This window comes from Burkholderia sp. CpTa8-5 (assembly GCF_017815045.1).
In the GTDB taxonomy this organism is placed as follows: domain Bacteria; phylum Pseudomonadota; class Gammaproteobacteria; order Burkholderiales; family Burkholderiaceae; genus Burkholderia; species Burkholderia sola.
Genome location: NZ_JAGIQD010000031.1, coordinates 1 through 56,509, shown reverse-complemented (window position 1 = coordinate 56,509; position 56,509 = coordinate 1). Strand labels below are relative to the sequence as shown.

Below are 56,509 nucleotides of genomic sequence, written 5' to 3'. Positions count from 1 at the left end.
GTCGTGTCGCGATCGGCGATCGAGATGCCGTTCGACTTGTAGTAGCTGGCCGCCGCCGTCACGTTGAAGCGGTCGGCGTTCAGGTCACCGAAGCCGCCGAGGATGCTGAACTTCGTCGTGCCCTGGCCGCCTTCACCGTTCGTTGCGCCACCGTAGCTGCCCCCCAATTCAAGACCCTGAAAGTTTTTCTTCGTGATGATGTTGACCACGCCCGCGATTGCGTCGGAACCATACTGAGACACCGCGCCTGTCTTGACAATTTCGATACGGTCGATGATGTTGAGCGGCAGCGTGTTCAGGTCGAAGAATTGATCGCTGCCGTTCACTGCGAACGCATATGGCGACACCCGCATGCCGTCGATCAGCACCAGCGTGTATTTCTCGCTGAGGCCGCGCAGCGCGATACCTGCGCCGCCCGGCGCGAAGCTGTTCGTCGAGCCCTCGCTCCAGCTGCTTGCCGAGTTGGCCGAGGTGCTGCGCAGGTAGTCAGCGACGCTGGTCTGGCCGCTGTTCTCGATGTCCTTGCTCGTGACGGTCTGAACCTGGTTGAAGCCGACCTTGTCGGCCTGCCGGATCAGCGAACCGGTCACTTCGAACCGCTTGATCTGCGCGACCTTGCCCTGTCCGTTCGCGCCGGGCGTGGCAGGCGTCGCCTCGGCTGCCGCACCGGACGCCGAGGCGCCCGTGGCAGCGACAGCGCTCGTCGCACCGTCCGCCTGTGCAACGGTCATCGGTGCGCCGTCCGCGACCGCATCCGCGATCGATGCGGCGCCCGGCGCCGGCTGGCTCTGGGCGAACGCCGGCGGCACCAGCGCGGCCGTCAGCGCCAGTTCCGCCCAGACTATCCTCTTGATGGCCAACGCCAAAACTCTCTGCTTCATCTTGTTCCCTCTCGCTCGTAGTAAGACCCCGCCTGCTGCGTGCCGGAACCTTGTGAATTCCTTGCGCGTCCTGGGTGCCCGTCTAACGGAACCCGCGATAGCCACTCTTCCGACTGCCGTGACTCGAACGGATCGGCCTCAGGGCACCCGTGCCACTCGGCATCACCCTCTCTTTATATTTCGATTCGTGCTACTTACTACATGTCCTGAGCGCGCTTCCTGCCACTTCCGATTCGAGGGATGGCGAGCCCAGCCCCGCCGTCGACGAAAATGCTCGCGCGCCATACTGCGTGCTGCCTTCCATCGATCGGGTACTTCTCCTGCATCGCGGCGTGCAGCACCTGGCGCCTGCGCTAGAACAGCCGCGGCGTACCGACCCAGACGATCACCGCCTCTTCGTCGGCCGTGTTGTGCCACGCATGCGGCAGCGTCGACTCGTAGTGCGCGGTGTCGCCCGCGCTCAACACGAACGTGCAATCCTCCAGCGTGAGCACGACCCTTCCGCGCATCACGTAGAGAAACTCCTCCCCGGCATGCGTCGTCACTTCAGACGGCGACTGCCCCGCCGGTATCCTGACGAGAATCGCGTCGAGCTTGCGACCGTCCACGAGATTCGTCAGCCGCGCAAAGGAGCTCGCCGAGTTCGCGAACTGGAAATACTGCAATGCGTCGCCGCGGCACACCGAGCGCGCCTCAGTCGGCGTGTCGATGAAGTACTGCATCGTCACACCGAGCGCCTTAGCGATTCGGACCAGCGACGTGATCGACGGCGTCGCGCGTCCGCGCTCGACCTGCGACAGGAATGGCTTCGAGATCCCTGCCGTCGTGGCCGCTTCGTCGAGCGTGAGTTTCAGCCGCTGCCGAAGCGCGCGGATCTTGTTGCCGAGCGAAACCGCAACGAGCACCGATTCATCGGGAGGCAAGACCATGGAATAACGGACCCTCTCAATCGAAATCGGTTTGATGTCGGCAGGCCTTGTCCGACGCCATGAGGCTGCCGCCGCGACGCGAGGCTGAACGGCCCTTCGCCGCCGCGCGCACGTCGCACGCGGCGCGAAACGGGATGCCCGATTCGTGGTCGCGCGATTCTCGCTCATTTCATTCGGTTTACTAATTAACAAGACTGCCCCTTTTTCCTCGTCCAGTCAGACTTCCCTGCCTTCAGATGGCCGCAATGGCACGTGTATGCCGTACGGCGCCCATCCCGCCTCTGCCCCCTGCGTCCGCCGGCGTCGCCTTACCGCGACACGACGACCGTCCAGAGCTTCGCCAGATCCGCCGATCCGTCGGCACCCTTCACGGTGCGCAGCACCTGGACCGCGTGCGCCTTCTGGCCCGCCACGTAGTACGCCTCGCCGAGCCGCAGCCGCGCCGCATCGGGATGCTCGAGCCCGCCCTTCGCGATCGCCTGCTCCATCATCGACAGCCCCTGCGCCGCGTGGCCCGCGAACACCAGATTCATGCCGACGTCGATCGGCGCCACCGGATCGGGGGCGTCCGCGCCCGACTGCGCACGCTTCGCGGCCAGCGCCTGCAGCCGTTTCTCGCGGTCCGCCTGCGCATTCTTGCCCAGCACGCCGGATGCGAAACCCTGGTCGATCACCTGCCGGCCTTCGGCCGGCGTGCCCGCCACCAGCGCGAGCTGCGTCATCTCCATATAGGCGTCGGCCGTCGTCAGCGAGCCCGTCGCCCTGCGCAGCCGGTAGATGTCGAGGTCGAGCGACGACAGGTAACCGGGGCTGCCGCGAATCGCCGAGACCATTTCCTCCCAGTACGCGGGGCTCGGATGATAAGCCACCAGCATGGCGAGCGCGCTGCGATACGCGCCGGCATCCTTGCTCTTTTGCGCGCAGGTCGCGAGCATCTGCAACTGCCCTTCGTCGGGCGCGCGGCCGGCCTTCACCTGTGCGTCCGCGCTTGCCTTCAACTGGCTCACGACCTGGCCGCAATCGTTCGACAGGTAATACGATTGCGTGAGCAGCGTACGCATTTCCGGATCCGTGCCGCCCGCCTTCAGGTAGCGCTGCGCGATTCGGATCGCCTGCGGATAGTTCTTCTGCTGGAAGTAGATCCCCGCGAGCGCCGCCGTCGTCCGCTGTTCGTCCTCGCCCGACAGGCGCCCCGAATTCAGCACGGTTTCGTACGCCTGCGCGGCCACGCCCGTATCGCCGGCCGCCATCGCCGCTGCGCCGCGCGTCGCTTCAACCATGTAGGTTTCATACGGCGTGCGGTTGGGCACGGCGGCCGCCTGCGCGATCTTGCCGAGCGCGTCGCGATACTTGTGCGCGCGATACAGGTCCTGTGCCGCCGCCAACGGCTTCGCCACATCGGGCCGCAACGCGTCGGCCGCCCACGCCGGCCGGCCGAGCAAGCAGGCCGCACCGAGCGTCGTCAGCGCCATCATCCGTTTCCATCGTCGCTGGTTCATCGATCGACCTGTCCCGTCATTGCATGAACTGCTCGTTTCCGATCAGGCCGATCTTCGTCGCGCCCACGCGCTGCGCGGACGCCAGTACGGCCGCCACGTCCTTGTACGGCGCCAGCTTGTTCGGCCGCAGATGGATCTCCGCCTGCACGGGCTCGTGCGCGACCTGCGTCAGCTTCGCCTCGAGTACCGCGCGGTCCGGCACCGGCGCACCGTTCCACGTCGTCGTGCCGTCGAAGTCGATGTCGATCTGCACGACTTCCGGCTGTGTGGCGGGCGGCGGCGGATTGCCCACCGGCAGGTCCATCTTCACCGAATGCATCTGGATCGGGATCGTGATGATCAGCATGATCAGCAGCACCAGCATCACGTCGATCAGCGGCGTGGTGTTGATGTCGACCATCACGTCCGGCTCGCTGCCGCCCCCGCCCGAAGGCACGTTCATTCCCATCGTCTGCTCCTGTCGATGCCTGCTCCGATCCGCTGCGTCGCCGTCGATCGGCAGCGGCGCGTATGCCGTTCCCACGCAACGTTAACCACCACGCGCCGGCGGTTCCGTAATGAACGACACCTTCGCGATACCCGCGCGCTCGCACATCGTGATGACCCGGCCGATGAACTCGTAGCGCGTGTTCTGGTCGCCGCGCACGTGCACGCTCGGCTGCGGCTGCTGCTGCGACACCCCCTTCAGCTTCGCGAGCAATGCCGACGCGTCCACCCGTTGCTCGCCCCAGAAGAAATCGCCGTCGCGGTTCACCGCGATCTCGACGCTCTTCGGCGTGGTCTGCAGCGGCTGCACGACCTCATTCGGCAACTGCAGCTGGATCGTGTGCGTGACGACCGGAATCGTGATCAGGAAGATGATCAGCAACACCAGCATCACGTCGACGAGCGGCGTCGTGTTGATGTTCGCGATCACCTCGTCGCTTTCGTCCTGCCCGACGTTCATGCCCATCGCGCGCCTCCGTCAGCCGGTCAGTTCACGAGCGACGCGGCGGCCGACGGCACGCGAGCGGGACGCTTGCTGCCGGCCAGCAGCACGGTATGCAGCTGGGCGCCGAAGTTGCGCACCCGCTCCATCACCGACTTGTTGCGCCGGACCAGGAAGTTGTAGCCGAGTACGGCAGGCACCGCGACCGCGAGGCCGATCGCCGTCATGATGAGCGCCTCGCCCACCGGGCCGGCGACCTTGTCGATCGACGCCTGCCCCGCGATGCCGATCGCCGTCAGCGCGTGATAGATCCCCCAGACCGTGCCGAACAGCCCGACGAACGGCGCGGTCGAGCCGACCGTCGCGAGGAACGCGAGCCCGTCCTGCATGCGGTTCGACACGTTCGTGATCGAGCGTTCGACGGACACGTCGATCCACGTGTTGCGGTCCACTGCTTCGAGCAGCGCCTCGTCGTGATGCTCGCCCGCCTCGATCGCCGTTTCGGCGATGAAGCGGAACGGCGACGCCTCGTCGAGCAGCTTCGCGCCCTCGGCCAGCGACGCCGCGCTCCAGAGCTGCGCGTCGGCGAGTTTCGCGCGGCGGTTAGCCCGCAACTGCTCGACGAACTTCGTGATCATGATGTACCAGCTCCCCATCGACATGATCACGAGCAGGATCAGCACGAAGCGCGCGACGAAGTCGCCGTTCTTCCAGAGCGCGCCGAGCCCGTACGGATTCTCGACCGCTTCGGTCGCGGCCGGCGCCGGCGGCGGGGCCGACTCGGCGGCGGCGGGCGCTTGCGTCGACGCCGCGGCCTGTGTCGACGCGTCGGATGTCGCCGTGGCTCCGCTCGCTTGCGCGTAAGCGAGTTGCGGCGCAACGAGCCCGTCGATCGCAGCGACGGACATCAACAGGCTTGCCGCCAGCGCGGCCAGAGAACGTTTCGTCATACCCCACTCCAATTCTTTCGTTAAACTTACGATTTGAGTTCAAGCCGGTTTTCCCCGGTCCGGCTCCCGCCGGACCGCCCACTGCATCAATTCAGATTGAACGAGAACGGCACCTGGACCCGCACTGCCTGGCCTTGCGCCACGCATTTGAAGCGCTTCACGGTGTTGTAGGCCGCACGATCGAGCACCGGGTCGGCCGACTGGGCCACGCGTTCGTTCGTGATGTTCCCTTCCGCATCCACGACGAACTCGATCGTCACGTCGCCCGTGATGTTGTTTTCCTGCGCTTCCTTCGGGTACTGCATCGACGCGCGAATCGAGTCCGAATTCGGGCAGACGACCCCGACTTCGTGACTGACCGGCTTGGCCGGCGCGGGCGGTGCGATGACCGGCGCCTGCACCGCCGGCGCGGACGGCGCCGGGGCCGACTGGTGCGTGATCGTCGCCTGCTGCGGGGGCGCCTGCACCGGCACTTCGGGCGGCGGCACGAACGGCGGCGGCGGCGGCGCGAACTTCGGCGGCGGAAGCTTGACGACCGGCATCGGCGGGGGCGGCGGCGGCTTCACCGGCTCGATGATGCGGGTTTCGATCGGATGCTGGATCACCTGCACGACCTTGGTCGCGAGGCCGTTGAGCAATGCGTAGATCAGCACTGCATGCAACAGGAGGACGACCGCGATGCCGCCGAAACGGCGCACCGGATTCTGCTGCTTCTTGCCGAATTCCCGCGGACGGCCCAGCGTGGCCAGTCCGCTGTTCGAAGCAACCAGATGCTCTTCGACTTTCATGCCCACTATCCTTCCCCCAAGCGAATCGCCCAGTTTCGCGATGATGGCCGGCGCCGGAACCGGATCGGTTCCGTCTCCGCCTCAACCCGAAATTTCATTTTTAATTCAATTGGCAATCCGAATTGAAAGCATCGAATCCGGATCCTGATTTGTGCAATTTCAAGGAATCGTTTCAACCGCAACGGGATAGCCGCCCTATCCGGCGTCTACCCCGAACCAGCGCATTCAGGCAATTTTCAGCTGCGTCGACATAGTCACACTTTTCGCATGACGATTGGATCTTCGTTACACGCCGATGTCAGCCAAGCCGTTCGTCTTGGGTGCAGAAGATAGCAAGGAAAAAATTTGGGCGTCAAACTTTATTTGATAGCCGAATACAAAGTTTGGAGGCATTACTCGAATAACGAGTTAGTAAACTTCATGAATCATTTTTCATTGATTTAGTAATTGATTTGTATGGTATCGCACTCATTTAGTGACTTGTGCATAAATAATCACCAGTTTAGTGCGGCGCACCGAATTGGCCCGCTCGGTGCGCGTGTTGCCGGATGTGTTTCGTGGGCGCGCCCGGCGACGGCAGCCGATGAACCACTGCCGCGCATGCATACCGTGCGAGGCCACAGCCCACGCATGCCGGGAACGGGCTTGCATCCGCGCGAACAGGCTCTAGCCGATTCCACGGCGGCTCGGCGATGCTCGGATGGCGCTCGCATCGACCATATATCAAGGATTCCAAATCAAAAGCAATAGATCTCCCTGCTCGTCCGGTTTCCATTAAATGATTCGCACAACCAATCTAATTTTCGACTCAGGACTCCGCCGTATCAGCATGAATTCATTCCCCGCCCTCAGCGCGCACCGGCATCTCCCCCTCACCGAACCGGTGGAAAATGCCCGCGCGCATCCTTCCTCGACGAACGCCCGGCATCGCTCAGGACAGCATCATCCCCTGCATCCGGTGCGAGAAATGCGCGCGCTCGGCCGTCTCCATCAGCATCAGGAATTCGTCCTGCGTCATGTGAATCAGCGCCTCATGATCGCCGGCCTCGAAATAGACTTCCGGCTGCTGCGCGAGGTGCTCCTCGAGGAACGTCTTCATCCCGTACGCCATGCACACCGGCGGCAGCGCGCCCATGTCGCAATCCTTGAACAACTCGCGCAATTCGACCTCGCGGGCGAGCACGAGATGGCGTCCCGTCTTCACCCAGAGATCCGACAGACGCACGGCGTGCGTCGTCGGCAGCACGGCGGCGACGTAACCCTCGGCGTCCTCGAGGAGCACGGTTTTCGCGAGGCGATCGCCGGGAATATGCGCGGCGGCGGCCGTCTCCATGCTCGTATGGCTATAGGGGTGGTACACGACTTCGTACCGCGATGACTTCTGGCGCAGGCAATCCTGCAGGGTGGCTGAGACCGGCATGGCGCACCTCGTCTGGGCGAATCGGGTCAATCGGGCGAACGGCGTTCGCTCCGGATTCGTTCAGCATAGGTCGCATTTCGGCCCAATGGAAACGCTCGTGTGCGACGCCAGTCCACCCGGCCCGGCAGCCGCCGCCCTCAGTTTCCATCCGGGCCGCCCGCCCTCGCCGGCATGTGAAATCGGGCCCCGGAATACGTTTCGCAGACCCTCACTTCTGCAGACAGATTTTGGGCAGTGCGCACGTAGATGCGGTCGCGCCCGGCAATTAGCCGATGTCGAGAAACTAGACCGTTAGTTGCATTCTAGGAAGAACACCAGGATACCCGCGGGCACGCATTGTTCCGAAGCGTGCACCCCAAGGCACGCCAGCCAACCCCGTCGCCAACGGCTTTCCCGGTGCCCTATACTGAGCCGGCCGCCCACCCTCCCGCGGCGGAAACCGACTCCTGGAGCGATCATGCATTACCAGTTGATCTACGAACTCGTCGACGATTACCTGTCGCGGCGCGACGCGTTCCGTGCGGAGCATCTCGCGCTCGCGCAGGCCGCGACCGAGCGCGGCGAACTCGTGCTCGCCGGCGCGCTGGCGGAGCCGGCCGATCAGGCCGTGCTCGTGTTCGAAGGCGATTCGCCGGAAGCGGCCGAATCGTTCGCGCGCGCCGATCCGTACGTGCAGAACGGCCTCGTGAAGTCGTGGCGCGTGCGGCCGTGGCGCGTCGTGGTCGGCAAGCACGCGCCGCGTCCCGCGTGAAATCGGGCCTGCGCAAGCCCGTTATTAGCGTGAACAGGCCCTACAGCCACCCTGCCCGCTTGAAGCGCCACCACAGCGCGAGATCGGCGATGGCCATCACCGCGATGCAGCCGTAGAACCCGTATTTCAGGTGCAGCTCGGGCATGTTCGCGAAGTTCATCCCGTAGATGCCGGCGATCATCGTCGGTATCGCGAACAGCGCGGCGAACGAGCCGAGCCGCTTGGTCACCTCGTTCTCCGCGAGCGAAATCATCCCGAGGTTGACCTGGATCGCGGTGACGACCATCTCGCGGCGCCCTTCGATCGTCTTCACGATCCGCTGCAGATGGTCGTACACATCGCGGAAATAGGCCGCCATCCCGCTGCAGACCTGCGGCACGCGCCCGCCGGTGAGCTTCGCGAGCGGCTCCATCAGCGGCGCCGTGTGCTGGTACAGCAGCACGAGCCGGCGCTTCAGCGAATAGAGATCCTCGATGATCGCGCGCGACGACGCAGGCGTCGCCTTCGCGAAGATGCGATCCTCGAGTTCCTCGAGTTCGGCTCCGAGCGTTTCGAGGATCGGGAAATACCGGTCGACGACCTGGTCCATCAACGCGTAGAACACAAACGCCGACCCCTCCCGCAGCAGATGCGGCTCCCGCTCGCAGCGCTTGCGCACGTCGCGGAAATCGTGCTCGGTATGGTTGCGGATCGACAGCACGTAATTCGGACCGACGAACACGTTCAGTTCGCCGACCTTGAATTCGCCGTCATCCTCGAGTTCGACGGTATGCAGCACCGCGAACAGCGAATCGCCGTATTCCTCGATCTTCGGCCGCTGATGTCCCTTGCGGGCGTCCTCGAGCGCCAGCTCGTGCAACCCGAATTCCTCGCCCATCAGGTCGATTTCCTCGGGCGTCGGATCCTTCAGCGCGACCCATACGAAGCATTCGGGCTTCGACACGTAATCGCTGATGGCGTCGATGTCGATATCGGCCAGCTTGCGGCCGTCCTGGTAAGCAGCGCAGTTGATCAGCATGTTGTCCACGATGTTGCGGTTTGCGCATCAGTTTACCGGTTTGCTGCACGGACGGACCGGCTTGCGCGGTACGCCGATATTGGTCATGATCGTGCTGCGTGCGCCGCAGCACGCGCGTCGGGGCACGTCGACAGGTCCGCCGGGCCTGCGTTGCGCAATGCACAACGACCGTGCGCCCCCACCGTCAAGGAGACAGACCTATGTGGTATTTCTCGTGGATACTCGGCATCGGCGTGGCGCTCGGCTTCGGCATCATCAACGCGATGTGGCTGGAAGCGGAAGTGTTCTCGCGCGGCGACAAGCGCAGCGACACGTCGCGCCAGGAGGCGGGGAGCCGGTATTCGTGACGCATCTCGTGTTCTTCTGCGGTCACGCCGGCACCGGCAAGACCACGCTCGCAAAGCGGCTCATCGGGCCGCTGATGCGCGCGACCGGCGAGGCGTTCTGCCTGCTCGACAAGGACACGCTGTACGGCCGCTACAGCGCGGCCGCGATGGGCGCGCTCACGGACGATCCGAACGACCGCGACAGCCCGCTCTACCTGAAACATCTTCGCGATCCCGAATACCAGGGCCTGCTCGACACGGCCCGTGAAAATCTCGCGCTCGGCATCGGCGCACTGGTCGTCGGCCCGCTGTCGCGCGAAGTGCGCGACCGGCGCATCCTCGATCGCGCATGGCTCGGCATCGCGCCCGACGTCACGCTGACGGTCGTCTGGGTCCACACGTCGGAAGACGTCGCGCACCAGCGGATCGTCGCGCGCGCCAATCCGAACGATGCGTACAAGCTCGCGCATTGGGACGAATACCGGCAGCGCCGCTTCGTGCCGACCGGCCGCGAATGCGACGGCATCGTGATGTTCGACAACACCGCGCCGTCCGACGCAGACATCGATGCGCTGCTGCACCGCATCGTGCCGCCGCCGCAACCGGCGACGATCGTCCCGCCGCTGCCGGCCTGAGCGCGCCGCCCGCCGCCGTTCCCGCTTCTCCCAAAAAACAACGCCGGAAGCGCTGCTGCGCTCCCGGCGTCGTACGGCCCTCGTGCCGGAGATGGGCTGGCGAATCGTCTGATAACGACGGTCAGGCGACCGCGTGCACGCGCTCCATCGTGCCGCCTTCGTACAGTTTGCCGAAGCGGTTCGACAGGAACGCCTTCAACGACACCTTTTCCTGCGGGATGAAACCGCTCTGCGGCAGCTTCTTTTCGCGGAACAGATCGAGCACCGCGCACATCGCGCCGGCCGTCGTGATCTGGATCGCGCTCATGTGCATCCCGCACACGTCCTTCGCGAAGATCTTGCGCGTGAACACGTCCTGCACCAGCTGGCCGTCCTTCACGCCCGTCACCGTGACGAACACGAGCACGACGTCCTGCTTCGTCGACGGCACCGCGCGGCGCATGATCGACTTCAGCGTGTCGCGATCGGTCGACAGGCGCAGGTCTTCCAGCAGGAACTGCACGAGTTCGCGGTGGCCCGGGTAGCGCACCGACTTGTAGTCGAGCGTCTCGACCTTGCCCGACAGCGTCTCGCACAGCGTGCCGAGGCCGCCCGACGTGTTGAACGCTTCGTATTCGGTGCCGTCGAGCGAGAAGTGCTCGAGGCCTTCGAGCGGCTGCACCCACTGCTTGCGGCCGTCGCGGATCGCTTCGCACGGCTGGCAGTATTCGTTGATCAGGCCGTCGACGCTCCACGTCAGGTTGTACTTCAGCGCGTTGGTCGGATATTCGGGCAGCGCGCCGACGCGCATCTTCACGTCGCGCACTTCGCTGAAGCCGTTCACGAGCTCGTGCGCGGCGATGCCGATGAAGCCCGGCGCGAGGCCGCATTGCGGCATGAACGCGCGGTCGGAGCCGTCGGCCAGTTCGCGGATCGCATGGGTGGCGCGCACGTCCTCGGTCAGGTCGAAGTAATGAACGCCCGCGGCCTTCGCAGCGGCGGCCACGTTGACAGCGAGGTAGTAAGGCAGCGCGTTGACGAGCGCATCGAAGCCCTTCACCGCTTCGCGAATCGCATTCGCGTCGGCCGAGTCGACCCGTTGCGTCGCGATGCCTTCGCGCGATAGCTTCGCGAGCGCATCCGCGTCGCGGTCGAACGCGACGACTTCGTAGTCGCCCGTTTCGCGCAGCATGTGAGCAATGGTGTGGCCGATCAGACCTGCGCCGACGATGGCGATTTTCATGCGCTTATCTCCTGATGATGGGTTGGTGTTGTGGACGGCGTTGAGCCATGGACACAGTGTAGGGACGCTCAAAATCAGTTCCAAGACGAAGAATGATGCGAAACGACCTGTAGTTTCGACGTTATGACGATACATTTCGTCTAAACGACCAATTCATCTAAAAATCGCGTAGAGGCACTGCCGCAAACCGGCCGTTGGCGGTTGCGCATTGCGAGGACGAAAACGAGGACACACCGCGTGACATCGGACGCACGCACTGACCGTGCGTCAAGATGCAACACGCCGGTCAAAGCGGAATACGAAAGGAGATTCGGGAGAGATGCGCGAAGGGACGACCGCGGTCATCCGTGTCGATCATGAAGTACGACGAAGGCCAATACGAATGCGAGCGGAGACGTACCCGTCGTCAAGCCGAGCACCTGTGATGCACCGCTCCCTGCGCGGTGCATGCACGCGTGCCGTCATGCACGGCGCCGCGTGCAGCAACAAGTCAGCCGCCGATCGTCCCGCGATCGATCTTGCGCGACAGTATGATCGACGTCGTCGTGCGCTCGACGCCTTCGAGCGTGCCGATCTGGTCGAGCAGATCGTTGAGCCGTTCGGGCGAATCGGCGCGCAGCCAGGCGACGTAGTCATACTCGCCGCTCACCGCGCACAGCAGCTGGACTTCCGGCATCCGGTCTAGCTTGCGCAATACGTCCTTGCCGAACTTCGGCGTGAGGATGATGCCGACGTACGCATAGATGCTCGCGTCGAGCACGTCCTGCCCGAGCCGCACGCTGTACCCGGCGATCACGTTGGTGCGTTCGAGCCGCGCGATGCGCGCGACGACCGTCGTGCGCGCCACGTCGAGCTGGCGCGCGAGATCCGCGACGCTCGCGCGCGCATCGGCTTGCAGCAGCGCGACGAGCTGCCGGTCGAGATCGTCGAGTTGGTCGAGGCGGGGTGGACGCATGACGCTGGGCCGGCACGCACGTGCCGGCGGAGTGGAAAGTGACGCGATGATAGCGCCGAACGCCGGCGCGCCCAACCGGCATGGCCCGGATTCGAACCGTCGATTTCGATTCGTATCGGATGTAAGCAAGTGTCGCATTCACTGCCGCCCCGCAGGCAACGTGCTACTAATAACGACGACGCGAGAGGCGCGCCGGCGGCGATGGCCGCCGCGCCCGCTCGCAAGACACCACCCCGGAGAGCCAACCATGAAGAAAATCTCGCTCACCCTCGCCACGCTCGTCGTTGCAGCCAGCGCATTCGCGCAAACCCCGGCGCAGCCGCAAGCACCGGCCCAGGCGCCGGCCACGACGGCCGCGGCATCGGCCCCGAGCGCCGAGCAGCGCGCGGCACGCCACGAAGCGCGCACCGAGCAGCGCATCAAGTACCTGCACGACCAGTTGAAGATCACGTCGGCGCAGGAGCCGCAATGGAAGACGTTCGCCGATACGATGCGCGACAACGGCGCCACGATGGGCCGCCTCTACAGCGAACGGATGGCCAAGCACGACGTGTCCGCGCTCGACGACATCAAGCAGTATGCGGAACTGTCGCAGGCGAATGCCGACGGCGCGAAGAAGCTCGCCGACGCGTTCGCGCCGCTCTACGAGAGCTTCCCGGCCGAGCAGAAGGCGCTGGCCGACACGACCTTCCGCAGCTGGCTGCACCACGGCGGCGAGCACCACGGCAAGGGCAGGACGAAGGGCAAGGAAGGCAAGGCGGCCGCCGCGCCGGCCGCGAGCGCGCCGGCGCAGCCCTGACGCGCCCCGCCGGCGCCGTGCCGGCCCGCTCGGGCCGAACGGCGCCGCGCCGCGATCGGCGACGGCGCGTCACACGGCGCGCCGAATTCGGGATAAGCTCCCGGCTTTTCCCGCTTTCCCGCCCTTCCCCGCCATGCTCGAACTCAAGCAACTCGATCTGCGTACCGATCCGCAGGCCCGTCGTGTCGTCAAGGACGAAACCGTCGCCGTGTCCTTCGCGGACGCCGACGGCGAACTGATGAGCCTCGAAGGCCCGAACCGTTATGTGACGGGCGACGCGCTGATCACCGGCTCGACCGGCGACCGCTGGGTCGTGTCGCGCGCGCGCTTCGACGCCAAATACCTGCCCGCCGATCCGGCGCTCGCGCACGGCGCAGCGGGCGCCTACCGCAACCGGCCGGCCGTCGTGCTCGCGCGCCGGATGGACGAACCGTTTACGATCGCCCGCTCGGAAAACGGCGACACGCTGCGCGGCGTGGCCGGCGACTGGGTGATGCAATACGCGCCCGGCGACTACGGCGTCGTGCAGGCGCAGCGCTTCGCGCAGGTCTACCGCGACGCGTAACGCGTCACGCGCCGGCACGCGGCCGGCGCCACCGCTCACGCAAAGTCTTCGTCGAGCTCGAGTTCCGCGTCGCGCTCGACGGCCTCGCCGGCCGCGTGCCGTTCTTCGAGCGACCCGAGCATCGCTTCCGTATACGCATGCAGCACCGCATGGCTGCGCGCGCGCTGCATCGGCTTGAGCGCCAGATAGCGCGCGAGCGCGGCCGGCACGATCCGGATGTCGAGCGTCATCCGCTTCGGCGTCGCGCCGAACCGCATCGCCAGCCAGTGCACGGACAGGAAGCGCCCGCGCGCGTCGCTGCTTTCGGCGAAGCGCGTCTGCTCCGGAAACAGATCGCAGATCACGCGCGCGAGCGCGTCGAATTCCGCGCTCTGGCATTCGATCAGGTAGTCGTCCATTCCGTCTCTCCCGTCAGGCCGCCGCACGCGACAGCCGGCACGTCTTCACCAGCACGACCACCAGCACCGCGGTCAGCACGAAATACGCGGCCTCGACCCACGCGGCCGGCAGCACGCGCACCTGGTACAGCAGCGTCGGCGTCGCCGCGAGCGCATGCAGCACGATCGCGAGCGGCAACACGGCGATTCGGCCGGCCCGCACACCGCGCCACACCAGCACCGACAGCGCCAGTTGCACCGCGAATGCCGCGCAGCGTTCGAGCAGCAACAGCAGGATCGACTGGGCCGACAGCGTCGCGAGCATCATGTGCAGCCGCACCACGGTGTCCACCGGCAGGTCGGCCAGCTGCGTCTCGAGCTGGCCGCGGCTCGCGAGCCACGCGAGATACGACCACTGGCCCCACACGAGCACGCCGACGAACCACGCTTCGGCGCCGCCGTGACCGATCCCGTAGCCGATCCCGCGACCGTCGCCGGCCGATGCGCCGTAGCGGCGCTCCAGAAAACGCATCCCGAGATAGCGGCCGACTTCCTCGAATACGGCGGTCGCGAGCGCGCCGTATGCGACGAATGCGAGCGGCTGCGTCAGCCAGCCGTCCTCGGGCGTGTGGCTCAGCACGAGACCGTGGAACGCGCGCTCGAGAATCATCGCGAACAACGTGAAGACGGCGACGCCGACGATCGTGTCGCGGCGGTTGAGCGCAAGCGGCTTGCGCAGGATGCGGTAAAGGACGAGCGGCAGCAGCGCGATGATCAGCGTGGCGGCGATCAGCGCCGCCAGCGTGACGGGAGCGACAGTCATGTATTTCCTTGGTTCGGGGCAGCGCACCTGACGCGCCGCGTGCCCCGAATGATACTCAGCTTGCGGTCGACGCGCGCGCGATCAGCTCGCCGGGCAGCATCGCGACGCGCACGTCGCCCGCCGCGCCGTCGATCCGCTCGTGCACGAATTCGACGGCCTTGTAGCCGATTTCGTAGGTCGGCTGACGGATCGTCGTGATGCCGATCAGCTCGGCCCATTCCGGATCGTCGATCGACAGCAGCGCCGCCTGCTGCTGCCACGCGGCGCCGAAACGCGCGCGCAGATGGCGCGCGATCGCCAGCGCGACCGGTGCATTCGCGGCGAACAGTGCGGCGCGCACGCCGCGCCGGGCCGCATCGTCGAGGCGGGCATCGACGTCGGCGAGCGCCGCCGCGGCCGCGTCGGGTTCGTTCAGGTCGAGCACGATCGTCGGCGGCACCGGCAACCCGCGCGCCGCCAGCGCCGCGCGGAACGCGGTCTCGCGCACGCGCCGCGAGCTGACCCGCTCGAACGGCTGCACGACGAAATGGATCGCGTCGAAGCCGTGTTCGACCAGGTGCGCGAGCGCCGTCTCGATCGCGTCGGTATTGTCGAGGCCGATCAGGTCGGCCTCGAAGCCCTCGACCGTGCGGTCGACGAGCACGGCCGGAATGCCTGCGCCGCGCAGCGGGCGCAGCACGTCTTCGTCGGCGCCGAGCGCGTTGACGATCAGCCCTTCGACGCGGTAAGTCGTGAGCAGTTGCAGGAAGCGGCGCTCCATCTCGACTTCGTTCGCCGCGTGACAGATGAGCGGCATGTAGCCGAGCGCATGGCACGCGGCCTCGACGCCCTGCAGCACTTCGACGGTATAAGGATTGGTCAGGTCGGCGGCGAGCATGCCGAGCAGCCGGTTACGGCCGCGCTTGAGCCCGCGCGCCATCTGGTTCGGCCGGTAGTTGAGCCGCGCGATGGCCGCCTCGATCCGCTGGCGCAGATCGACGGACAGCACATGCGTCTCGCCGTTCAGATAGCGCGAAACGCTGGTCTTGCCCGTGCCGGCCTCGCGCGCGACGTCGCTGATCGTCGCCGGACGCGTCGTGGAAGGTTGCGAATCGGTCACTGTCGTGCCTCGCGACGTACGATCCGCGCCGCTTCGTGAGCAGACGGACCATTGTTGTTGGAAACGTAAGCCAACCGGCGGCCTCCCCTGTCGTGGCGCGTGGGCGCCTGCGCTGGCCCGGTGCGCTGTCGAGCCGCGCCCGCCAGCAGCGTGCTACGGCAGTCGGCCGCACCGGACCTGGCGCGGATGCCCGTCGCGCGACACCGCCGGCCGCGTGGCCGGCCGTCGATACGACGAGCGCGGGCGATCATAACGCAGCCAGCCCTCTCGCACCAAGATCATCGACTCTAATGGCGCCGGGCGGTTATCGCAGGCGGCTCAGGCATGCGCCAGCGCATCCGGATTGACGAGATTCGTGCGCAGCGTGCCGGCCAGCGCGCCGACCAGGTTCTCCGCGGCGCAACGCGCCATCGCATCGCGCGTCTCGTGCGTCGCCGAGCCGATATGCGGCAGCGCGACGACGTTCTTCATCTGCAGCAGCGGCGAATCCGCCGGCAGCGGCTCCTTCTCGAATACGTCGAGCCCCGCGCCGCGGATCGTCCCCGCGCGCAGCGCGTCGACCAGCGCGGCTTCGTCGACGACCGGCCCGCGCGACGCGTTGATCAGGATCGCGCCGCGCTTCATCTTCGCGAATTCGGGCGCGCCGATCAGGTGGCGCGTGTCGGGCGACAGCGGCACCTGCAGGCACACGAAATCCGACTGCGCGAGCAATTCGTCGAGCGTCACGCGCCGTGCGCCGTACTGCGTCTCGGCCTCCGCATGCGCGGACCGGTTCGCGTACAGCACCTGCATCCGGAAGCCGAGCGCCGCGCGGCGCGCGACCGCGCCGCCGATCCGCCCGAGCCCGACGATGCCGAGCGTCTTGCCCTGCACGTCGGTGCCGTACAGGTCCGGGCCGATGCTGCGATGCCAGTGGCCGGCCTTCACCCACTCGGCCAGCTCGACCACGCGGCGAGCGGAGGCTAGGATCAGCGAAAACACCGTATCGGCCGTCGACTCGGTCAGCACGTCCGGCGTATGCGCGAGCACGATGCCGCGCCGCGTGAGATCGGCGACGTCGAAGTTGTCGTAGCCGACCGAGATCGTCGACCACGCCTTCAGCCGCGGCGCGCGATCGAGCATCTGCGGCGTGACCTTCAGGCTCGCGCCGATCGCGCCGTCTGCGTCGCCCAGCGCGGCGGCGAGTGCGTCGGCGCCGTCGGCCTGCACGACGTCCGCATGCTCGCGCAGGTACGCGAGAACGTCATCGGGCAGCGGCTTGTACGCGACGATACGGGGCTTCATCGTTTCATTTTCCTTGCAGCGGCGCGGCGAGCGGATGCGCATCGCGCGCCTGGGGTTTGACGGACAGCGTGAGGATCACCGCGGCGACGAGCGCGGCGCTCATGAATGCGTACGACGCGACGGGCGACCCGGTCGCGCCGTTCAGGTAGCCGACGAAATACGAGCCGACGAACGAGCCGAGCGCGCCCATGCTGTTGATCAGCGCCATCGCGCCGCCGGCGACGTTCCTCGGCAGCAGTTCCGGCACGATCGCGAAGAACGGGCCGTACGGCGCATACATCGCGGCGCCCGCGACGACCAGCAGCGCATACGAGATCCAGAAATGCGACGAGCCGAGCGCGTACGACGCGGCGAACGCGGCCGCGCCGACCAGCAGGAACGGCCACACGAAACCACGACGCGAACCGACCTTGTCGGACGCCCACGACGCGGCGAGCATCGCGATCGTCGCCGCGAGGTACGGCAGCGCGGACAGCCAGCCGGTCGCGACCATCCCGAGGTCGGAGCCGTTCTTCACGATCGACGGCAGCCACAGCACGAAGCCGTACACGCCGATGCTCCAGCAGAAATACTGCGCGCACAGCTTGATCACGGCCGGCGAGCGGAACGCCTCGCCATAGTTGCGCACCGGCTTGATCGCCGCCTGCTCGGCCGCGAGCGCGGCGTCGAGATCGCGCTTTTCCTGGGCGCTGAGCCACGGCGAATCGGCCGGCTTGTCCTGCACGAGCACCCACCAGCACACGGCCCAGATGATGGCCGGCACGCCTTCGGCGATGAACATGTGGCGCCAGCCGAATTCATGCACGAGATAACCGGACACGATCGACATCCACAGCACGGTGACCGGGTTGCCGAGGATCAGGAACGTGTTCGCGCGCGAGCGTTCGTTCTTCGTGAACCAGTTGCTGATGTAGATCAGCATCGCCGGCATCACGGCCGCCTCGACGATGCCGAGCACGAAGCGGATCGCCATCAGCGACGGAATGTTGCTGACCACGCCGGTCAGCGCCGCGCAGCCGCCCCACAGCACGAGGCTGACGAACACGAGCTTCTTCACGCTGCGGCGTTCCGCGTAGATCGCGCCGGGGATCTGGAAGAAGAAATAGCCGAGGAAGAACAGCGCGCCGATCAGCGACGACAGGCCCTTGCTGATGCCGAGATCCTGGTTGATGCCGGCTGCGGCCGCGAACCCGTAGTTCGCGCGATCGAGGTAGGCGAGGCTGTACGTGATGAAGACGATCGGCATGATCGTCCACCAGCGTCGAGCTGCGAGATTGGCTGCCATCAGAGTGTCTCCTGAGTAGACCGGCATCGGCGCATCGTTGCGTCGTCCGGTCTCATGCAAAACCGTGCATGAAGCACGAAATGGATCCGCGGATTGTGCCGTGTCCGGCCTCTCATTGCGCGGTGACGGTTTCCTCTAAGCGATCGGCGCGATTGCTGACCTTTTCGAGCCGGTCGAGCGCATCGCGCGTCGGCAATCCTTCCGAATCGCCGATCACCTGGATCGCGAGCGCACCGATCCGGTTGCCGCGCGCGACCGCCTGCTCGACGCTGCGCCCTTCGAGCAGCGCGCTGACCACGCCGACCGCGAAGCCGTCGCCGGCGCCGACCGTATCGACGACCTTCTCGACGCGCTCGCCGGCGACCGTGCCTTCGCGGCCGTCGGCCGTGCGGAAATACGCGCCTTGTTCGCCGAGCTTGATCACGACGCCGCGCGCGCCCTGCGCGAGATAGAAGCCCGCGATGTCGGCCGGCGTATCGTGCCCGGTGAGCTGCCGCCCTTCGGCGAGGCCCGGCAGCACCCAGTCGGCGAGCGTCGCGAGCGCATTCAGCGTCTTCGCCATCACGTCGGCGGACGGCCACAGCGTCGGGCGCAGGTTCGGGTCGAACGAGATCGTCTTGCCGGCCGCCCGCATTTCGCGCGCGAGCCGGAACGCGAGTTCGCACGACGTCGCCGAGATCGCCGGCGCGACGCCGGTCAGGTGCAGGTGGCGCGCGCCGAGCACGTAGTCGGCCACGTAGTCGTCGCACGACAGGTGGCTCGCCGCCGAACCCTTGCGGAAATATTCGACGGTCGGGTCGCTGCCGTCGTCGTTGCGCGACTTCAGCTGGAAACCGGTCGGGTAGCGCGGGTCGACGGTCACGCACGACGCGTCGATGCCCTCGCGCGCCAGCGTGTCGAGCACGTAGCGGCCGAACGAATCGCTACCGACCCGGCTCATCCAGCCGACCCGGAAGCCGAGCCGCGACAGCCCGATCGCGACATTGAGATCGGCGCCGGCGATCCGCTTCGCGAATTGCCCGGCGTGCGCGAGGTGGCCGGGCTCCGTCGCGACGAACATCGCCATCGCTTCGCCATAGGTCACGACATCGAGTGCTGCTTTCATGACTGAACTCCTCAGGATCCTTCCGCGGTCACGCGGTTGCAAGCCACGCGACGCGCCGGCACGCATCGCCGGCCAGGTCGGCCGCGTCGAACGGAAACTCGATGCCGCGCGGCGCATGCTGCGGCAGCGCCGCGAGCACGCCGGTCACGAGCGGATCGTTCGGCGCCGGCGCGACGGCGAACCGGCGCGCGCCCTCGCCTTCGGTGGCCTTGCAATGAATGTATTCCACATGCGGCGCGAGCACCTGTGCGCAGTCGAGCGGCGCTTCGCCGCGCCACTGCCAGTTGCCGATGTCGAACGTCATGCCGAGCGCATCGCGCATGCCGGCATCGGCGAGCGCATCGAACAGCCCACGGAACTGCGCGAACGCGCCGCCGACCTCGAGCTGGCCGTTCTCGACCACCACGCGGGCCTGCGCGCCGCGCGACAGCGCGACGATTGCGGCCGCGTGCGCGTCGCCGGCGAAGCCCCCGAGCTGGAATTTCACGAAGCGTGCGCCGAGCGCATCGGCTTGCGCGAGCCCGTCGCGCAATGCGTCGGCATCGAGCGCGCCCGTTTCCGTATACAGCGAGTCCGGCGTCGAATAGACCGACCACAGCCCGTGGCCGGCGATCTGCGCGCCGAGCGCGGCCAGCGCGCCGGGCGCCGTGTCGTCGTCCGACGCGAACAGTTCGCGCCGCACCTCGAAACCGGTCGCGCCGGATGCCGCCACGGTCGCGATGAATGCCCTGTGGCCCTCCTGGCGCACCCGGTCCATCCCGAATGCGCTCGCCACGATCACGATGTCTGCCATGTTGCCCTTTTTCACCGGAATGGAACCGGTTCCATTTGCTTGAGACGGATGGTGCGCTTCGCCTCGGACGCACGCCATAGAGGAAATCCCTAACGCTCCGTTATCGCACGAATGCGCGCCGCGCCCGCGTGCAACGCATGTTCCCGGCGCAACTTCGGTCGACTACGCGAGGCGCTGCGCGAGACTCATTTCGAGGAATTGCGCGGCGAGCCGCGACGGCGCGCCGCCATGCGGGACGAGAATGGAGAAATGCCGCGTGAGCGGTGCGGGCGCCAGCGAGCGCAGCACGAGCGCCGCATCGTCGTGACGCAGCGACATCGCGGACACGAACCCGACGCCCATCCCCGCGCGCACGGCCTCCTTCACGGCCTCGACCCCGGCGATCTCGAACGCGACGCGCATCGGCGCGCCGCCATGTGCGAACGCGCGCTCGACGAGCTGCCGTACGGCGGAGCCCGCCTCGCGCAGCACGAGCGGATGCGCGGCGAGCGCGTCGAGCGTCACGCCCGCGTCGTAGCCGGGCGCCGCGAGCGGATGGCCGGCCGGCACGATCGCGACGATCTCGTCCTCGTGCCACGCGTGCACGGCCGTACCGGGCGGCAGCGCCTCGCCGGGCGGCCCTTCGATCAGCGCGAGGTCGAGCGACGGCAGCGCCGCGACCACGTCGGCCGTGTTGCCGCTCATCGTCTGGATCGCCACGCGCGGCGCGCGCGGCTGGAACGCCGCGATCAGGTATGGCAGCAGGTAGCTCGCGGGCGTCGTGCTCGCGCCGATGCGCAGCGTGCCGGCTTCCAGCCCGCGCACCGCGTCGCGAAACGCACGCGCCTGCGCGAACGTGTCGCGCTGCGCGTTCGCGTACTGCGCGAGCTGTTCGCCGACCGGCGTCAGGCGGATGCCGCGGCCGTCGCGCTGGTACAGCGGCTCGCCGAACTCGTCCTGCAGCAGCCGCAACTGGCCCGATACGGCCGGCTGCGACAGATGCAGCGCCACGGCGGCGCGGCTGATGTTCAGATGCTCGGCGACGGCGGCGAACGTTATCAGTTGATCCGGGGTCATGGGGACGAATTATCGGCTTTCCGGATAGTTTACGTCACAAATCACAATTTTTCATATCGATATAACGAAATTAGGATTACACCATCGCCACACGCTCCATCACGGTGCTTCCATGTCCACTGCTCCGACTCCCTCTCTCAGCCACGCCGCGCCGTCGATGCGCGGCCAGTTGAACGGCGTGCTGTTCGTCGCGCTGTTCGCCGCCGCCGTCACGAGCCTGTCCGAGCTTCCCGCGATCGCGGGGCTCGGCCTGTCGCCGCTGATCGTCGGCATCGTCGCCGGCGCGTTGTACGGCAACGCGCTGCGCGACGGCATGCCGGCCAGCTGGGCGGCCGGCGTCAATTTCTCCGCCCGCAAGCTGCTGCGCATCGCGGTCGCGTTCTTCGGCTTGCGCGTGAGCCTGCAGGAAATCGCGCAGGTCGGGTTGCCGGGCCTCGCGGTATCGGTGCTGGTCGTCGTCAGCACGCTCGCGATCGGCACCTGGGTCGGCATGAAGCTGATGAAGCTCGACCGCGACGCCGCGCTGCTGACCGCCGCCGGCAGCGCGATCTGCGGCGCGGCCGCCGTGCTCGCGTTCGAATCGACGCTGCAGTCGAAACCGCACCAGAGCGCGATGGCCGTGGGCAGCGTCGTGCTGTTCGGCACGCTGTCGATGTTCCTGTATCCGCTCGCCTATCACGCCGGGCTGCTGAACCTCGATCCGGCCGGCCTCGGTCTGTTCTTCGGCGGCACGATCCACGAAGTCGCCCAGGTGGTCGGCGCGGCGAGCGACATCAGCCCGCAGGTCGCGCACGTCGCGACGATCGTGAAGATGACGCGCGTGATGCTGCTGGTGCCGGTGCTGCTGGCCCTCGGCTGGTGGCTCGCCCGTTCGGCGCGCTCGGCGCACGACGCGGCCGGCGGCACGCACGGCAAGCGCAAGGTGGCGGTGCCGTGGTTCGCGCTCGGCTTCCTCGGCTTCGTGATCGTCAATTCGCTGAACGTGCTGCCCGCGGACGTCACGCATACGCTGAACGTGCTCGACACCTTCGCGTTGACGATGGCCATGACCGCGCTCGGCATCGAGACGCGCGTCGCGCAGATCCGCGCGGCCGGCCCGCGCGCGCTGATGACCGGCCTGATCCTGTACGTGTGGCTGATCGCCGGCGGCTACGCGATCACCTGGGCCGTGCAGCACTGGCTTGGCTGAGCCGCACGTCCGCGACGGCTCGCGCGCCGCGCCCTACGGGAAGCCCGACGGGGAAGTCCCGCGGGCGCGGCGCAGTGCTATGCTTCGCGTCGTTTTCCATCGCCCCCTTTCAGCCGTGCTCTCGTTCCTGCTGAAGCTGCGCACTCGCGCGCGAACGCTGCTCCGCCTGTCGGACGCCCATACGATGCTGATCTGGTCGGCCATCGTCGGCGTCGGCGGCGCCTTTGCCACGATGGCGTTCCGCGAAGGCATCGACCTGATGCAGCGCCTGATCTCGGGGCACAGCGGCAGCTTCGTGCAGATGGCGAAGAGCCTGCCGTGGTACGTGCGATTCTGGATGCCGGCCGCGGGCGGCTTCCTCGCCGGCTGCGTGCTGCTGCTCGCGACGCGCGGCGACAAGGCGGCCGCCAAGACCGACTACATGGAATCGGTCGCGCTCGGCAACGGCGTCGTGCCGGTGCGGCAGAGCCTGTGGCGCAGCGTGTCGTCGCTGCTGACGATCGGCAGCGGCGGCTCGATCGGCCGCGAAGGCCCGATGGTGCAGCTCGCGGCGCTCGCCGCGTCGCTCGTCGGCCGCTTCGCGCACTTCGACCCGCCGCGCCTGCGTCTGCTGGTCGCGTGCGGGGCCGCGGCCGGCATTACGTCCGCGTACAACGCGCCGATCGCCGGCGCGTTCTTCGTGTCGGAGATCGTGCTCGGCACGATCGCGATGGAGAGCTTCGGGCCGATGGTCGTCGCGTCGGTCGTCGCGAACATCGTGATGCGCGAATTCGCCGGCTACCGGCCGCCGTACGAGATGCCGGTGTTTCCGGCCGTGACGGGCGCCGAGGTGCTGCCGTTCGTCGTGCTCGGCGCGCTGTGCGGCGTGCTCGCGCCGCAGTTCCTGCATCTGCTCGACGCGTCGAAGACGCAGTTCAAGCGACTGCCGGTGCCGCTGCCCGTGCGGCTCGCGCTCGGCGGCCTCGTGGTCGGCGTGATCTCGGTGTGGATTCCGGACGTGTGGGGCAACGGCTACAGCGTCGTGAACCACATCCTCCATTCGCCGTGGACCTGGCAGGCGCTCGTCGCGGTCCTCGTGTTCAAGGTGATCGCGACCGCCGCGACGGCCGGCTCGGGCGCGATCGGCGGCGTGTTCACGCCGACGCTGTTCGTCGGCGCGGTGTTCGGCTCGCTGTTCGGGCTCGCGATGGACGCGCTGTGGCCGGGCCATACGTCCGCGTATTTCGCGTACGCGATCGTCGGGATGGGCGCGTTCATGGCGGGCGCCACGCAGGCGCCGCTGATGGCGATCCTGATGATCTTCGAAATGACGCTGAGTTATCAGGTCGTGCTGCCGCTGCTGGTGTCGTGCGTGTTCGCGTATTTCGTCGCGCGCGCGACGGGCACGACGTCGATGTACGACATCACGCAGCACCACTACCAGGACGCGCAGGAGCGGCAGCGGCTGCGCACCACGCAGATGCGCGAGCTGATCCAGCCCGCGCAGACCGTCGTGCCGCTCACCGCCAGCGTCGCCGACATGACGCGCGTGTTTCTCGAATATCCGGTGAAATATCTGTACGTGACCGACGACGCCGGGCGCTTTCGCGGCGCGGTCGCGCTGAAGGACATCACGTCCGATTTGCTCGACAAGCGCGACACGACCGACAAGACAGCCGCGCACTACGCGCATACGCCGTTTCCGCTGCTCACGCCCGACATGCCGCTCGCGACCGCGCTCGAGCGCTTCATGGCGTTCCAGGGCGAGCGGCTGCCGGTGATCGAGAGCGAAGCCGAGCCGACGCTCGCGGGCGTCGTCTACAAGACGTCGCTGCTCGACGCGTACCGGCGGATGACCGGCGAGCGCTGACGCGCACCGCCCGCGCCGCCTGCCGTGTTCAGTCCGGCGCGCGCCCCAGCACGACCCGCGCGAAGAACCCCGCGAGCACCGATTCGGCCACGTCGACCGATACGTGCTGCGGATCGGCCGTGTAGTACGACTGCACGCCGTCGCACAGGCACATCAGCCCGAACGCGAGCGTGTCGGCCGGCAGCAGCAGCGGCGTGCCCGAACGCTCGGCGAAGCGCTCGATGAATTCGGCCATCTGCACGCGCTTGCCGTGCAGGAACTGGTTGAAGCGCACGCGGAACTTCGCGTCGCGCGCCGCCTGCAGCTTCGCCTCGCCCCACAGCAGCGAGTATTCGTCGTCGCGAAACAGCGTCCGGTAATACGCGAGCGCCATCGATTCCATCTGCTCGCGCGTGCCGCCCCCTTCGAAAATCGCCTCGAAGTCGGCCCGCACCTCCTCGTGATTGCGCTCCAGCAGTTCCAGCAGCAGGTCGGACTTGCTGCGGAAATTCGAGTAGAACGCGCCGCGCGTATAGCCGGCCGCCGCTGCGATGTCCTCGACGCTCGCGGCCACATAGCCTTTCTTCAGAAAAATGCGATGCGCGGCTTTCAGCAGACGCTCGCGCGTCTGGTCCCTGCTCTGCTCGCGAGTTAAGCGCTGTGGTTTCATGCCGCGCAGTCTAGCATCTCTTCCCTTTCGGATTCATCTTTGCATTCAGATACAGGTGTGTATTAGAATCCGCCACAGTTTCCGAAGATGTCGTTCGTCTGTCCGTGTGCGCCGCTGCCGGCGCCACTTGGGGCAAGCGCCCGCCGCGCTTGCCGGCCTCGTTCCGCTCCACCTCACCTGGGGGTTTCGTGAATCGCTCCGGTTCCCGCGCCGCGCTGCTGATCGGCGCCGCGCTCGTCCTTGCCGCCTGTCATCCGAAAGAATCCGCGCCGCCCGCCCCGCGCCCCGTCGTCGCGCTGCCCGCGCGGGCCGACACCGTCGCGGCCGCACGCACGCTGCCCGGCGACATCCAGCCGCGCTATGCGACCCCGCTGTCGTTCCGCATCGCCGGCAAGATCATCGAGCGCCGGGTGCGGCTCGGCGATACGGTGAAGGTCGGCCAGGTCGTCGCGCTGCTCGATCCGTCCGACGTCGAGAAGAACGCGGCGAGCGCGCAGGCGCAATTCGATGCCGCGTCGCACAGCCTCGCGTTCGCGAAACAGCAGCTCGACCGCGATCGCGCGCAGGCCCGCGAAAACCTGATCGCGACCGCGCAGCTCGAGCAGACGCAGAACAGCTACACGTCGGCGCTCGCGCAGCGCGACCAGGCGCAGCAGCAGCTCGCGCTCGCGAAGAACCAGCTCCGCTACGCGACGCTCGTCGCCGACCATGCGGGCACCATCACCGCCGAACAGGCCGACACCGGCCAGAACGTGTCGGCCGGCCAGCCGGTCTACCAGCTCGCGTGGTCGGGCGACGTCGACGTCGTCAGCGACGTGCCCGAGGCCGCGCTCGCGTCGCTCGCGCCCGGTCATGCCGCCACCGTCACGCTGCCGTCGCTGCCGGGCCGCCAGTTCGCCGCGAAGGTGCGCGAAATCGCGCCGGCCGCCGATCCGCAAAGCCGCACCTACCGCGTGAAGCTCACGCTGGGCGCGCCCGATCCGGCGATCCGGCTCGGGATGACCGCGGACGTCGCGTTCGACGGCGCGCCGGCCGCGGGCGATACGCAGCCGATCACGCTGCCCGCGACCGCGCTGTTCCACGACGGCGCGCAACCGGCCGTGTGGGTCGTGCGCACGAAGGACGACACGCTCGAACTGCGCCGCGTCGACGTCGCGCGCTTCAACGAGCGCACGGTCACCGTGTCGCACGGGCTGCAGCCGGGCGAGCGCGTCGTGCTGCAGGGCGTGCATACGGTCAGCGCGGGCGAGAAGGTGCGCGCGATCGCGCCGCTGCATCCGGAGGACTTCGCATCGTGAGCGTCTCCCACGAAGAAGGCCGCTTCAACTTGTCCGCATGGGCGCTGCGCCACCAGGCGCTGGTCGTCTACCTGATCGCGCTCGCGACGCTCGCGGGCATCCTCGCTTACACGCGGCTCGCGCAATCCGAAGACCCGCCGTTCACGTTCCGCGTGATGGTGATCCGCACCTTCTGGCCGGGCGCGAGCGCGCGGCAGGTGCAGGAACAGGTGACCGACCGGATCGGCCGCAAGCTGCAGGAAACGCCGGCCATCGACTTCCTGCGCAGCTATTCGCGCCCCGGAGAGTCGCTGATCTTCTTCACGATGAAGGATTCGGCGCCCGTGAAGGACGTGCCCGAAACCTGGTACCAGATCCGCAAGAAAGTCGGCGACATCGGCTACACGCTGCCGCCCGGCGTGCAGGGCCCGTTCTTCAACGACGAATTCGGCGACGTCTACACCAACATCTGGACGCTCGAGGGCGACGGCTTCACGCCCGCGCAACTGCACGACTACGCGGACCAGTTGCGCACCGTGCTGCTGCGCGTGCCGGGCGTCGGCAAGGTCGATTATTTCGGCGACCCCGACCAGCGGATCTTCATCGAGGTCAACAACGCGCAGCTCACGCGCCTCGGCATCTCGCCCCAGCAGCTCGGCCAGGCGATCAACGCGCAGAACGACATCTCGTCGACCGGCGTGCTGACGACCGCGGACGATCGCGTGTTCGTGCGGCCGAGCGGCCAGTTCGACAACGTCGACGCGATCGCGAATACGCTGATCCGCATCAACGGCCGCACGTTCCGGCTCGGCGATCTCGCGACTGTGAAACGCGGGTACGACGATCCGCAAGTCACGCAAATGCGTACGGCCGGTCCAGGCACCAACGGCCACGCCGTGCTCGGCATCGGCGTGACGATGCAGCCGGGCGGCGACGTGATCCGGCTCGGCAAGGCGCTCGACGCCGAATCGAAGGATTTGCAGGCGCAACTGCCGGCCGGACTGAAGCTGACCGAGGTGTCGAGCATGCCGCACGCGGTCTCGCATTCGGTCGACGACTTCCTCGAAGCCGTCGCCGAAGCGGTCGCGATCGTGCTGGTCGTGAGCCTCGTGTCGCTCGGGCTGCGCACCGGGATGGTCGTCGTGATCTCGATCCCGGTCGTGCTCGCGGTCACCGCGCTGTTCATGTACCTGTTCGACATCGGGCTGCACAAGGTGTCGCTCGGCACGCTCGTGCTCGCGCTCGGGCTGCTCGTCGACGACGCGATCATCGCGGTCGAGATGATGGCCGTGAAGCTCGAACAGGGCTACACCCGCGCGCGCGCCGCCGCGTTCGCGTACACCAGCACCGCGTTCCCGATGCTGACCGGCACGCTTGTCACGGTGTCGGGCTTCCTGCCGATCGCGCTCGCGAAATCGAGCACCGGCGAATACACGCGCTCGATCTTCGAGGTATCGGCGATCGCGCTGATCGCGTCGTGGTTCGCGGCCGTCGTGCTGATCCCGCTGCTGGGCTTCCACATGCTGCCCGAGCGCAAGCGGCACGCGCACGAGGCGCACCTGCCCGATGATCACGAGCACGACATCTACGACACCCGCTTCTACCGGCGGCTGCGCGGCTGGATCGACTGGTGCATCGAGCGGCGCTTCGTCGTGCTGCTGATCACGGGCGTGCTGTTCGTCGTCGCGATGATGGGCTTCTCGCTCGTGCCGCAGCAGTTCTTCCCGAGCTCCGACCGGCCCGAGCTGCTGGTCGACCTGCGGCTGCCCGAAGGCGCGTCGTTCGCGGCGACGCTGCGCGAGACGGAGCGCCTCGAGAAAGCGATCGACAAGCGGCCCGAGATCGACCATGCGGTGAACTTCGTCGGCAGCGGCGCGCCGCGCTTCTATTTGCCGCTCGACCAGCAGTTGCAACTGCCGAACTTCGCGCAGTTCGTGATCACCGCGAAATCGGTCGAGGATCGCGAGAAGCTCGCGACCTGGCTCGAAACCACGCTGCGCGACACATTTCCTGCCGTGCGCTGGCGCCTGTCGCGGCTCGAGAACGGCCCGCCGGTCGGCTATCCGGTGCAGTTCCGCGTGAGCGGCGACAGCATCGCGACAGTCCGCTCGATCGCCGAGAAGGTCGCGGCGACGATGCGCGGCGATGCGCGCACGGTCAACGTGCAGTTCGACTGGGACGAGCCGGCCGAGCGCTCGGTGCGCTTCGAGCTCGACCAGAAGAAGGCGCGCGAGCTGAACGTCACGTCGCAGGACGTGTCGAGCTTCCTCGCGATGACGCTGTCCGGCACGACCGTCACGCAGTATCGCGAGCGCGACAAGCTGATCGCCGTCGACCTGCGCGCGCCGCGCGCCGACCGCGTCGATCCGGCGAAGCTCGCGGGCCTCGCGCTGCCGACGCCGAACGGCCCCGTGCCGCTCGGCTCGCTCGGCCGCTTCACGCCGACGCTCGAATACGGCGTCGTGTGGGAGCGCGACCGTCAGCCGACCATCACCGTGCAGTCGGACGTGCGCGCCGGCGCCCAGGGCATCGACGTCACGCATGCGGTCGACGCGAAGCTGAACCCGCTGCGCGCGCAACTGCCGGTCGGCTATCAGATCAACATCGGCGGCTCGGTCGAGGAAAGCGCGAAGGCGCAGGCGTCGATCAACGCGCAGATGCCGCTGATGGCGATCGCCGTGTTCACGCTGCTGATGATCCAGTTGCAGAGCTTCTCGCGCGTGCTGATGGTCGTGCTGACCGCGCCGCTCGGGCTGATCGGCGTGGCCGCGACGCTGCTGCTGTTCGGCCAGCCGTTCGGCTTCGTCGCGATGCTCGGCGTGATCGCGATGTTCGGGATCATCATGCGCAACTCGGTGATCCTGGTCGACCAGATCGAGCAGGACATCGCGGCCGGCCACGGCCGCGTCGACGCGATCATCGGCGCGACCGTGCGGCGCTTCCGCCCGATCACGCTGACGGCCGCGGCCGCGGTGCTCGCGCTGATCCCGCTGCTGCGCTCGAACTTCTTCGGGCCGATGGCGACCGCGCTGATGGGCGGCATCACGAGCGCGACCGTGCTGACGCTGTTCTACCTGCCTGCGCTGTACGCGACGTGGTTCCGCGTGAAGCGCGACGAACGCGACCCGCAGGACGGCCCGCCGCCAGGCGGCACGCCTGCCGCGCCGTCGGGGGCCTGACCATGGATCGATCGATGACCCTGAAAAAGAACGCCGTGCGGGTGCTCGCCGCGGCGAGCGTCGCCGGCCCGCTCGCGGGCTGCGCGTGGTTCGCGCCGAGCGGCGAGCCGCCCGCGATGCCGTCGCCCGCGCACTACGGCGCCGCGCCGCAAGTCCAGCAGACGGTGTCCGCACAAGGCGTCGCGCAACAGTTCGAGGTCGGCGCGCAGCCGGTGCCGGACTGGTGGAAACAGTACCGTTCCGATGCGCTGAACGCGCTCGTCGACGAAGGGCTGCGCAACAGCCCGACGCTGAGCGCGGCGTCGCATTCGCTGAATGCGGCGCGCGAGCAGTTGCGCGGACAGATCGGCAGCTCGATGCTGCCGTCGATCGACGCGGTCGGCCAGGCCACGCGCCAGCGCGCGCTCGGCGTGCCGATTCCCGCGCTCGGCGCACCGACGCTGCTGTACGACACGTTCGTCGGGCAACTGCAGGCGAGCTACACGGTCGACCTGTTCGGCGTGTCGCGCTTCGCGAACCGCGCGCTCGCGAAACGCGTCGACGTCAGCGCGTTCCAGCTCGAATCCGCGCGGCGCGCGCTGGCCGCGAACATCGTGACCGCGTCGATCACCGTATCGGTGCTCAATGCGCAGATCGACACGACCGAGCGACTCGTCGCGCTCGCGAACGACCAGGCGCACGACGCCGAGCGCCGCCATGCGCTCGGTTCGGCCTCGCGCAGCGACGCGCTGAACGCCCGGCAAAGCGCCGACACGTTCGCGGCAAGCCTGCCCGCGCTGCGCCAGCAGCGCGACTCGGCGCGCCACGCGCTCGCCGTGCTGGTCGGCCGTACGCCCGACCGGCCGCCGGCCGATCTCGCGCTCGCCGATCTGCATCTGCCCGAGCAGGTGCCCGTCGTCGTGCCGTCGGACCTGCTGCAAAGCCGCCCGGACATCCAGGCCGCCGACGCGGGGCTGAAGGCCGCCGCCGCCGAAGTGGGCCTCGCGACCGCGCAAATGTTTCCGCAACTGTCGCTGTCGGCGGCGATGGGCAAAGGCGGCTTCAGCTGGCCGGCGATGCTGTCGGGCGCCGGCGCGATCTGGAACGTCGGCGCGTCGCTGAGCCAGCCGATCTTCCACGGCGGCGCGCTGCTCGCGCAGCGCCGCGCGGCGAAGGCAACCTACGAGGCCGCGGTCGACCAGTACAAGCAGGCGGTGCTCGGCGCGTTCCAGAACGTCGCCGATTCGCTCGCGGCGCTCGAGCACGACGCCGAGGCGCTCGATGCGACGTCGCGCGCCGCGCTGTCCGCGCGTGGCGCGTACGACGACGCGGCCGCCCGCGTGCGGCTCGGCGCGCTGCCGCCGTCGGCCGCGCGCGCGAGCGAGTTGCAGTACCGCAATGCGCGGCTCGACGAGATTCGCGCGACCGGCGCACGGTTCGCGGATACCGCGCGGCTTTACCAGGCGATGGGCACGCCGCCGGCCGACAACGGCGACACGTCCGGTAAAAGCGGCCACGCCGCCGGCGACGGCACGACCGGCACGCAAGCACGCGCCGCCGCGCCCGACCCCGCTCCTTCGGCGCAATAACCGCCATACCCCCCTCCGATCGAACGTGCGTGCGGCGCCCCGCCACGCGCGTTCGATCGCCGATCTTCCGCTTGACCCTCACGTAGCGTAACGTTCGAGACTCCAGTGTGCGCACCGAACGGAGGAACGAATGCGGCTGAAAGTGGGAGACCTGGCGAAACGCAGCGGGTTGACCGTCCGCACGCTTCATCACTATCACGCAATCGGTCTGCTGAAGCCTTCGGCGCGCGCCGACAACGGCTACCGGCTGTACGACCGCGACGACGTCGCCCGGCTCCACCAGATCCAGGCCCTGCGTCGCTTCGGACTGTCGCTCGCCGAAATCGGCGATTACCTGAACCGGCCCGGCACGCCGCTCGTCGATCTCGTCGCGAAGCAGATCGCGTCGCTCGACCGCCAGCTCGCGCAAACCGCGCAGTTGCGCGAGCGGCTCGCGAGCCTGCATGCGCAGCTCGCGGCGGGCACCGAGCCGGAACTGGCCGATTGGCTCACCACACTGGAGTTGATGACCGTGTACGACAAATATTTCTCCGAGGAAGAACTCGCGCGCCTGCCGATGTACCAGAAGAGCCAGGCCGGCGACGCGGAATGGATCGCGCTCGTCGACGAGGTCCGTACGCTGCACGAGGCGGGTGTGCCCGCCGAGGACGAGCGCGTACGTGCGCTTGCCGCGCGCTGGATGGCGCTGCTGGTACGCGACACGAACAACGATCCGCGGCTGCTTGCGAAGCTGAATCTGATGCATGAGCAGGAGCCGTCGATGCAGTCGAAGATCGGCATTTCGACGGCGTTGCGCGACTATGTGCTGCTCGCATCGTCTGAAACGAAGATGCGGCTCTTCGAGAAGTACCTCACGCCGGACGAGAGCCGCTTCATGCGCGCGCACTACCGTCAACGGGCGATGGAATGGCCGCAACTGATGGCCGACGTGCGCGACGCGGTCGATGCGGGCACGCGGCCCGATTCGCCGCAAGGCCGCGCGCTGGCGCAGCGCTGGCTCGAGCTGTTCTGCAGCTACGCGGGCCACGATCCGGCCACGCACGCGAAATTCCGCCGCGCGCTGATGAACGAGCCGGCGCTGACGAAGGATTCGTGGACCGACGACACGCTGCTCGGTTTCATGCGCGAGGCGATGGCGCAGTTGGCGCCGGCGCGCTGATCGCGTGATTCGCGGGCGGCAAGCGGGGTTCCCGTGTACCGCCCGTTTCACCATTGGCAGCCGGTATCTCACGCCCGACGGCCAAGCATCCGCCTAGTCGTTGCGCATGCTGATCCCGCGCCAGCGCTTCATCATGTAACGTAGAAACGCGGGCTGCGCCTTCAGGTCTGCGTTCGGCACGGGCGCCGCGCCCCCGTCGACGAACTTGCCGTTGACCGTGACGATCTCCTCGCCACGAAGCACGTATTTCGTCCCTGCGTCGATCAGGAAGTACTTGACCTGATCGGCGCTCACGTCGCCGCGGCAACCGATCTTGTACGCGAACAGGAACTGCTTGCGGCCGTTGCCGAGCAGGTCGCGCATTTCGATCGACTTCGGCACGACGTCGAGAATCACGTCGACCGGGCATGCCTTCACGTAGTCGCGCACTGCCCAGTCGGGGCGGCCGTCGAGCGTCGCGGACACCTTGAGTTCGACGTCGTCGCCGGACGCGGTTCTGGCGAGCGTCACCGCGTGCGCGCCGGCCGCATCGGTCCACGTGTAATCGGCGGCGTGCGCCGGGCTGGCCAGCGCTGCGACTGTGAGCAACAGACAACTCGAAAGAACATGTCTTTTCATCGGAGATGGAGAGAGAGCCGGAATCGAACGCGCCATTATCGACAAAGCCGCGTGCCGCTGCCAGCGGCACGCACCACGCCCGTTCAGCGCTCGCGCGTGCCGAGCCCGAGCGCCTTCATCCGGCGGTACAGCGTCCGTTCGCTCAATCCGAGCTGCGCGGCGAGCGCCTTGCGCGTGCCGTCGAACGCGCGCGCGATCCGGACGAGCTCCGCATCCGACACGCCGCCCGCATCCGCCGCCTGCGCATGCGGCGCCGCCGCGGCCACGACGAGCTCGGCCGGCAGATGTTCGACGCGGATCGTCCCGTCGTCCGCGAACAGGCACGCGCGTTCGAGCACGTTGCGCAACTCGCGGATGTTGCCGGGCCACGCATACGCATCGAGGCACGCGCGCGCACGCTCGGTCAGCGTGAACGGTCGCGCATTCGCGTCGCCCGCGTTGCCGCGCGCGTTCGCGATCCGCCGCAGGATCGATTCGGCCAGCAGCGCGACGTCGCCCTGCCGTTCGCGCAGCGCCGGCAGCGGAATCGGAAACGCGTTGATCCGGTAGTAAAGATCCTGCCGGAACCGGCCGTCGTCGATCATCTCGCGCAGCGGCTTGTGCGTGGCCGCGACGAGCCGGAAATCGGCGCGCAGCGCCTCGACGCCGCCCACGCGCCGGAACGTACCCGATTCGATCAGCCGCAGCAGCTTCACCTGCATCGGCAGCGGCACGTCGCCGATCTCGTCGAGAAACAGCGTGCCGCCCTGCGCGGTCTCGACGAGGCCCGGCTTGCGCTGGTTCGCGCCCGTGAACGCGCCTTTCTCGTAGCCGAACAGTTCGCTCTCGAACAGCGTCTCGGCGATCCCCGAGCAATCGACGACGACGAACGGCCCCATCGCGCGATCGCTCGCCTCGTGCAGCGCGCGGGCGAACAACTCCTTGCCGGTGCCCGATTCGCCGAGCAGCAGTACCGGCAGCGTCGACGGCGCCACGCGCTGCAGCGCGCCGAGCGCCGCGTTGAACGCGTCCGAGCCGCCGACGAGCCCTTCCGCGCTCGGCTGCGCGGACGCGCTGCGCACCGTCGTCAGCCGCTCGACGTACGCGATCACGTTGCCGTCCGCGTCGAAGATCGGCCGCAGCTCGACGTCGACATGCTCGGGGCCGCGCGGCGTGTGATGGATGTGCAGCACGCGGTTGAGCCCGCGCGATTCGAGCGCCTGCTTCATCGGGCAATGCTCGCCGGCCTGGTCGCACGGCACGTTGTAGTGATGCGACACCTGGAAACAGTGCCGGCCCACATGCTCGACGCCGGCCACGCCGAACTGGCGCCGGTACGCATCGTTCGCCGCGAGGATCCGGTAGTCGGGATCGACCACGATCATCGGCTGCGGGTCCTGCTCGAGATACGCGACGAGCGCGCGTACGTCGGGCATCGCGTCGTGACGCGCGGAGGGGACGATCGGAATGGTGTCGTGCGGATTCATGCGGCGGCTCGCTCGGCGAAGGGGCGCCCGGATGGACTGCCAGGCTGACTGCCAATTCTGCCACGACGCTGCCAGATGTGGCAGTTCTCGTCCGCCACCGGATGTCGTTGACGTCTCCACAGGGCCGCCGACGTCCCGAAAACCCGAGCCGAATCAAGCCCCTGCCACATCGGCCGGTACCGCGCCGCAGGTTGGCATGCTTCTTGAGATAAAGATCGCGATTGCAGATGCAGCACCCGATCGAGGACACCCCGTGAGCAACGCCCCCGCCCTGTCGGTCGAAGGCTTTTTCGACCCGGCGACCCACACCGTCAGCTATCTGCTGCTCGATACGACAAGCCGCGCATGCGCGCTGATCGACAGCGTGCTCGACTACGACCCGAAATCCGGCCGCACGCGCACCGCCAGCGCCGACCGGCTGATCGCGCGCGTCGCCGAACTCGGCGCGACCGTGCACTGGCTGCTGGAGACGCACGTGCACGCCGACCACCTGTCGGCCGCGCCCTACCTCAAAGCGCAGGTCGGCGGCCAGATTGCGATCGGTTCGCACGTGCGCCGCGTGCAGCACGTGTTCGGCACGCTGTTTAACGCAGGCCCCGGCTTCGCGGAAGACGGCCGCCAGTTCGACCGGCTCGTCGACGACGGCGACACGCTCGCACTCGGCGCGCTGACGATCCGCGCGCTGCACACGCCGGGCCACACGCCCGCGTGCATGACCTACTGCGTGGACGACGCGACGCAGCGCGCGGCGTTCGTCGGCGACACGCTGTTCATGCCCGACTACGGCACGGCCCGCTGTGACTTCCCCGGCGGCGATGCGCGCACGCTGTACCGCTCGATCATGCGCGTGCTCGCGCTGCCGCCCGACACGCGCCTGTACCTGTGCCACGACTACCAGCCGGGCGGCCGCGACGTGCAGTTCGTGACGACCGTCGCCGAGCAGCGCCGCGCGAACGTGCACGTGAGGGATGGCGTGAGCGAGGACGATTTCGTCGCGATGCGCACCGCGCGCGACGCGACGCTCGACATGCCGGTGCTGATGCTGCCGTCGGTGCAGGTCAACATGCGCGCCGGCCACCTGCCCGAACCCGAGAACAACGGCGTGCGCTACCTGAAGATCCCGCTCGACGCGATCTGAGCCGCGCGCCCCCAAACGGAGCCCTCCCCAATATGACCATCCGCAAGCTGACCGACACGCTGTCGGTCTCGCCGCAGATCGAGGCGGCCGACCTGCCCGCGCTTCACGCGGCGGGCATTCGCGCGATCATCTGCAACCGGCCCGACGGCGAAGGCGCCGACCAGCCGACCGTCACCGAGATCCGCGCGGCCGCCGCGCCGCTCGGCATCGACGTGCACTACCTGCCGGTCGATACCGGCAAGGTGACCGACGACCAGGCCGCGCAGTTCGGCGCGCTCGTCGCGTCGCTGAATGGGCCCGTGCTCGCGTACTGCCGCAGCGGCACGCGGTCGGCCACGCTGTGGGCGCTGTCGCAGGCGGGGCTGCGCCCGCTGGACGACCTCGTCGCCACCGCCGGCGCGGCCGGCTACGACCTGAGCGCGCTCGCCTCGCGTATCGCGCAGGACGGCCGCCAGAGCGCGCCGGCCGTGGACGCGCGACACGACATCGTGATCGTCGGCGCGGGCGCGGCCGGCATCGCGGTCGCGTCGAGCCTGCTCGCGCGCGACGCGTCGCTCGACATCGCGGTGATCGATCCCGCCGACGTTCACTACTACCAGCCCGGCTGGACGATGGTCGGCGCGGGCGTGTTCCGGCCCGAGACGACCGCGCGCAGGATGACCGACGTACTGCCGCGCGGCGTGCAGCGGATCCAGGCCGCGGTCGCCGGCTTCGAGCCCGACGCGCACGTGGTGGTGCTCGACGGTTGCCGGCGCATCGGCTATCGCAGGCTCGTCGTGTGTCCGGGGCTCAAGCTCGACTGGCATGCGATCGACGGCCTCGCCGACACGCTCGGCCGCAACGGCGTCACGTCGAACTACCGCTACGATCTCGCGCCGTACACGTGGGAGCTCGTGCGCGCGTTCCGCGGCGGCCACGCGCTCTTCACACAGCCGCCGATGCCGATCAAGTGCGCGGGCGCGCCGCAAAAGGCGATGTACCTGTCGTGCGATCACTGGCGGCGCACGGGGCGCCTCGACGCCGCGAACGTCGAATTCCTGAATGCGGGCGGCGCGCTGTTCGGCGTCGCCGATTACGTGCCCGCGCTGATGGAGTACGTGAAAAGCTATGACATCGCGCTGTCGTTCGGCCACAACCTCGTCGCGATCGACGGGCCCGCGCGCCGTGCGACGTTCTCGCGCGCGCTGCCGGACGGCGGCAAGGAAACCGTCGAGCGGCCGTTCGACATGATCCACGTGGTGCCGCCGCAGAAGGCGCCCGACTTCGTGCGCGCGAGCCCGCTCGCCGACGCGGCCGGCTGGATCGACGTCGATCCGGCGACGCTGCGCCACAAGCAGTTTCCGGACATCTACGCGCTCGGCGACGTCACCAACACGACCAATGCGAAAACGGCCGCGGCCGCCCGCAAGCAGGCGCCCGTCGTCGCGCACAACCTGCTCGCGTCGCTCGGCCGCGCACAGGGCGACGCCGCGTACGACGGCTACGGTTCGTGCCCGCTCACCGTCGAGCGCGGCAAGATCGTGCTCGCCGAATTCCTGTACGGCGGCAAGGTCGCGCCGACCTTCCCCGCCTGGCTGATCGACGGCAAACGGCCATCGCGGCTCGCGTGGCTGCTGAAGGAACGCGTGCTGCCGCCGCTCTACTGGAAGGCGATGCTCAAGGGCCGCGAATGGCTCGCGAAGCCCGCGATCGCCCGTTGACCGGAGCGCGATGACGTCATGCTGATTTCCCTCGTACTCGGCGGCTTCGTCGGTGCCGTGCTCGGCCTGACCGGCGCCGGCGGCGGCATTCTCGCGGTGCCGGCCCTCGTCGTCGGGATGAGCTGGCCGATGCAGCAAGCGACGCCCGTTGCGCTCGTCGCAGTGGCCGGCAGCGCCGCGCTCGGCGCGCTCGAAGGCTTCCGCCGCGGGCTCGTGCGCTATCGCGCGGCGCTGCTGATGGCCGTGGCCGGCGTGCCGCTGACCACGCTCGGCGTGCGACTCGCGCACGTACTGCCGCAGCGCCTGCTGCTCACGTTGTTCGCGCTGACGATGCTGGTCGTCGCCAGCCGCCTGCTACGACAGGCGCTGCGGCGGCAGGCGACCGACGCGGACGCGTCGCCGCTGTGCGTCGGCCGCGTGAATCCCGATACGGGCCGGCTCGTGTGGTCGTGGCCCGTGGGCATCGCGCTGGCGTCGACCGGCGCGGTCACGGGCCTGATGACGGGATTGCTCGGTGTCGGCGGCGGCTTCGTGATCGTGCCGATGCTGCGCAAGTTCACGAACGTGTCGATGCATGGGGTGGTCGCGACGTCGCTGATGGTGATCGCGCTGGTCGGTACCGGCGGCGTGTTCGCGACGCTCGTGTCGGGCACGCGCGCGCCGCTCGACGTGACGCTGTGGTTCAGCGTCGCGACCGCGCTCGGCATGGCCGCCGGCCGCGGCGCGTCGCGCCGCCTCGCCGCGCGGCACGTGCAGGCCGGGTTCGCGGCCGTGCTCGTCTGCGTCGCGCTGGGATTGCTGGCGAAGGCGGCGCTCGGCGCATAAACGCCGGCGATGGGCCGGCGATCGTTACGCGCCGCCAAACAAAACGCCCGGGCCGACTCGTCGTCGGCACCGGGCGTTTTTCTTGAAGGCCACAACCGCCGTATCAGGCCGCAAACCCCGCCATCCGCTTGCGTTCCTGACGCAGCATCACGACGTTCGCGATCACGACGCCGGCCGTCACCGCGATGATGAACAGCGTCGCGAGCGCGTTCATCTCCGGGTTCAGCCCGAGGCGCACGCGCGAGAACACGACGAGCGGCAGCGTCGTCGAGCCGGGGCCCGACAGGAACGCCGACAGCACGAGGTCGTCGATCGACAGCGTGAACGACAGCAGCCAGCCCGCGATCAGCGCCTGCGAGATCAGCGGCAGCGTAATCGTGAAGAACACCTTCAGCGGCGTCGCGCCGAGATCGAGCGCGGCTTCTTCCAGCGACGGATTCAGCTCGCGCACGCGCGACTGCACGATGATCGCGACGTACGAGATGCACAGCATCACGTGGCCGAGCCAGATCGTGAACACGCCGCGCTCGGCCGGCCAGCCGATCCACTTCGCGAGCTCGATGAACAGCAGCAGCAGCGAGATCCCCTGGATCACCTCGGGGATCACGAGCGGCGCGTTGATCATCCCGCTGAACAGCGCGAAGCCGCGAAAGCGGCCCATCCGCGCGAGCACGAAGCCGGCCCACGTGCCGATGAACACCGACGCGAACGCGGTCAGCACGCCGATCTTCAGCGACAGCCACGCGGCCGTCAGCAACTCGTCGTCCTCGACGAGCGCCTCATACCAGCGGAACGAGAAACCCGACCACACGGTAACGAGCTTCGACTCGTTGAACGAATAGACGATCAGGCTGATGATCGGGATGTACAGGAACGCGAAGCCGACGAACAACGCCGCGAACTGCAGGTAGCGATTCGGCTTCATCGACGGCCTCCCTGTTCCTTCGCCTGGAAGTGCTGGAACATCGCCATCGGCACGAGCAGCAGCAGCACCATCGCGCAGGTCACGGCAGACGCCATCGGCCAGTCCGCGTTGTTGAAGAACTCGTTCCACATCACGCGGCCGATCATCAGCGTATTCGCGCCGCCGAGCAGCTCCGGAATCACGTACTCGCCGACCGCCGGGATGAACACCAGCAGGCAGCCCGCGATGATCCCGTTCTTCGACAGCGGCAGCGTGATCTGCACGAACGCCTTCCACGGCTTCGCGCCGAGGTCGTACGCGGCTTCGAGCAGGCGCAGGTCCATCTTCACGAGGTGCGCGTAGAGCGGCATCACGAGGAACGGCAGGTACGAATACACCATCCCGATGTACACCGCATAGTTCGTGCGGTACAGCTCGATCGGCGTATGCGTGAGCCCGATCCACATCAGGAAGTTGTTCAGGAGCCCGTTGTTCTTCAGGATCCCGATCCAGGCATACACGCGGATCAGGAACGACGTCCAGAACGGCAGCATCACGCCCATCATCAGCAGGTTGCGGGTGGCCGGGTTCGAGCGCGCGATGTAATACGCCATCGGATAGCCGAGCAGCAAACACAGCAGCGTCGTGATCGCGGCGACCCACACCGAGTTCACGTAGGTCGCGAAATACAGGCTGTCCGTGAACAGGAACGCGTAGTGCGACAGGTTCAGCGCGACGTGCACGACGCCGTCGGCGTACGACGCGAGCTCCGTATACGGCGGGATGCCGAGCTGCAGCTCCGCGAAGCTGATCTTCACGACCAGCACGAACGGCACGAGGAAGAACAGCACGAGCCACGTGAACGGCCCGGCCACGACCGCCGTGGCGCCCGTCAGGTTGAAGCGCCGCACCGGCCACTCGAGCAGGGACTTGAACGCGTTCATGACGTCAGCACCACGCCGGCGGTCGCGCTCCAGCGCACGTAGATCTCGTCGGCGAGCACCGGCGTGTCGAGTTCGGAAATCGCGAGGCTCGACACGTTCGCGATCACCGTCTTGCCCCCGTCGAGCTTCACGTGATACAGCGAATAGCCGCCCATGTACGCGACGTTGCTGATCCGGCCGCGCGCCCAGTTGAACGCGCCTTCGGGCGGCTTGCGCGTGAGCGCGATCCGCTCGGGGCGCACCGACACCGTGACCGGCATCCCGAGCGGGCCCGAGATCCCGTGGCTCACGTACAGCCGGCTCGGCAGTTCCGGCGATTCGATGTACACGTGATCGGGTTCGTCCTCGACCGTCACGCCGTCGAACAGGTTCGTCGAGCCGATGAATTCGGCCGAGAAGCGGCTGTTCGGGTATTCGTACACTTCGTTCGGCGAGCCGATCTGCACGATCTGCCCTTCGCTCATCACCGCGAGGCGGTTCGCCATCGTCATCGCCTCTTCCTGATCGTGCGTGACCATGATGCAGGTGACGCCGACCTTGTTCAGGATGTTGACGAGCTCGATCTGCGTACGCTGGCGGATCTGCTTGTCGAGCGCGGACATCGGCTCGTCGAGCAGCAGCAGCTTCGGGCGCTTGACCAGCGAACGCGCAAGCGCAACGCGCTGCTGCTGGCCGCCGGAAAGTTGATGCGGCTTGCGCTTCGCATACTTGCCCATCTGCACGAGTTCGAGCGCGGACGCGACGCGCGCCTTCAGCTCGGCCTTCGGCGTGCCTTCCTGCTTCAGCCCGAACGCGACGTTCGACTCGACCGACATGTGCGGGAACAGCGCATACGACTGGAACATCATGTTCACGGGCCGCTTGTACGGCGGCATCTGCGCGAGGTCCTCGCCGTCGATCAGGATCTTGCCCGACGTGACCGTCTCGAGGCCCGCGAGCATCCGCAGCAACGTCGACTTGCCGCAGCCCGAGCTGCCGAGCAGCGCGAACAGCTCGCCCTGGCGCACGGTCAGGTTGACGCTGCGCACGGCTTCGGTGTCGCCGAATTTCTTGACGACGTCGACGATCTGGACAAAGTTCTCGGCGCGCGCATCGGCGCCGGAGGAGGAAACGGAGAACGGCGCGCCCGCGACCGGCGCGCCCGACTGGCTATTCATGATGTGCTGCTTCTCTCCTGCGTTAGACGAACAAAGCCCCCGGGGGCACCAGGGGCTTCATGACTGCGGGTTCACTTCGGCTCGCGTCAGCGGCCCGACTTCAGCTCGGTCCACAGACGCGTCTGCAGACGCTGGATTTCAGGCGGCAGCGGCTTGAGCAGGAACAGCGTCTTCACGACGTCAGCCGGCGGATACACGGCCGGGTCGTTCGCGACGTCGGGCCGCACGTACTTGCGTGCCTCGGCGTTCGCGCTCGGGTAGTACACCGCGTTCGTGATCGCCGCATGCACCTTCGGATCCTCGATGTAGTTGATCCACTGCAGCGCGGCTTCCTTGTTCTTCGCATCCTTCGGGATCGCCATCACGTCGAACCACACCGGCGCGCCGCCCTTCGGAATGTAGTACTCGACCTTGTACGGCTTCTTCGCCTCGATCGCACGATGCTTCGCGATCACGACGTCGCCCGACCAGCCGAACGCGAAGCAGATGTCGCCGCCGACCAGGTCGTTGATGTAGCCCGACGAGTTGAATTGCGTGATGTACGGACGGATCTTCTTCAGCACGTCCATCGCGGCCTTGTAGTCGGCCGGGTTCGTGCTCATCGGATCCTTGCCGATGTAGTGCAGCGTCGCCGCGAACATCTGGTCGGGTGCGTCGAGCACCGACACGCCGCAGGTCTTCAGCTTCGCGAGGTTTTCCGGCTTGAACAGGATGTCCCAGTTGTCGAGCGGTACCTTGCCGAGCGCCTGCTGCGCCTTCGTCAGGTTGTATGCGAGGCCGGTCGTGCCATATGCCCAGGGCACCGAATACTTGTTGCCCGGGTCCGCGCCGGCGACGAGCGCCATCAGTTGCGGATCGAGGTACTTGAGGTTCGGCAGCTTCGACTTGTCGAGCGGCGCGAAGATGCCGGCGGCGATCTGCTTGCCCGCGTAGTTGCTGGTGGGCACGACGATGTCGTAGCCCGAGCTGCCGGTCAGCAGCTTCGCCTGCAGCGTGTCGTCGCTGTCGTAGTTGTCGTAGCGAACCTTGACGCCCGCCTGCTTCTCGAAGTTCGGGATCGTGTCCTTCGCAATGTAGTCCGACCAGTTATAGACATTGAGCTGCGTATCCTTCGCCGCTGCCGCCGACGCCCCCACGCACAGCGCGAGCGCTGCGAACCGGCCCACTACCTTTGCTTTCATCCCGTTCTCCCTTCGGCCGGACGCGTTGCCCGGCTGCCGTCTGCCTCGTCATGGCGGCGCATTCTGGCGCGCCGCCCCTCGAAAACCCCGAAAACTACCATCATTCGCGCCCCGTCACAAAAAAATCATGCCGGTGTCGCGCAAACGGAACAGATTCCCGCCGCCGGTCGGTCGAACCGCCCGTGCGGCGGGGCGTTCCGGGGGAATTCTATCGGGTAATCGGCGGCTGTCCACCGGGAAAAACGGGCAGCGGCGAAGCGGCGTTCGGATGGCGCGCGGGTCCGCCCGGCGCCGGCGGCCAGCCGGGCCGTCGCGATGCATTAAAATGGCGGCTGACGATTCAACTGCGCGAACCCTCCCGATGGCCTCCAATCTTCACGACCTCCCCGACAGCCCCTGCATCGGCGTGTGCTCGACGCTCTTCGACGAAGTCTGCAAGGGCTGCGGCCGCACGGCCGCCGAAGTGTCGAACTGGGTGTTCCTGAGCGACGACGAAAAGCGCGCGGTGTGGGAGCGCATCACGCGCGAAGGCACCGCGATGCGTTTCCAGTACGACAAGCTGTAAATCCACTGCACAAAAAAAGAGCGGCATGCCGACCGCCATGCCGCCAACCCCAACTCTGTTCCTTTCGCGCGAGCGCGTCGTGTCTAGAACTTCATCCCGACGCCGATGCCGACGATCAGCGGATCGATGTGCAGCGTGCCGATGCCCTTGTCGCCGAGCGTCGCATCGGTGCTCATCCAGATCTTCTTCACGTCGACGTTCATGAACACCTTCTTCGTCAACTGCACGTCCACGCCGAACTGCAGTGCCGGACCGAAGCTGCTCTTGTTGATCGACACGCCCTCGCCGCCGACGTTGAGCCCGTTGTTGTAGAAGTACGTGTAGTTCAACCCGGCGCCGACGTACGGACGCACCTTGCCCGCATGGTTGAAGTGATACTGCAGCAGCAGCGTCGGCGGCAGCACGCCCACGCCGCCGAGATTGCCGAGGCTCGACGTCATTTGATGCCGCGACGTGCCGAGGATCAGTTCGACGCCGAGGTAGTCGCGGATCATGTACGTGAAGTCGAGCTCGGGCACGATCGCGTTGTTCACGCCGGTGTTGATCGCGCCGAGCGTGTCGCTCGCGCGCTCGTTCGGCTGGATGCTGATCGCGCGAAGCCGGACCAGTACGTCACCCTGATTGATGCCGTCGCCGGGCGACGCCGCGTGCGACAACGACGGCATCGCGACGAAGCTGGCCGCGACGGCGGCTGCGGTGACACATGTTCGAATCGTTTTATGCATGGTACGGACCCCCAAAGAATGGTTTCCATTCTCCCTGTAGGGTCTTTTCGTCATCTTGATATTGGTCAAGCCAGCGTAAACGTGGGACGGTTTGCCGCAGGCTCGGTCGCACTGCCCGTCAGCAGCAGGTCGAGCAGATCGCGCACGCTGCGGATCGCGCGACCGAACGGCAATGCTTCGCGGCCGCGGAAGAACAGCCCGTTCGAGACGTCGCCGCGCAGCGCGGCCGCAAGCCGCGTGTCGATGCAGAAGTGGCCGAATTTCTCGATGCCGTCGCGCAGCCCGCATACGCTCAGGCATTCGAGCGCGGTCGGGCAGCGCTGCTTGAACGCGCCGAGCTTGTTGCGAATGCGCGTCTCGTTGCGCAGGTAACGATCGAGCCACGGCGTCTTCACCGCGCGTGCCGGCAGCCCCGTCACGCTGACGAATTCGACGATGTCGTCGGGCGTCGCATCGGCGAGCACACGCTTGAAGTGCGGATGCGCGTCGCCTTCTTCCGTCACCGCGAACGGCGTGCCCACCTGCACACCGTTCGCGCCGGCCGCGAGCGCCGCGCGCACCGTGTCGTGACTGTTGATCCCGCCGGCCACGATCAACGGGATCGTGTCGCGGGCGAGGTCGAGCGACGCCATCACCTGCGCGGTCTCGTCGAGCACGCGCGCGAAATCGAAACGACCGTCGTGCATGTCGTCGATCTGCGTGACGCCGAGGTGGCCGCCCGCGTGCGCCGGATGCTCGATCACGATCGCATCGGGCAGCCGCCCCTTCTTCATCCACTTCTTCAGCACCAGCGCGATCCCGCGGCTGTCCGACAGGATCGGAATCAGCGCGATGTCGTGCCCTTGGGTGAGATCGGGCAGATCGAGCGGCAGGCCCGCGCCCATCACGATCGCGTCCGCGCCCTCGTCGCACGCCACCCGCACGTAGTCCGCATGCGCGCTCACCGCCTTCATCACGTTGACCGCGATCATCCCGCGCCCTTCGCTGTACGTCTTCGCGAGACGGATCTCGCGCGCGAGCGCGTCGAGGTTCGCCGCCTCGAGCGTCGCGCGATCGGGGTGTGCGCGGCAACGCGCGAGCAGGTCCGCATGATGGTGACGCAGGTCGATGCTCGCGATCGTGCCGACCGCGCCTTCGCGCGCGACGCTGCCCGCCAGCCGGTGCGCGGAGATGCCGACGCCCATGCCGCCCTGCACGACCGGCAGCAAGGTGCGGCCGCGGATCGTCAGCGGCGGAAAGGAAGTGCGTACGGTCATCTGAAACCTCGTCGGAACATCGAAATCGCGATGATCGACGATCCACCGCCGCGCACCTTGACGGCCGTCAATAAAAAACGGCACGCGAGCGTGCCGTTGCGCGGTCATGCGGGATGAAACGCTCAGGCCGGCTTCGCCGGCCTCAGTTGCATCGACTTGTATTCGAGGTATTCCTCGAGCCCGTACACGCCGTTCTCGCGGCCGTGCCCCGACTGCTTGAAGCCGCCGAACGGCGCGGCGGCGTTCCACGTGCCGCCGTTGATGTCGACCTGCCCCGTGCGGATGCGGCGCGCGACGCGCATCGCGCGTTCGTCGCTGCCGGCCCACACCGCGCCGCCGAGCCCGTACGGCGAATCGTTCGCGATCCGCACGGCCTCGTCTTCGTCGCGATACGTGATGATCGACAGCACCGGCCCGAAGATCTCTTCCTGCGCGATCGTCGCTTTCGGATCGACGCGGCCGAACACGGTCGGTTTCACGAAGAAGCCCTTCGCGAGCCCTTCCGGCAAACCGGTGCCGCCCGTCACGAGTTCCGCGCCTTCGTCGATGCCTCGCTGGATGTACGCCTGCACGCGCTGCTGCTGCGCGGCCGACGCCAGCGCGCCGAGGCGCGTCGTGTCCTGCCGCGGGTCGCCCGCGACGTACGTTTCGGCCGCGGCCTTCGCGATCTCGCGCGCTTCGTCGTAGCGGGCTTCCGGCACCAGCATCCGCGTATGCGCGGAGCAGGTCTGGCCCGCGTTCAGGTAGCACGCGTTGACCGTGCCCTTCACCGCCGTCGCGAAATCGGCATCGTCAAGGATCACCGACGCCGACTTGCCGCCCAGCTCCAGCGCGACGCGCTTGACGCCCGCGGCCGCCAGCTCGGCCACGCGCTTGCCCGCGCGCGTCGAGCCGGTGAACGACACCATGTCGACGTCCGGATCGGTGACCAGCACCTCGCCGACGACCGGGCCATACCCGCACACGAGGTTGAACACGCCGGCCGGCAGCCCGGCTTCGTGGATCGCTTCGGCGAGCATGAACGCGTTGAGCGGCGCGACTTCAGACGGCTTCAGCACCACCGTGCAGCCGGCCGCGAGCGCCGGCGCGACCTTCAGCGTGATCTGATTGAGCGGATAGTTCCACGGCGTGATCGCCGCGACGACGCCGACCGGCTCGCGCACCACCAGCGAATTGCCGACCCGCGCCTCGAATTCGAACGATTCGGCGAGCTTCGCGTACGCCTTCCAGTTGTAGACCGGGCCGCCGACCTGGATCGCGCGCGACAGCTTGATCGGCATGCCGACTTCGCCGGTGATCGACTGCGCGAGTTCCTCGCTGCGCGCCTGCAGATGCTCGACGATCTTGCGCAGATAGCCCGCGCGCGTCGCGGCCGGCGTGGCCGCCCACGCGTCGAAGGCCGCGCGCGCCGCGCGGATCGCGTCCTGCGCGTCGGACGCGACGCCCTCGGGAATCCGGCCGATCACGGCTTCGGTGCCCGAATCGATCACGTCGATCGTGCCGGCGCCGGCCGGTTGGCGCCACGCGCCGTCGATGTAGAACTGGTCGTAGATTTTCATCGTGTTCCGCCTCCAGGGAAGCCGCCATTCTAGCGAGCGTTTCGGTGGCTGGTGTGACGAATGACAGCCATTCGAAAGGACCGGCGCGCCCTAGCGCCGGTGCTCCGCCGCGCGCCGCGCACGGCCGGCGCCGCACGCTTCGGGCCGCCGTCACGTCGGCATCCGCCCGGGTGCGCGGCCGGGCCCGCATCGTGCTATGTTTTTAGTATCGGCATCGGCCCGTTGCGGCCGGCGCCGCCCGGAATCGACGCACTTCGTGAGCGCTGCCATGTCCGACGCATCCCATACCCTCGGCTCGCAAGACCGCCTGGAGCTGCTTTGCTGGCTCACCTGCGGCAACCTCGGCGCGTTTTACCTGAACGAATCCTGGCCGGACGCCGCGTTCCAGGTCCAGGCCGCGCACCGCTGGCTCGACCGCCATCACCGCCAGGCCGACTGGCTCTCGGTCGCCCGGCTCGCGGCGCTCGCGCAGGACATCGCGAAGCGGCATGCGGGCTTCGTCGACGCGTCGTGGGCGCGCGACGCGGTCGAGGAAATCGTCGATACCGACGATCTCGACTATCGGGCCAAACTCGTGCAGTGGGTGTACGAGGACTGCTGCAAGGCGCTCGCCGACAAGCGGCTGGCCGATTGAGCGGCGCCGGCGCCGCCCGGTGCGCGAGTCGCGGTGTCGCCGGGCGCGACGCCCTTTCGCCGTGACGACCGTCACGGCCGGAACGATTGTCGGGGTACGGTGCATGCACGCTGCCCCGGCGCCCGCACGCGCGAAGCGTCATACAATCGTCGCCGCCGGCCATTCGGCCGCCGCGGCCCGACCTCGATCTCGACCATGAAAGACATTCGCGTGGCGCTCGCCCATCGACTTCTGCTGATCGCCGGCGCATCGGCCGCACTGACGGCCGGCGCCGCCGGTGCTGCGCCCGCAGCCACGGCGGCCGCGGCCTGTGCATCGCCTGCGTTCGACCGTTACCCGGCACCGGCCGCCGCCGCCCGCGCGCCGCGCAAACCGGCTGCCGCGCCTCGGCTCACCAGCCACGAAGCGCGCCTCTATCGCACCGTTATTCGTGACGCGTTCGCGCAACCGGCCAACTTTGCCGGTCACTACCGCGTCGCGATCTGGGGTTGCGGAACGGATTGCCGAAATTTCGCGATCGTCGACAAGGACACGGGCGCGACGTACACGATGCCCGGCGTGACGGCCGTCTCGGGCGTGATGGGCAACGACGACGAGCGCGTCGACTTCCGTGCCGGCAGCAGGCTGCTGATCGTCGCCGGCTGCTTCAACGACGATTGCGGCGACGGCAATGCGAAAGCGGCCCGATTCTTCTACGAATGGACCGGCACCCGGCTGCGTCCGGTCGGCGCGTGCCCACTGGCCATCGAGCCAGTTCAGTGAGCGGCCCCGGCAACCGATGACATCCATTCATTTCAGTTTCGACGACGGCCCCGGGCCCTCGACGCCCGCGCTGCTCGACGTGCTGCGCGATGCGTCGTGCACGGCGACCTTCTTCGTGCTCGGCAAGCATCTGGCGGGCGCGCTCGACGTCGCAACGAGCATCGCGCGCGAAGGCCACCGGCTCGGCAACCACACCTATTCGCACGCGAAGCCGGGCGCGCTCGCGGACGCCGCACTGATCGACGAAATCGACATGACCGATGCGCTGATTCGCGATGTGTATCGCCGCGCGGGCGTTGCCGCGCCGGACGCGATCCCGCTGCGGCTGCCGTACGGGTTGATGCCGCACGACGATCGCGCCGCCGTGCTCGCGCGCCTGCAACGCGAACACACGAGCTGGACCGCGATACTGGACGACTGGCAACGGCCGGCGCCGTCGCCGCAAGCGCTGTTCGACGCGATGTGCGCGCATGTCGACGCGTGCACGGCGCAGCATCGCGACGTACTGTTCTGCCTGCACGACGGATCGCGGCACGGCGACGCGCGGCCCAACACGGTCGAAGCCGTGCGGCTGTTCCTGAACCGGCAGCGCTGACGCGCCTGCCGGCTAGCCCGCGGGCGCCGCGCCGTCCAGCAACTGGCGCCAGCCGCCGAGGAACCCGATGCCGGGCCCCGGCATCCACAGCCCGCGCTGCGCGGCTTCGAGATGGATCAGCGACTGGTCCGCGCAGAACAGCGTCGTCAGCGTGTCGTGGTTGTCGCGCAGCCAATCGGGCGCCGCATCCGGCCGCGTCGCCATATAAGTGTGCAAGCAGGCCGTCCATCGCCCGCGGTCGAATACGAAGCCGTCGTCCCGACCCGCATCGCGCGACAGCGCGAACGACGCGAAGGCCGCCTCGAGCCATTGCGCGCCCTGCCCCACATCGTCGAAATCGAGCACGCCGTTCACCGCGTTGCCCACATACAGCAGGTTGCCCGCGTGATAGTCGCCGTGCAGCCACTGCACGGGCCCCGTGAGCCACGACGCCGCCGCGTCGAGATGCGTGCCGATGCGCCGGATCACCGTGTCGTAGTCGTCGTGCAAGTCGGCCGGCAGCGACGGCATCGCGCGCGCCGCCACGCGTGCATGACGTGCGGACAGCCATGCGAGCGGCGCCGCTTCGCTCGCGGGGATCGCGGCCAGCGCCGTATGCAGATGCGCGAGCGTGCGCATCGCATCGATCGCTCCCGCGTGCCGGTCGTCCGGCAAACCGGGACGGCCGTCGATATGCTCGAACAGATGCAACCAGCTTCCGTCGGGCGTCTGCACGCCGGTTTGCGCGTCGACGGTCGGCCGCAGCCGCGGCAGCGCGGGCAGCGTCGACGCCATGCGCGCCTCGCCGAGACGCGCGAGTATCGACGCCTCGCGCCGCATCTGCGCGACCGGCTTCCCGGCCCACGACACGCGCAACACCGTCCGCCCCGCATCGCACTCGACGAGATAGGTTTTGTTAGTATGGCCCGACGCCAGCGCGTGCAGGCGCGCCGGGCCGATGTCCCAGTACCGGTGAAGCCACGGTTCCAGCGTTTTCACGTCACTCCTACTCGTTGCATCGACCATGTCAGAGCGTCCTTCGGCCCGCATGCGGGACATCAACATCGAATGGCTGACGCGCGCCGGCGAATTCGGCCATCTGTTCCAGACCCGCTGGCTCGGCGAGCGCTTCTTCCATCTACCCGGCGACATGCTCGCGCTCCAGGAACTGATCTGGCGCGAGCGCCCCGACTGCATCGTCCAGACCGGCATCGCGGCAGGCGGCGGCGTGGTGTTCACCGCGTCGATGCTGGAACTGGCGGGCACCGAGGGCCGCGTCGTCGCGATCGAACCGCGCCTGCGCGACGAGGTTCGCCAGCGCCTGCAATCGCACCGGCTCGCCCATCGCATGATGCTGATCGAAGGCGAATCGTGCGCGGCCGACACGCTCGCCTCGGTGCGGGCGCAGATCCACGACGGCGCGCGCGTGATGGCGATCCTCGATCTCACGCATACGCACGCGCACGTGCTGCGCGAACTCGAATGCTATGCGCCGTTCGTGACGCCCGGCAGCTACGCAATCGTGATGGACACCATCATGGAGTACCTGCCCGAGTCGATGTTCGACGGCAAGCCGTACGGCCGCGGCAACAACCCGGCCACCGCCACACGCGAATTTCTCGCCCGCGACGACCGGTTCGAAATCGACCACGACATCGAGGACCGTGTGCTCATGACGCTGTCGCCAGGCGGCTTCCTCAAGCGAGTGCGCTGACCAGGCGGGCCGCTTGCGCGGAGCCGTCGCACGCGGCATAGCTGTCGCGGATCCGCGCCGCCTGTTCGCGCAACGATCCCGCACGCAACAGGCGTTCGAGCGCGCCGGTAATGGCCGCGATACCGGCCTGCCGCAGATCGAGCACGCAACCCGCGCCGGCCCGCTCGACGAAGTGCGCCGAATGGAACTGGTCGTTGCAGAACGGCGACAGCAGCATCGGCACGCCGCACGCGAGCGACTCCATCACCGAATTCGCGCCGCCGTGGCTGACGAACGCATGCGTGCGCCGCAGCAGCGCCAGTTGCGGTGCGTAACGCACCGCGATCACGCGTTCGTCGCCGGCCGGCAGCAGATCCGAATCGACCAGTTCGCCGACCGACAGCACCAGTTGCGCGGCGCTCGCGCGCGTCGCGTCGATGACCTTCGCGAACACCTCCGGGTGGTAGTAAAGCTGGCTGCCGAGCGACATGTAGACGAGCGGACGATCCGCGTCCAGGCGCTCCCATGGAAATGCCGTCTCGTCGCCGCGCGGGCCCGACGGCATCGCGGGGCCGACCAGATCGACACCGCGCGGCGGCGCGCCGACCAGCGCGTCGGTCGTGAACGCGAGCGTCAGGTGCGGCGACAGCACGTCGCAACCGCGAAAGCGTGCGTCGAGGCCGTAGCGCGCGAACAGGCGCGTGCGTTCCGGTGCGAGCCATCGCACCGTGCGCAGCAGTTCCGAATCGAGATCGTCGGGCAGCACCGGATTCAGCGAATTGGACATCGACACCCACGGCAGCCCTTCCAGCTGGGCCGCAATCGCCGCCGCATACAGCAGCGGGTCGATCACGACCACGTCGGGCTGCCATTCGCGCAGCACCGCGCGGATGCCGTCCACCTGCGCGGGCGCCAGATCGATCAGCAGCGTGCGGATCCAGTGCCGCAGCCAGTCGGCGTCGCGAATGTTCGCGGCAAAGCTCGCGCCGCGCGACAGGTCGTGGCGCTCGGGCGTCTCGCGCGGCCCGACGAACGCGAAGTCGCCGGCGCCGTCGAGCTGTGCGCTGATGTCGGCCGGCGCATAGAACGCGACGTCGCAGCCGGCCGCGCGCAAATGCTGGGCCGGGCCGATGCACGGATTGACGTGGCCCTTCTCGGGCACCACGCAGAACAGGATGCGTTTCATCAGCGGCTCAGGTTGGGCGATGCGCGGCATCGGGATGAAGGCGACCGAGATGATCGAGGATCAGTGTCAGCGTCGTCCACAGCACGCGTTCGGTATCCGTCTGCAAAGTGGGCGTGGCAAGGCCGAGCGTGTCGGCCAGCGCATGCGTGCGGTCGCGATCGAGCAGCGGCGCCAGATTCATCGCCGGCGCGAGCCGCCCGCGCTTCGGGCCGTGCACGAGACGCTCCGGCAGGTTCAGGCGCGCGCCGAGATCGCGCAGGCACTGCTTGTCCGGGTCGGGCGCGATGCTCGTCAGATGCGCGACGACGGCGGCGTCGACGAACGGCGGATGCAGATCGACCGACGCGGCGTCGAACAACGCATGGCACAGCGGCAGATAGTTGGCCGACCGGTCGCGGCGCAACACCTGGTCCGCGCCGTCGCCGGTAATCGCCACCTCGACGCCGTCCGCCGCCATCGCATCGGCCAGCAGCAGCTTCGCGACCGGATGCAGGTTGAACATCGGCTCCTCGACCGCGTGCGTCGTCCTCGGCAGCGCCGCGATGAAATCGGCCTCGTTCGCGCGCACGATCTTCACGTTCGCCTGCATCTGCGCGGCGAGTTCGAGCGCCGCGTCGCGTTCGCAGTAATCGGGCATGTCGGTCGCGAGGATGTAGGCCGTCACGTGCCGCAGCGCGCCGAGTTCGCGCAGCAACGCGAGCAGCAGCGCCGAATCGAGCCCGCCGCTCAGCGCCAGCGCGACGCGCTTGCCGCTGTCGAGCGCGCGGTGCAGCGACGCGCGCAGTGCGGTGTCGAGATCGGCTGGCTGCGGCCGCTCGGGCGCCGGCTGTACCGTCAGCCCTTGTGGCGACCGGATCAGTTGGTGGCCGGGCGGCACCGCGAGCACGTCGCGCAGCACGGTACGGCCGATGAGGCGCTCGCCGCTCAGGTAGCCCGCGATGGCGGCCGTGTCCGGTGCGCCGGCCGGTTGCCCCGACGCCCGCAATACCGCGCGGATGCCGGACGCCGACACGCCGCTGCGCGGATGGTAGTGCAGACGATCGAAACCGAACGGGTCGCGCGTGCCGACGATCATGGATAACGAGCCTTCAAGGTGTTCACTTCAATGCGTTTCAGGATGCGATGCGGCGCCACCGGCGCGCTGCCGCCCTGGCAATGCAGGCAGGCTTCGAGCGGCGTCTCGCGTTGCAGATAGGCAAGCATCGCGTCGAGCATGCCCGCGTCGTCGCGCAGTGCCAGGCCGTCGGCCTGAAAATCCTTCTCGCCCTTGTACAGCGTGTGGAAGTGCGCGGGACGCGTGCACGTGTAGAACATGCCGTCGCGAATCATATGGCAGCGCTCGCGGATCCAGCAATCGTGATACAGGCGTCGGGCTTCATCGCGATCCGTGCCGGGCCGCGCACGGTTCATCGTCGTGAACACGTTCTGCACCTTCCAGTTCAGCCGCACGTCGAAGCGCGCGGCCTGATGCTCGACATGCGCGATCAGGTCGGCGGAAAGCGCGGGTTTCGGATAGCGCGAGATCGTCAGCGCATCCACTGCCTGCCAGAACGCGTCGGGCATCTCGCCGAGCTTCAGGCCGTTCGTCGTGACCGAGATCACGGGCGCGATGCCGGTGCCGCGCACGCGCTCGACGAGTTCGACGAGCGCCGGATGCAGCAACGGTTCGCCGCCGACCAGCTTGAACATGCGCGGGCGCAACACCTTCGCGGCCTTGCGCAGATCGGCTTCGATCGATTCGGGGCTCGCGTACCACTCGGGCAGCAGCGGCGACAGCGAGCAGCATTCCGCACAGGTCAGGTTGCAGTGATCGACGATATGTGCTTCCAACGAGCGCGTCTGGACGCGCCCGTCCTCGACGCGGTAATCGCGATCCAGCGGCGGCGGAAACACATGCTGCCGCTCGCCGGCGCGCAGCGGATTCGGGATCTCGTTCGGATTCGCACTCACATCAGCTTCCTGTTTCCATGCAGCGGGAAAAGAAATCGATCAGACGGTCACGCGCGTCCACCATCGCGGACGCCATCGTCATCGCGCCGTTCAGGTGCGACGCGAAGCGCGACGGATCGTCGAGCCAGCCTTGTACGATCCACAGCTTGAGCGCGTGCTGCACGCATGCGGCATCGACCGCCCACGCGATGTACGCCGGGTTTGCCGGCCGCACGCGCAGGTACGCACGCACGAACGCTTGCGCGAGGTGCGGTGCCTCCAGCGGCAAATGATTCAGGCAGCGCACCAGTTCGTATTCGCGCGGCGCGCCGATCGACGCTTCCCAGTCGACGATCAACGGCGGCAGCGTGCCCGTGAACAGATAGTTGAACTGGTTGTAGTCGTTGTGGATCGGGTGCTGCGGATCATCGGCCGGGAACGCATCGACGCTGCCCGGATAGTAGCGGTCGAGCATGCGTAGCGCGAGATCGACGTAGCGGCGCAGGTTCGTGGCGTCGGCGGCGTTCGCATCGGCTCGATCGAGCGCGTCCAGCAGGCTGCGGCGCACCGCATCCGCGTCGATCGCGGTCAGCCGCGCGCGGATCGTATCGAGCGACGGCAGAGGCAATTGTTCGAGACTCAGGTGCAACGCGGCCAGGCTCGCGCCGAGCACATCCCATTCGGCTGGCGAAAACGTATCGTAGGTTTTGAATTGCCCGGCTTCCCAGCGCGTCAGCATCGCATGGGAATGTTGTCCCGACCAAAGCGATTCGCCGGACGTCGTGCGCTTCAGCGTCTGCACGTGGAAGCGAGTATCGCCGTGCGTTTCGAGATGCGTGAGGACAGCGGTTTCCTTGACCGCACGCGCATGGTGTTCGAGCGCATAGAGCTTGACCGCCACGCCCGCGCCGCTGTCAGCCGGCAGATGCCACACCCGCTCACTGACTTGCGTCGGCGGCCCGCCGCGATCGAGCCCGTAGGCGTCGCGAATCTCGTCGAAGGTGACGGCGAGCGAATCCATTCAGATATGCTCGGCCGGCCCGTGCCGATACGGATGACCGGTCAGGAACGTGTTGTGTCCGACGTAGCGCAGCTTGTACATCGCCGGCCGGAACAACACCGACGGATCGTTGTTCGCGATGCCGAGCAGCGGGTAGAGGTCGTGCCGTACGAAGAACGCGTTGTTGCCCATGTCGTCGCAGCAGACGAGTTCATAGCCTTTCTGGCGGCCGAGGTGCACGAGCGATTCGAGGCTCGCGCCGTAATAGGTCGAGCCGTCCCATTCGTGGTCCGGATTGAAGCACATGACCCAGCGCTCGGGCGGCGTGTAGTACGGGTTGTATTCGATCACGACGATGCGCGGCTGGAACGCTTGCATGCCGCGCCACACCCAGTAGTCGTTGCCGTCGATGTCGATCGACAGCAGATCGAAATCGGTCGGTACGTTCGCATCGGCGAGCAGTTGATCGACCGTATCGGGCTGCACGCGATCGTGGTGCAGGCGGACGCGCTCCGCGCCCGCGTAGTGCGCGGCAAGCTTGCCGAACCGGTATGCGCTGCCTTCCACCAGTACGCCCGCCCAATCCTGTTCGCGCAGCAGCCGCGCGGTGTTGCTGTTGCGCAGGCCGTCGCTTGCGCCGATATCGACGCAGAAGCGGTTGGTCGGCACGATCCGCTCCATCAGGCGCGACAGGATGGCCTCCTCGGTACCCTGCGCGTACAGGCTGGGCGCAAGGCCGGACAGGTCGAGCGGGAGAGGATGGTCCTGCATCGAGGGCGGCTCCGGGCGAAATGGGGAATGATGAAGGGTGTTGGGTGGGTAATTTACCTGAAGTCGATTACGCGGAGGAAACTGGAAAGCGCCGCGTGGCGGGGTTTGGCCGCGGGGAAATGAAAAAGCCCGCATCGACATTGCTGTCGATGCGGGCCTGTAGCGCTTCTGGCGGCTCGCTCCGTGTGGTGATGCTTAAGCTCGACTCACGACCGGAGGAAACCTCAGGACACTTACTCCTGCCCCTGACTCGTCAGGAACTCCTCGTAATTCCCACCGAAGTCGAACAGCGTCCCGTCCGTCTTCACTTCGATGATCCGGTTCGCCAGCCCGCTCACGAACTCACGGTCGTGCGACACGAGACCACTTTCATGTTCTTAATCAATAACTTGGAGAGCATGAATGGCTACAATCACCCTACGCGGGACAAAATGGCAGGTCAAAATCCGCCGTAAAGGGCTTCCCAGCCTGTCCGCAACCTTTGCGAGCGAGGAAGCCGCTACGCGCTGGGCTGCGGAACACGAGCCTGGATACGCGGCCAAGCCCGTTGATACCGGCCCCACTGTCGGAGACCTGTTCCGGAAGTACATCGAGCATCCTATGCCCGGAAAGCGGTCAAGTGAGTGGGACCGCCGCACACTGCAACGTCTGCTCAAGAAGGAGAAGAAACTCTGCTCCGTTCCTGCTGCCCAGCTCAATAAGTCCCATCTTGCCGAATGGCGCGACCGGCGCATAACGGAAGTGCTCGGGAGCTCCGTAGGTCGTGAGCTGGACGCCATCTCAGCCGTCTACCGGGTCGCGATAGACGAATGGGAGATGGGGCTTACGGTCAACCCTGTGCGTGGCTTCCGCCGACCCAAGCTCCCTCTTCCACGTGACGTGCGGCTAATGGCCGGTGACGACGAGCGGCTGATAGAGAAGGCTCTGGACTTCAACCGCGAGATTGCCCCGGCAATTGTCCTTGCCATCGAAACCGCCATGCGCCAGGGAGAAATAGCTAAGCTCCGGTGGGAACATATTGACCTTGAGGCGCGCACCGCGCTGCTCCCCATGACGAAGAATGGGACATCCCGCAAGGTACCGTTATCCAGCCGCGCTATCGAGGCGCTAACGTGGTGTCCGCCGCCTCACAAAGGCCGCGTATTCAAGCTTACGCAGTCAGCCATGAGATACGCTTTCTGCCGTGTCCGCGATGAATGCGGGCTGGGCACACTCCATTTCCACGACCTGCGGCACGAAGCAGCCAGCCGCCTGTTTGAGAAGGGCCTGAATGTGATGGAAGTTGCAACCATCACCGGCCATAAGAACCTCAAGCACCTCCAGCGCTATACGCACCTTCGCGCTGAGGACCTGGCGCTCAAACTGGGATAATGAATGGCGGGCTACTCGCCCGCCTTTTTCCCTTCCCGCGTTACACTTCAGCCACCAACAACTACGACGCTGACAGCGCATCGGCCACCGTTGCGGGCTGGCTACGGGCGAACAAGTGTAAGCGTCAATCTGAGGCCGTCTTGACGATCAGAACTTGACCTCTGAGAGGCGCTGATTCGCGAGCACGAGATCA

At 67.4% G+C, this 56,509-nt stretch carries 55 protein-coding genes and 1 pseudogene (1 of these 56 cut by a window edge); 20 read left to right on the top strand and 36 right to left on the bottom strand.

Going from position 1 to position 56,509, the window contains the following annotated elements; translation table 11 throughout:
* The 8 genes from J8I35_RS30140 to J8I35_RS30105 all read right to left on the bottom strand — a co-directional run.
* Positions 1–881 carry the start of a TonB-dependent receptor gene (locus tag J8I35_RS30140; RefSeq protein WP_209928537.1) on the bottom strand. The gene continues 1,945 nt to the left of window position 1, outside the view, so 881 of the gene's 2,826 nt are visible here — the first part of the coding sequence; its start codon is at positions 879–881; its stop codon lies off the left edge, out of view.
* 353 nt (positions 882–1,234) lie between these two features.
* Positions 1,235–1,810 (bottom strand): cupin domain-containing protein, encoded by a 576-nt coding sequence (locus J8I35_RS30135; protein WP_050015443.1) that lies wholly within the window; start codon positions 1,808–1,810, stop codon positions 1,235–1,237.
* A 308-nt stretch (positions 1,811–2,118) separates the two neighbouring features.
* A complete protein-coding gene (locus tag J8I35_RS30130; protein ID WP_209928535.1) occupies positions 2,119–3,309 on the bottom strand; it encodes a tetratricopeptide repeat protein in 1,191 nt (396 codons plus the stop codon).
* Positions 3,310–3,325: 16 nt separating this feature from the next.
* Positions 3,326–3,757 carry a biopolymer transporter ExbD gene (locus J8I35_RS30125; protein WP_050015447.1) on the bottom strand — a complete coding sequence of 144 codons (432 nt, stop codon included), beginning with the start codon at positions 3,755–3,757 and terminating at the stop codon, positions 3,326–3,328.
* Between the two features lie 81 nt (positions 3,758–3,838).
* Complete coding sequence (locus J8I35_RS30120; protein WP_209928532.1) at positions 3,839–4,261, bottom strand: biopolymer transporter ExbD; 423 nt, start codon at positions 4,259–4,261, stop codon at positions 3,839–3,841.
* 20 nt (positions 4,262–4,281) lie between these two features.
* Entirely contained in the window at positions 4,282–5,187 is a 906-nt protein-coding gene (locus tag J8I35_RS30115) for a MotA/TolQ/ExbB proton channel family protein (protein WP_209928529.1), read from the bottom strand.
* A gap of 86 nt (positions 5,188–5,273) precedes the next feature.
* Entirely contained in the window at positions 5,274–5,975 is a 702-nt protein-coding gene (locus J8I35_RS30110) for an energy transducer TonB (RefSeq protein WP_050015453.1), read from the bottom strand.
* 931 nt (positions 5,976–6,906) lie between these two features.
* Entirely contained in the window at positions 6,907–7,395 is a 489-nt protein-coding gene (locus J8I35_RS30105; RefSeq protein WP_050015455.1) for a YbaK/EbsC family protein, read from the bottom strand.
* Positions 7,396–7,852: 457 nt separating this feature from the next.
* On the opposite strand from J8I35_RS30105, the gene J8I35_RS30100 reads away from it, so the two are divergent.
* Entirely contained in the window at positions 7,853–8,146 is a 294-nt protein-coding gene (locus J8I35_RS30100; RefSeq protein ID WP_050015457.1) for a YciI-like protein, read from the top strand.
* 40 nt (positions 8,147–8,186) lie between these two features.
* On the opposite strand, the gene corA is transcribed toward J8I35_RS30100, so the two are convergent.
* Entirely contained in the window at positions 8,187–9,164 is a 978-nt protein-coding gene (gene corA / locus J8I35_RS30095; protein WP_050015565.1) for a magnesium/cobalt transporter CorA, read from the bottom strand.
* Positions 9,165–9,364: 200 nt separating this feature from the next.
* On the opposite strand from corA, the gene cydX reads away from it, so the two are divergent.
* Positions 9,365–9,511 (top strand): cytochrome bd-I oxidase subunit CydX, encoded by a 147-nt coding sequence (gene cydX, locus J8I35_RS30090; protein WP_063772904.1) that lies wholly within the window; start codon positions 9,365–9,367, stop codon positions 9,509–9,511.
* Entirely contained in the window at positions 9,508–10,125 is a 618-nt protein-coding gene (locus J8I35_RS30085; RefSeq protein ID WP_050015459.1) for an ATP-binding protein, read from the top strand. The genes cydX and J8I35_RS30085 overlap by 4 nt, the downstream gene beginning before the upstream one ends.
* Before the next feature lie 121 nt (positions 10,126–10,246).
* Here J8I35_RS30085 and J8I35_RS30080 read toward each other — a convergent pair whose 3' ends face one another.
* Together J8I35_RS30080 and J8I35_RS30075 are read right to left on the bottom strand one after the other, a co-directional pair.
* Positions 10,247–11,347, bottom strand: a complete 1,101-nt coding sequence (locus J8I35_RS30080; protein WP_034181371.1) for a saccharopine dehydrogenase C-terminal domain-containing protein — start codon at positions 11,345–11,347, stop codon at positions 10,247–10,249.
* 490 nt (positions 11,348–11,837) lie between these two features.
* Positions 11,838–12,302, bottom strand: coding sequence for an Lrp/AsnC family transcriptional regulator (locus tag J8I35_RS30075; RefSeq protein ID WP_006481526.1), 465 nt, complete (start codon positions 12,300–12,302; stop codon positions 11,838–11,840).
* Positions 12,303–12,549: 247 nt separating this feature from the next.
* Here J8I35_RS30075 and J8I35_RS30070 point away from each other — a divergent pair, with 247 nt between their 5' ends.
* Positions 12,550–13,101: a Spy/CpxP family protein refolding chaperone gene (locus J8I35_RS30070; RefSeq protein WP_050015462.1), complete on the top strand. Its 552-nt coding sequence runs from the start codon at positions 12,550–12,552 to the stop codon at positions 13,099–13,101.
* Between the two features lie 133 nt (positions 13,102–13,234).
* Positions 13,235–13,666, top strand: coding sequence for a PGDYG domain-containing protein (locus J8I35_RS30065; RefSeq protein WP_124556894.1), 432 nt, complete (start codon positions 13,235–13,237; stop codon positions 13,664–13,666).
* 35 nt (positions 13,667–13,701) lie between these two features.
* Here the strand turns inward: J8I35_RS30065 and J8I35_RS30060 are convergent, their stop codons facing one another.
* The 8 genes from J8I35_RS30060 to J8I35_RS30025 all read right to left on the bottom strand — a co-directional run bounded on the left by J8I35_RS30060 (position 13,702) and on the right by J8I35_RS30025 (position 21,488).
* Positions 13,702–14,064: a DUF3022 domain-containing protein gene (locus tag J8I35_RS30060; protein WP_050015466.1), complete on the bottom strand. Its 363-nt coding sequence runs from the start codon at positions 14,062–14,064 to the stop codon at positions 13,702–13,704.
* Positions 14,065–14,077: 13 nt separating this feature from the next.
* Entirely contained in the window at positions 14,078–14,866 is a 789-nt protein-coding gene (locus tag J8I35_RS30055) for a YhfC family glutamic-type intramembrane protease (RefSeq protein WP_209928524.1), read from the bottom strand.
* Positions 14,867–14,921: 55 nt separating this feature from the next.
* Positions 14,922–15,965, bottom strand: coding sequence for a LacI family DNA-binding transcriptional regulator (locus J8I35_RS30050; protein ID WP_050015470.1), 1,044 nt, complete (start codon positions 15,963–15,965; stop codon positions 14,922–14,924).
* 318 nt (positions 15,966–16,283) lie between these two features.
* A complete protein-coding gene (locus J8I35_RS30045; protein WP_089488654.1) occupies positions 16,284–17,249 on the bottom strand; it encodes a D-glycerate dehydrogenase in 966 nt (321 codons plus the stop codon).
* Between the two features lie 4 nt (positions 17,250–17,253).
* Complete coding sequence (locus J8I35_RS30040) at positions 17,254–18,534, bottom strand: MFS transporter (RefSeq protein WP_050015472.1); 1,281 nt, start codon at positions 18,532–18,534, stop codon at positions 17,254–17,256.
* Positions 18,535–18,646: 112 nt separating this feature from the next.
* Positions 18,647–19,639: a sugar kinase gene (locus J8I35_RS30035; protein WP_089488460.1), complete on the bottom strand. Its 993-nt coding sequence runs from the start codon at positions 19,637–19,639 to the stop codon at positions 18,647–18,649.
* 28 nt (positions 19,640–19,667) lie between these two features.
* Positions 19,668–20,432, bottom strand: coding sequence for a sugar phosphate isomerase/epimerase (locus tag J8I35_RS30030; RefSeq protein WP_209928522.1), 765 nt, complete (start codon positions 20,430–20,432; stop codon positions 19,668–19,670).
* Positions 20,433–20,594: 162 nt separating this feature from the next.
* Positions 20,595–21,488 (bottom strand): LysR family transcriptional regulator, encoded by an 894-nt coding sequence (locus J8I35_RS30025; RefSeq protein ID WP_050015477.1) that lies wholly within the window; start codon positions 21,486–21,488, stop codon positions 20,595–20,597.
* A 112-nt stretch (positions 21,489–21,600) separates the two neighbouring features.
* Here J8I35_RS30025 and J8I35_RS30020 point away from each other — a divergent pair, with 112 nt between their 5' ends.
* Together J8I35_RS30020 and J8I35_RS30015 are read left to right on the top strand one after the other, a co-directional pair.
* A complete protein-coding gene (locus tag J8I35_RS30020; protein WP_209928520.1) occupies positions 21,601–22,677 on the top strand; it encodes a YeiH family protein in 1,077 nt (358 codons plus the stop codon).
* A 115-nt stretch (positions 22,678–22,792) separates the two neighbouring features.
* The gene (locus tag J8I35_RS30015) at positions 22,793–24,526 is read left to right on the top strand and encodes a ClcB-like voltage-gated chloride channel protein (RefSeq protein ID WP_200891631.1); all 1,734 of its coding nucleotides are present in this window, start codon (positions 22,793–22,795) and stop codon (positions 24,524–24,526) included.
* Positions 24,527–24,554: 28 nt separating this feature from the next.
* On the opposite strand, the gene J8I35_RS30010 is transcribed toward J8I35_RS30015, so the two are convergent.
* Entirely contained in the window at positions 24,555–25,175 is a 621-nt protein-coding gene (locus tag J8I35_RS30010; protein ID WP_050015483.1) for a TetR/AcrR family transcriptional regulator, read from the bottom strand.
* A 188-nt stretch (positions 25,176–25,363) separates the two neighbouring features.
* Between J8I35_RS30010 and J8I35_RS30005 the strand changes: the two genes are divergently transcribed.
* From J8I35_RS30005 to J8I35_RS29990, 4 genes are all read left to right on the top strand, one after another.
* Positions 25,364–26,473 carry an efflux RND transporter periplasmic adaptor subunit gene (locus J8I35_RS30005; RefSeq protein WP_050015485.1) on the top strand — a complete coding sequence of 370 codons (1,110 nt, stop codon included), beginning with the start codon at positions 25,364–25,366 and terminating at the stop codon, positions 26,471–26,473.
* Positions 26,470–29,631, top strand: coding sequence for an efflux RND transporter permease subunit (locus J8I35_RS30000; RefSeq protein WP_124593073.1), 3,162 nt, complete (start codon positions 26,470–26,472; stop codon positions 29,629–29,631). The genes J8I35_RS30005 and J8I35_RS30000 overlap by 4 nt, the downstream gene beginning before the upstream one ends.
* Before the next feature lie 2 nt (positions 29,632–29,633).
* Complete coding sequence (locus tag J8I35_RS29995; RefSeq protein ID WP_209928518.1) at positions 29,634–31,199, top strand: efflux transporter outer membrane subunit; 1,566 nt, start codon at positions 29,634–29,636, stop codon at positions 31,197–31,199.
* A gap of 130 nt (positions 31,200–31,329) precedes the next feature.
* On the top strand, positions 31,330–32,358 hold the full coding sequence (locus J8I35_RS29990) for a MerR family transcriptional regulator (RefSeq protein WP_209928515.1): 1,029 nt from the start codon (positions 31,330–31,332) through the stop codon (positions 32,356–32,358).
* A 93-nt stretch (positions 32,359–32,451) separates the two neighbouring features.
* Here J8I35_RS29990 and J8I35_RS29985 read toward each other — a convergent pair whose 3' ends face one another.
* Complete coding sequence (locus tag J8I35_RS29985; protein WP_209928514.1) at positions 32,452–32,976, bottom strand: DUF4124 domain-containing protein; 525 nt, start codon at positions 32,974–32,976, stop codon at positions 32,452–32,454.
* An 83-nt stretch (positions 32,977–33,059) separates the two neighbouring features.
* Positions 33,060–34,442: a sigma 54-interacting transcriptional regulator gene (locus J8I35_RS29980; RefSeq protein WP_050015499.1), complete on the bottom strand. Its 1,383-nt coding sequence runs from the start codon at positions 34,440–34,442 to the stop codon at positions 33,060–33,062.
* Between the two features lie 253 nt (positions 34,443–34,695).
* On the opposite strand from J8I35_RS29980, the gene J8I35_RS29975 reads away from it, so the two are divergent.
* The 3 genes from J8I35_RS29975 to J8I35_RS29965 are packed head-to-tail and all read left to right on the top strand — an operon-like array spanning position 34,696 to position 38,105.
* A complete protein-coding gene (locus J8I35_RS29975) occupies positions 34,696–35,580 on the top strand; it encodes an MBL fold metallo-hydrolase (RefSeq protein ID WP_050015500.1) in 885 nt (294 codons plus the stop codon).
* Positions 35,581–35,612: 32 nt separating this feature from the next.
* Complete coding sequence (locus J8I35_RS29970) at positions 35,613–37,280, top strand: bifunctional protein tyrosine phosphatase family protein/NAD(P)/FAD-dependent oxidoreductase (protein ID WP_209928509.1); 1,668 nt, start codon at positions 35,613–35,615, stop codon at positions 37,278–37,280.
* Positions 37,281–37,298: 18 nt separating this feature from the next.
* Positions 37,299–38,105 (top strand): sulfite exporter TauE/SafE family protein, encoded by an 807-nt coding sequence (locus tag J8I35_RS29965; RefSeq protein ID WP_209928507.1) that lies wholly within the window; start codon positions 37,299–37,301, stop codon positions 38,103–38,105.
* Positions 38,106–38,208: 103 nt separating this feature from the next.
* Here the strand turns inward: J8I35_RS29965 and J8I35_RS29960 are convergent, their stop codons facing one another.
* The 4 genes from J8I35_RS29960 to J8I35_RS29945 all read right to left on the bottom strand — a co-directional run bounded on the left by J8I35_RS29960 (position 38,209) and on the right by J8I35_RS29945 (position 42,291).
* Positions 38,209–39,030, bottom strand: coding sequence for an ABC transporter permease subunit (locus tag J8I35_RS29960; protein ID WP_050015506.1), 822 nt, complete (start codon positions 39,028–39,030; stop codon positions 38,209–38,211).
* A complete protein-coding gene (locus J8I35_RS29955) occupies positions 39,027–39,953 on the bottom strand; it encodes an ABC transporter permease subunit (protein WP_050015507.1) in 927 nt (308 codons plus the stop codon). The genes J8I35_RS29960 and J8I35_RS29955 overlap by 4 nt, the downstream gene beginning before the upstream one ends.
* Positions 39,950–41,110 carry a polyamine ABC transporter ATP-binding protein gene (gene potA, locus J8I35_RS29950; RefSeq protein WP_050015509.1) on the bottom strand — a complete coding sequence of 387 codons (1,161 nt, stop codon included), beginning with the start codon at positions 41,108–41,110 and terminating at the stop codon, positions 39,950–39,952. The genes J8I35_RS29955 and potA overlap by 4 nt, the downstream gene beginning before the upstream one ends.
* Before the next feature lie 86 nt (positions 41,111–41,196).
* Entirely contained in the window at positions 41,197–42,291 is a 1,095-nt protein-coding gene (locus tag J8I35_RS29945) for a polyamine ABC transporter substrate-binding protein (protein ID WP_050015511.1), read from the bottom strand.
* Positions 42,292–42,652: 361 nt separating this feature from the next.
* Here J8I35_RS29945 and J8I35_RS29940 point away from each other — a divergent pair, with 361 nt between their 5' ends.
* Entirely contained in the window at positions 42,653–42,856 is a 204-nt protein-coding gene (locus tag J8I35_RS29940; protein WP_006493160.1) for a DUF1289 domain-containing protein, read from the top strand.
* Positions 42,857–42,939: 83 nt separating this feature from the next.
* Here the strand turns inward: J8I35_RS29940 and J8I35_RS29935 are convergent, their stop codons facing one another.
* The 3 genes from J8I35_RS29935 to J8I35_RS29925 all read right to left on the bottom strand — a co-directional run bounded on the left by J8I35_RS29935 (position 42,940) and on the right by J8I35_RS29925 (position 46,396).
* The gene (locus J8I35_RS29935) at positions 42,940–43,581 is read right to left on the bottom strand and encodes an OmpW family outer membrane protein (RefSeq protein ID WP_124640150.1); all 642 of its coding nucleotides are present in this window, start codon (positions 43,579–43,581) and stop codon (positions 42,940–42,942) included.
* A 65-nt stretch (positions 43,582–43,646) separates the two neighbouring features.
* Entirely contained in the window at positions 43,647–44,837 is a 1,191-nt protein-coding gene (locus J8I35_RS29930; protein WP_209928504.1) for a nitronate monooxygenase family protein, read from the bottom strand.
* Between the two features lie 122 nt (positions 44,838–44,959).
* Complete coding sequence (locus J8I35_RS29925; protein ID WP_209928499.1) at positions 44,960–46,396, bottom strand: aldehyde dehydrogenase family protein; 1,437 nt, start codon at positions 46,394–46,396, stop codon at positions 44,960–44,962.
* 268 nt (positions 46,397–46,664) lie between these two features.
* Here J8I35_RS29925 and J8I35_RS29920 point away from each other — a divergent pair, with 268 nt between their 5' ends.
* The 3 genes from J8I35_RS29920 to J8I35_RS29910 all read left to right on the top strand — a co-directional run bounded on the left by J8I35_RS29920 (position 46,665) and on the right by J8I35_RS29910 (position 48,387).
* A complete protein-coding gene (locus J8I35_RS29920) occupies positions 46,665–47,030 on the top strand; it encodes a hypothetical protein (protein ID WP_006488152.1) in 366 nt (121 codons plus the stop codon).
* 210 nt (positions 47,031–47,240) lie between these two features.
* Positions 47,241–47,792, top strand: coding sequence for a hypothetical protein (locus J8I35_RS29915; RefSeq protein WP_209928543.1), 552 nt, complete (start codon positions 47,241–47,243; stop codon positions 47,790–47,792).
* A gap of 16 nt (positions 47,793–47,808) precedes the next feature.
* Positions 47,809–48,387, top strand: a complete 579-nt coding sequence (locus tag J8I35_RS29910) for a polysaccharide deacetylase family protein (RefSeq protein WP_209928497.1) — start codon at positions 47,809–47,811, stop codon at positions 48,385–48,387.
* Between the two features lie 12 nt (positions 48,388–48,399).
* Here the strand turns inward: J8I35_RS29910 and J8I35_RS29905 are convergent, their stop codons facing one another.
* Positions 48,400–49,365 carry a phosphotransferase gene (locus J8I35_RS29905; protein ID WP_209928495.1) on the bottom strand — a complete coding sequence of 322 codons (966 nt, stop codon included), beginning with the start codon at positions 49,363–49,365 and terminating at the stop codon, positions 48,400–48,402.
* Positions 49,366–49,390: 25 nt separating this feature from the next.
* On the opposite strand from J8I35_RS29905, the gene J8I35_RS29900 reads away from it, so the two are divergent.
* Positions 49,391–50,080, top strand: a complete 690-nt coding sequence (locus tag J8I35_RS29900; RefSeq protein WP_124556876.1) for a CmcI family methyltransferase — start codon at positions 49,391–49,393, stop codon at positions 50,078–50,080.
* On the opposite strand, the gene J8I35_RS29895 is transcribed toward J8I35_RS29900, so the two are convergent.
* The 6 genes and pseudogenes from J8I35_RS29895 to J8I35_RS29870 all read right to left on the bottom strand — a co-directional run.
* Positions 50,064–51,245, bottom strand: a complete 1,182-nt coding sequence (locus J8I35_RS29895) for a glycosyltransferase (protein WP_209928493.1) — start codon at positions 51,243–51,245, stop codon at positions 50,064–50,066. The genes J8I35_RS29900 and J8I35_RS29895 overlap by 17 nt on opposite strands.
* Before the next feature lie 7 nt (positions 51,246–51,252).
* On the bottom strand, positions 51,253–52,320 hold the full coding sequence (locus J8I35_RS29890) for an asparagine synthase-related protein (RefSeq protein WP_209928491.1): 1,068 nt from the start codon (positions 52,318–52,320) through the stop codon (positions 51,253–51,255).
* Positions 52,317–53,195, bottom strand: a complete 879-nt coding sequence (locus J8I35_RS29885) for a 4Fe-4S cluster-binding domain-containing protein (protein ID WP_209928489.1) — start codon at positions 53,193–53,195, stop codon at positions 52,317–52,319. Before J8I35_RS29885 ends, J8I35_RS29890 begins: the two co-directional genes overlap by 4 nt.
* A gap of 1 nt (position 53,196) precedes the next feature.
* The gene (locus J8I35_RS29880; protein ID WP_209928483.1) at positions 53,197–54,195 is read right to left on the bottom strand and encodes a phosphotransferase; all 999 of its coding nucleotides are present in this window, start codon (positions 54,193–54,195) and stop codon (positions 53,197–53,199) included.
* Entirely contained in the window at positions 54,196–54,945 is a 750-nt protein-coding gene (locus J8I35_RS29875) for an FkbM family methyltransferase (protein ID WP_209928481.1), read from the bottom strand. It lies immediately after the preceding gene.
* Positions 54,946–55,178: 233 nt separating this feature from the next.
* Positions 55,179–55,358, bottom strand: a pseudogene (locus J8I35_RS29870) (ABC-F family ATPase); the annotation flags it as partial.
* Here J8I35_RS29870 and J8I35_RS29865 point away from each other — a divergent pair.
* Positions 55,348–56,316, top strand: a complete 969-nt coding sequence (locus tag J8I35_RS29865) for a site-specific integrase (RefSeq protein ID WP_077020200.1) — start codon at positions 55,348–55,350, stop codon at positions 56,314–56,316. The pseudogene J8I35_RS29870 and the gene J8I35_RS29865 overlap by 11 nt on opposite strands.
* Positions 56,317–56,509: the final 193 nt, after the last annotated feature.

Coding starts and splice junctions, on each gene's coding strand:
- J8I35_RS29895 (WP_209928493.1), bottom strand. CDS start 51,245: ATGAAACGCATCCTGTTCTGCGTGGTGCCCGAGAAGGGCCACGTCAAT.
- J8I35_RS29925 (WP_209928499.1), bottom strand. CDS start 46,396: ATGAAAATCTACGACCAGTTCTACATCGACGGCGCGTGGCGCCAACCG.
- J8I35_RS29970 (WP_209928509.1), top strand. CDS start 35,613: ATGACCATCCGCAAGCTGACCGACACGCTGTCGGTCTCGCCGCAGATC.
- J8I35_RS30035 (WP_089488460.1), bottom strand. CDS start 19,639: ATGAAAGCAGCACTCGATGTCGTGACCTATGGCGAAGCGATGGCGATG.
- J8I35_RS30075 (WP_006481526.1), bottom strand. CDS start 12,302: ATGCGTCCACCCCGCCTCGACCAACTCGACGATCTCGACCGGCAGCTC.
- J8I35_RS30100 (WP_050015457.1), top strand. CDS start 7,853: ATGCATTACCAGTTGATCTACGAACTCGTCGACGATTACCTGTCGCGG.
- J8I35_RS30020 (WP_209928520.1), top strand. CDS start 21,601: ATGTCCACTGCTCCGACTCCCTCTCTCAGCCACGCCGCGCCGTCGATG.
- J8I35_RS29965 (WP_209928507.1), top strand. CDS start 37,299: ATGCTGATTTCCCTCGTACTCGGCGGCTTCGTCGGTGCCGTGCTCGGC.
- J8I35_RS30060 (WP_050015466.1), bottom strand. CDS start 14,064: ATGGACGACTACCTGATCGAATGCCAGAGCGCGGAATTCGACGCGCTC.
- J8I35_RS29945 (WP_050015511.1), bottom strand. CDS start 42,291: ATGAAAGCAAAGGTAGTGGGCCGGTTCGCAGCGCTCGCGCTGTGCGTG.
- J8I35_RS29990 (WP_209928515.1), top strand. CDS start 31,330: ATGCGGCTGAAAGTGGGAGACCTGGCGAAACGCAGCGGGTTGACCGTC.
- J8I35_RS30010 (WP_050015483.1), bottom strand. CDS start 25,175: ATGAAACCACAGCGCTTAACTCGCGAGCAGAGCAGGGACCAGACGCGC.
- J8I35_RS29955 (WP_050015507.1), bottom strand. CDS start 39,953: ATGAACGCGTTCAAGTCCCTGCTCGAGTGGCCGGTGCGGCGCTTCAAC.
- J8I35_RS29875 (WP_209928481.1), bottom strand. CDS start 54,945: ATGCAGGACCATCCTCTCCCGCTCGACCTGTCCGGCCTTGCGCCCAGC.
- J8I35_RS30115 (WP_209928529.1), bottom strand. CDS start 5,187: ATGACGAAACGTTCTCTGGCCGCGCTGGCGGCAAGCCTGTTGATGTCC.
- J8I35_RS30055 (WP_209928524.1), bottom strand. CDS start 14,866: ATGACTGTCGCTCCCGTCACGCTGGCGGCGCTGATCGCCGCCACGCTG.
- J8I35_RS30080 (WP_034181371.1), bottom strand. CDS start 11,347: ATGAAAATCGCCATCGTCGGCGCAGGTCTGATCGGCCACACCATTGCT.
- J8I35_RS29865 (WP_077020200.1), top strand. CDS start 55,348: ATGGCTACAATCACCCTACGCGGGACAAAATGGCAGGTCAAAATCCGC.
- J8I35_RS29930 (WP_209928504.1), bottom strand. CDS start 44,837: ATGACCGTACGCACTTCCTTTCCGCCGCTGACGATCCGCGGCCGCACC.
- J8I35_RS30070 (WP_050015462.1), top strand. CDS start 12,550: ATGAAGAAAATCTCGCTCACCCTCGCCACGCTCGTCGTTGCAGCCAGC.
- potA (WP_050015509.1), bottom strand. CDS start 41,110: ATGAATAGCCAGTCGGGCGCGCCGGTCGCGGGCGCGCCGTTCTCCGTT.
- J8I35_RS29960 (WP_050015506.1), bottom strand. CDS start 39,030: ATGAAGCCGAATCGCTACCTGCAGTTCGCGGCGTTGTTCGTCGGCTTC.
- cydX (WP_063772904.1), top strand. CDS start 9,365: ATGTGGTATTTCTCGTGGATACTCGGCATCGGCGTGGCGCTCGGCTTC.
- J8I35_RS29920 (WP_006488152.1), top strand. CDS start 46,665: ATGTCCGACGCATCCCATACCCTCGGCTCGCAAGACCGCCTGGAGCTG.
- J8I35_RS30025 (WP_050015477.1), bottom strand. CDS start 21,488: ATGACCCCGGATCAACTGATAACGTTCGCCGCCGTCGCCGAGCATCTG.
- J8I35_RS29880 (WP_209928483.1), bottom strand. CDS start 54,195: ATGGATTCGCTCGCCGTCACCTTCGACGAGATTCGCGACGCCTACGGG.
- J8I35_RS30065 (WP_124556894.1), top strand. CDS start 13,235: ATGCTCGAACTCAAGCAACTCGATCTGCGTACCGATCCGCAGGCCCGT.
- J8I35_RS30105 (WP_050015455.1), bottom strand. CDS start 7,395: ATGCCGGTCTCAGCCACCCTGCAGGATTGCCTGCGCCAGAAGTCATCG.
- J8I35_RS29900 (WP_124556876.1), top strand. CDS start 49,391: ATGTCAGAGCGTCCTTCGGCCCGCATGCGGGACATCAACATCGAATGG.
- J8I35_RS29940 (WP_006493160.1), top strand. CDS start 42,653: ATGGCCTCCAATCTTCACGACCTCCCCGACAGCCCCTGCATCGGCGTG.
- J8I35_RS29995 (WP_209928518.1), top strand. CDS start 29,634: ATGGATCGATCGATGACCCTGAAAAAGAACGCCGTGCGGGTGCTCGCC.
- J8I35_RS29980 (WP_050015499.1), bottom strand. CDS start 34,442: ATGAATCCGCACGACACCATTCCGATCGTCCCCTCCGCGCGTCACGAC.
- J8I35_RS30030 (WP_209928522.1), bottom strand. CDS start 20,432: ATGGCAGACATCGTGATCGTGGCGAGCGCATTCGGGATGGACCGGGTG.
- J8I35_RS30135 (WP_050015443.1), bottom strand. CDS start 1,810: ATGGTCTTGCCTCCCGATGAATCGGTGCTCGTTGCGGTTTCGCTCGGC.
- J8I35_RS30125 (WP_050015447.1), bottom strand. CDS start 3,757: ATGGGAATGAACGTGCCTTCGGGCGGGGGCGGCAGCGAGCCGGACGTG.
- J8I35_RS30120 (WP_209928532.1), bottom strand. CDS start 4,261: ATGGGCATGAACGTCGGGCAGGACGAAAGCGACGAGGTGATCGCGAAC.
- J8I35_RS30040 (WP_050015472.1), bottom strand. CDS start 18,534: ATGGCAGCCAATCTCGCAGCTCGACGCTGGTGGACGATCATGCCGATC.
- J8I35_RS30130 (WP_209928535.1), bottom strand. CDS start 3,309: ATGAACCAGCGACGATGGAAACGGATGATGGCGCTGACGACGCTCGGT.
- J8I35_RS29910 (WP_209928497.1), top strand. CDS start 47,809: ATGACATCCATTCATTTCAGTTTCGACGACGGCCCCGGGCCCTCGACG.
- J8I35_RS29935 (WP_124640150.1), bottom strand. CDS start 43,581: ATGCATAAAACGATTCGAACATGTGTCACCGCAGCCGCCGTCGCGGCC.
- J8I35_RS29985 (WP_209928514.1), bottom strand. CDS start 32,976: ATGAAAAGACATGTTCTTTCGAGTTGTCTGTTGCTCACAGTCGCAGCG.
- J8I35_RS29890 (WP_209928491.1), bottom strand. CDS start 52,320: ATGATCGTCGGCACGCGCGACCCGTTCGGTTTCGATCGTCTGCACTAC.
- J8I35_RS30045 (WP_089488654.1), bottom strand. CDS start 17,249: ATGAAGCCCCGTATCGTCGCGTACAAGCCGCTGCCCGATGACGTTCTC.
- corA (WP_050015565.1), bottom strand. CDS start 9,164: ATGCTGATCAACTGCGCTGCTTACCAGGACGGCCGCAAGCTGGCCGAT.
- J8I35_RS30110 (WP_050015453.1), bottom strand. CDS start 5,975: ATGAAAGTCGAAGAGCATCTGGTTGCTTCGAACAGCGGACTGGCCACG.